The sequence below is a fragment of the Fontimonas sp. SYSU GA230001 genome (assembly GCF_040066175.1).
In the GTDB taxonomy this organism is placed as follows: Bacteria; Pseudomonadota; Gammaproteobacteria; order Nevskiales; family Nevskiaceae; genus Solimonas.
Genome location: NZ_JBEAAM010000026.1, coordinates 1 through 57,217 on the forward strand (window position 1 = coordinate 1; position 57,217 = coordinate 57,217).

General features: G+C 69.3%; 43 protein-coding genes and 2 tRNA genes. 30 read left to right on the forward strand and 15 right to left on the reverse strand.

Going from position 1 to position 57,217, the window contains the following annotated elements:
• Positions 1-215 precede the first annotated feature (215 nt).
• From rplM to AAG565_RS13045, 11 genes are all read left to right on the forward strand, one after another.
• A complete protein-coding gene (gene rplM, locus AAG565_RS12995) occupies positions 216-644 on the forward strand; it encodes a 50S ribosomal protein L13 (RefSeq protein ID WP_348820040.1) in 429 nt (142 codons plus the stop codon).
• 14 nt (positions 645-658) lie between these two features.
• Entirely contained in the window at positions 659-1,057 is a 399-nt protein-coding gene (gene rpsI / locus AAG565_RS13000; RefSeq protein ID WP_348820041.1) for a 30S ribosomal protein S9, read from the forward strand.
• A 61-nt stretch (positions 1,058-1,118) separates the two neighbouring features.
• Positions 1,119-1,192 (forward strand) — tRNA-Gln (locus tag AAG565_RS13005).
• 197 nt (positions 1,193-1,389) lie between these two features.
• A complete protein-coding gene (locus AAG565_RS13010; RefSeq protein ID WP_348820042.1) occupies positions 1,390-2,325 on the forward strand; it encodes a hypothetical protein in 936 nt (311 codons plus the stop codon).
• A 148-nt stretch (positions 2,326-2,473) separates the two neighbouring features.
• Entirely contained in the window at positions 2,474-2,959 is a 486-nt protein-coding gene (locus AAG565_RS13015; protein ID WP_348820043.1) for a hypothetical protein, read from the forward strand.
• Between the two features lie 137 nt (positions 2,960-3,096).
• Positions 3,097-4,911 carry a long-chain-acyl-CoA synthetase gene (locus tag AAG565_RS13020; RefSeq protein WP_348820044.1) on the forward strand — a complete coding sequence of 605 codons (1,815 nt, stop codon included), beginning with the start codon at positions 3,097-3,099 and terminating at the stop codon, positions 4,909-4,911.
• Between the two features lie 115 nt (positions 4,912-5,026).
• On the forward strand, positions 5,027-5,491 hold the full coding sequence (locus tag AAG565_RS13025; protein WP_348820045.1) for a hypothetical protein: 465 nt from the start codon (positions 5,027-5,029) through the stop codon (positions 5,489-5,491).
• 63 nt (positions 5,492-5,554) lie between these two features.
• The gene (locus AAG565_RS13030; RefSeq protein ID WP_348820082.1) at positions 5,555-6,850 is read left to right on the forward strand and encodes an acyl-CoA dehydrogenase family protein; all 1,296 of its coding nucleotides are present in this window, start codon (positions 5,555-5,557) and stop codon (positions 6,848-6,850) included.
• A 13-nt stretch (positions 6,851-6,863) separates the two neighbouring features.
• Positions 6,864-8,072: an acyl-CoA dehydrogenase family protein gene (locus tag AAG565_RS13035; protein ID WP_348820046.1), complete on the forward strand. Its 1,209-nt coding sequence runs from the start codon at positions 6,864-6,866 to the stop codon at positions 8,070-8,072.
• Positions 8,073-8,211: 139 nt separating this feature from the next.
• Positions 8,212-11,250 carry an EAL domain-containing protein gene (locus AAG565_RS13040; protein ID WP_348820047.1) on the forward strand — a complete coding sequence of 1,013 codons (3,039 nt, stop codon included), beginning with the start codon at positions 8,212-8,214 and terminating at the stop codon, positions 11,248-11,250.
• A gap of 51 nt (positions 11,251-11,301) precedes the next feature.
• Positions 11,302-12,189 (forward strand): MerR family transcriptional regulator, encoded by an 888-nt coding sequence (locus AAG565_RS13045; protein ID WP_348820048.1) that lies wholly within the window; start codon positions 11,302-11,304, stop codon positions 12,187-12,189.
• 6 nt (positions 12,190-12,195) lie between these two features.
• Here the strand turns inward: AAG565_RS13045 and AAG565_RS13050 are convergent, their stop codons facing one another.
• The 8 genes from AAG565_RS13050 to AAG565_RS13085 form a co-directional block, all read right to left on the reverse strand.
• Complete coding sequence (locus AAG565_RS13050) at positions 12,196-14,775, reverse strand: efflux RND transporter permease subunit (RefSeq protein WP_348820049.1); 2,580 nt, start codon at positions 14,773-14,775, stop codon at positions 12,196-12,198.
• A gap of 16 nt (positions 14,776-14,791) precedes the next feature.
• Positions 14,792-15,871, reverse strand: a complete 1,080-nt coding sequence (locus AAG565_RS13055) for a YCF48-related protein (RefSeq protein ID WP_348820050.1) — start codon at positions 15,869-15,871, stop codon at positions 14,792-14,794.
• Between the two features lie 73 nt (positions 15,872-15,944).
• Complete coding sequence (locus AAG565_RS13060) at positions 15,945-17,492, reverse strand: DUF1329 domain-containing protein (RefSeq protein ID WP_348820051.1); 1,548 nt, start codon at positions 17,490-17,492, stop codon at positions 15,945-15,947.
• Between the two features lie 17 nt (positions 17,493-17,509).
• Positions 17,510-19,702: a DUF1302 family protein gene (locus AAG565_RS13065; RefSeq protein ID WP_348820052.1), complete on the reverse strand. Its 2,193-nt coding sequence runs from the start codon at positions 19,700-19,702 to the stop codon at positions 17,510-17,512.
• 109 nt (positions 19,703-19,811) lie between these two features.
• Positions 19,812-20,837, reverse strand: coding sequence for a hypothetical protein (locus AAG565_RS13070; RefSeq protein ID WP_348820053.1), 1,026 nt, complete (start codon positions 20,835-20,837; stop codon positions 19,812-19,814).
• Entirely contained in the window at positions 20,834-21,061 is a 228-nt protein-coding gene (locus AAG565_RS13075) for a hypothetical protein (protein WP_348820054.1), read from the reverse strand. The genes AAG565_RS13070 and AAG565_RS13075 overlap by 4 nt, the downstream gene beginning before the upstream one ends.
• A gap of 112 nt (positions 21,062-21,173) precedes the next feature.
• A complete protein-coding gene (locus AAG565_RS13080; protein ID WP_348820055.1) occupies positions 21,174-22,187 on the reverse strand; it encodes an AraC family transcriptional regulator in 1,014 nt (337 codons plus the stop codon).
• Positions 22,188-22,206: 19 nt separating this feature from the next.
• Positions 22,207-22,656, reverse strand: a complete 450-nt coding sequence (locus tag AAG565_RS13085; protein WP_348820057.1) for a gamma-glutamylcyclotransferase family protein — start codon at positions 22,654-22,656, stop codon at positions 22,207-22,209.
• A gap of 178 nt (positions 22,657-22,834) precedes the next feature.
• Between AAG565_RS13085 and AAG565_RS13090 the strand changes: the two genes are divergently transcribed.
• The 3 genes from AAG565_RS13090 to AAG565_RS13100 all read left to right on the forward strand — a co-directional run bounded on the left by AAG565_RS13090 (position 22,835) and on the right by AAG565_RS13100 (position 28,855).
• Positions 22,835-26,023 carry an EAL domain-containing protein gene (locus AAG565_RS13090; RefSeq protein ID WP_348820058.1) on the forward strand — a complete coding sequence of 1,063 codons (3,189 nt, stop codon included), beginning with the start codon at positions 22,835-22,837 and terminating at the stop codon, positions 26,021-26,023.
• Between the two features lie 105 nt (positions 26,024-26,128).
• Positions 26,129-27,946, forward strand: coding sequence for an acyl-CoA dehydrogenase C-terminal domain-containing protein (locus tag AAG565_RS13095; RefSeq protein ID WP_348820059.1), 1,818 nt, complete (start codon positions 26,129-26,131; stop codon positions 27,944-27,946).
• Between the two features lie 60 nt (positions 27,947-28,006).
• The gene (locus AAG565_RS13100; RefSeq protein WP_348820060.1) at positions 28,007-28,855 is read left to right on the forward strand and encodes an HDOD domain-containing protein; all 849 of its coding nucleotides are present in this window, start codon (positions 28,007-28,009) and stop codon (positions 28,853-28,855) included.
• 13 nt (positions 28,856-28,868) lie between these two features.
• Here the strand turns inward: AAG565_RS13100 and AAG565_RS13105 are convergent, their stop codons facing one another.
• Positions 28,869-29,366 (reverse strand): cytochrome P460 family protein, encoded by a 498-nt coding sequence (locus AAG565_RS13105; RefSeq protein ID WP_348820061.1) that lies wholly within the window; start codon positions 29,364-29,366, stop codon positions 28,869-28,871.
• A 119-nt stretch (positions 29,367-29,485) separates the two neighbouring features.
• Between AAG565_RS13105 and AAG565_RS13110 the strand changes: the two genes are divergently transcribed.
• The 4 genes from AAG565_RS13110 (at position 29,486) to AAG565_RS13125 (ending at position 33,990) form a co-directional block, all read left to right on the forward strand.
• Positions 29,486-29,836 carry a helix-turn-helix domain-containing protein gene (locus tag AAG565_RS13110; protein WP_348820062.1) on the forward strand — a complete coding sequence of 117 codons (351 nt, stop codon included), beginning with the start codon at positions 29,486-29,488 and terminating at the stop codon, positions 29,834-29,836.
• Positions 29,837-29,954: 118 nt separating this feature from the next.
• The gene (locus AAG565_RS13115) at positions 29,955-31,595 is read left to right on the forward strand and encodes a CocE/NonD family hydrolase (RefSeq protein ID WP_348820063.1); all 1,641 of its coding nucleotides are present in this window, start codon (positions 29,955-29,957) and stop codon (positions 31,593-31,595) included.
• Complete coding sequence (locus tag AAG565_RS13120; protein WP_348820064.1) at positions 31,595-32,527, forward strand: hypothetical protein; 933 nt, start codon at positions 31,595-31,597, stop codon at positions 32,525-32,527. The genes AAG565_RS13115 and AAG565_RS13120 overlap by 1 nt, the downstream gene beginning before the upstream one ends.
• Before the next feature lie 107 nt (positions 32,528-32,634).
• Positions 32,635-33,990: a DUF1329 domain-containing protein gene (locus tag AAG565_RS13125; RefSeq protein WP_348820065.1), complete on the forward strand. Its 1,356-nt coding sequence runs from the start codon at positions 32,635-32,637 to the stop codon at positions 33,988-33,990.
• Between the two features lie 86 nt (positions 33,991-34,076).
• On the opposite strand, the gene AAG565_RS13130 is transcribed toward AAG565_RS13125, so the two are convergent.
• The gene (locus tag AAG565_RS13130) at positions 34,077-36,410 is read right to left on the reverse strand and encodes an HDOD domain-containing protein (protein ID WP_348820066.1); all 2,334 of its coding nucleotides are present in this window, start codon (positions 36,408-36,410) and stop codon (positions 34,077-34,079) included.
• Between the two features lie 167 nt (positions 36,411-36,577).
• Between AAG565_RS13130 and AAG565_RS13135 the strand changes: the two genes are divergently transcribed.
• Genes AAG565_RS13135 through AAG565_RS13150 form a run of 4 tightly spaced genes read left to right on the forward strand, consistent with a single transcriptional unit; the run spans position 36,578 to position 40,090 of the window.
• Positions 36,578-37,186, forward strand: a complete 609-nt coding sequence (locus AAG565_RS13135; RefSeq protein ID WP_348820067.1) for a paraquat-inducible protein A — start codon at positions 36,578-36,580, stop codon at positions 37,184-37,186.
• Positions 37,183-37,824 carry a paraquat-inducible protein A gene (locus AAG565_RS13140; RefSeq protein ID WP_348820068.1) on the forward strand — a complete coding sequence of 214 codons (642 nt, stop codon included), beginning with the start codon at positions 37,183-37,185 and terminating at the stop codon, positions 37,822-37,824. The genes AAG565_RS13135 and AAG565_RS13140 overlap by 4 nt, the downstream gene beginning before the upstream one ends.
• Positions 37,821-39,458 carry an MlaD family protein gene (locus AAG565_RS13145; protein ID WP_348820069.1) on the forward strand — a complete coding sequence of 546 codons (1,638 nt, stop codon included), beginning with the start codon at positions 37,821-37,823 and terminating at the stop codon, positions 39,456-39,458. The genes AAG565_RS13140 and AAG565_RS13145 overlap by 4 nt, the downstream gene beginning before the upstream one ends.
• Positions 39,455-40,090: a PqiC family protein gene (locus AAG565_RS13150; protein ID WP_348820070.1), complete on the forward strand. Its 636-nt coding sequence runs from the start codon at positions 39,455-39,457 to the stop codon at positions 40,088-40,090. Before AAG565_RS13145 ends, AAG565_RS13150 begins: the two co-directional genes overlap by 4 nt.
• On the opposite strand, the gene AAG565_RS13155 is transcribed toward AAG565_RS13150, so the two are convergent.
• Positions 40,072-40,983, reverse strand: a complete 912-nt coding sequence (locus tag AAG565_RS13155; RefSeq protein WP_348820071.1) for a hypothetical protein — start codon at positions 40,981-40,983, stop codon at positions 40,072-40,074. The genes AAG565_RS13150 and AAG565_RS13155 overlap by 19 nt on opposite strands.
• A 116-nt stretch (positions 40,984-41,099) precedes the next feature.
• Between AAG565_RS13155 and AAG565_RS13160 the strand changes: the two genes are divergently transcribed.
• Positions 41,100-42,905 carry a DEAD/DEAH box helicase gene (locus tag AAG565_RS13160; protein WP_348820072.1) on the forward strand — a complete coding sequence of 602 codons (1,806 nt, stop codon included), beginning with the start codon at positions 41,100-41,102 and terminating at the stop codon, positions 42,903-42,905.
• Positions 42,906-42,912: 7 nt separating this feature from the next.
• Here the strand turns inward: AAG565_RS13160 and AAG565_RS13165 are convergent, their stop codons facing one another.
• Positions 42,913-43,902 carry a 2-dehydropantoate 2-reductase N-terminal domain-containing protein gene (locus AAG565_RS13165; RefSeq protein ID WP_348820073.1) on the reverse strand — a complete coding sequence of 330 codons (990 nt, stop codon included), beginning with the start codon at positions 43,900-43,902 and terminating at the stop codon, positions 42,913-42,915.
• 121 nt (positions 43,903-44,023) lie between these two features.
• On the opposite strand from AAG565_RS13165, the gene AAG565_RS13170 reads away from it, so the two are divergent.
• The 7 genes from AAG565_RS13170 (at position 44,024) to AAG565_RS13200 (ending at position 55,407) form a co-directional block, all read left to right on the forward strand.
• Positions 44,024-47,269, forward strand: coding sequence for an adenylate/guanylate cyclase domain-containing protein (locus tag AAG565_RS13170; RefSeq protein ID WP_348820074.1), 3,246 nt, complete (start codon positions 44,024-44,026; stop codon positions 47,267-47,269).
• Positions 47,270-47,298: 29 nt separating this feature from the next.
• The gene (locus AAG565_RS13175) at positions 47,299-48,081 is read left to right on the forward strand and encodes an outer membrane lipoprotein-sorting protein (protein ID WP_348820075.1); all 783 of its coding nucleotides are present in this window, start codon (positions 47,299-47,301) and stop codon (positions 48,079-48,081) included.
• A 10-nt stretch (positions 48,082-48,091) separates the two neighbouring features.
• A complete protein-coding gene (locus AAG565_RS13180; RefSeq protein ID WP_348820076.1) occupies positions 48,092-50,806 on the forward strand; it encodes an MMPL family transporter in 2,715 nt (904 codons plus the stop codon).
• Positions 50,807-50,870: 64 nt separating this feature from the next.
• Positions 50,871-51,719 carry an NAD(P)-dependent oxidoreductase gene (locus AAG565_RS13185; RefSeq protein ID WP_348820077.1) on the forward strand — a complete coding sequence of 283 codons (849 nt, stop codon included), beginning with the start codon at positions 50,871-50,873 and terminating at the stop codon, positions 51,717-51,719.
• A gap of 4 nt (positions 51,720-51,723) precedes the next feature.
• The gene (gene greB, locus AAG565_RS13190) at positions 51,724-52,233 is read left to right on the forward strand and encodes a transcription elongation factor GreB (protein ID WP_348820078.1); all 510 of its coding nucleotides are present in this window, start codon (positions 51,724-51,726) and stop codon (positions 52,231-52,233) included.
• A gap of 77 nt (positions 52,234-52,310) precedes the next feature.
• Positions 52,311-54,125 (forward strand): ATP-dependent zinc metalloprotease FtsH, encoded by a 1,815-nt coding sequence (ftsH, locus tag AAG565_RS13195; protein ID WP_348820083.1) that lies wholly within the window; start codon positions 52,311-52,313, stop codon positions 54,123-54,125.
• 67 nt (positions 54,126-54,192) lie between these two features.
• The gene (locus AAG565_RS13200; RefSeq protein WP_348820079.1) at positions 54,193-55,407 is read left to right on the forward strand and encodes a hypothetical protein; all 1,215 of its coding nucleotides are present in this window, start codon (positions 54,193-54,195) and stop codon (positions 55,405-55,407) included.
• Here the strand turns inward: AAG565_RS13200 and AAG565_RS13205 are convergent.
• From AAG565_RS13205 to AAG565_RS13215, 3 genes are all read right to left on the reverse strand, one after another.
• On the reverse strand, positions 55,319-55,918 hold the full coding sequence (locus AAG565_RS13205; protein WP_348820080.1) for a thermonuclease family protein: 600 nt from the start codon (positions 55,916-55,918) through the stop codon (positions 55,319-55,321). The two genes, AAG565_RS13200 and AAG565_RS13205, sit on opposite strands and share 89 nt — an antisense overlap.
• Before the next feature lie 48 nt (positions 55,919-55,966).
• Positions 55,967-56,043, reverse strand: a tRNA-Pro gene (locus AAG565_RS13210).
• A gap of 6 nt (positions 56,044-56,049) precedes the next feature.
• Positions 56,050-57,018, reverse strand: coding sequence for a polyprenyl synthetase family protein (locus AAG565_RS13215; RefSeq protein WP_348820081.1), 969 nt, complete (start codon positions 57,016-57,018; stop codon positions 56,050-56,052).
• Between the last annotated feature and the right edge of the window lie 199 nt (positions 57,019-57,217).

The following is a 57,217-nucleotide window of genomic DNA, read 5'->3' on the forward strand; positions in this document are numbered from 1 at the left end:
ATCCTCCGATGATCCCGCCGCCCCGCCGGCCTTTCAGGCTCACTTCACGTTGGAATCACGCACCCCCTTCAGGCTCATGTGTCATTGGAAGAGGCTGCCAGTTGAAAAGCCGCGGCCGGAGCCGCTAGAATCCGCGCCCTTTCGAGGTCGGCCGGGCGCATGTCCGGGCGACCGAACTATAACCGCCCCATCAGGGGCACAGTGGACTGGACCTCATGAAGACCATCTTCGCGAAGTCCGAGACCGTCAAGCGCGACTGGTTCGTGATTGACGCGACGGACAAGACGCTGGGCCGGCTGGCGACCGAGATCGCCAATCGCCTGCGCGGCAAGCACAAGCCCGAGTACACCCCCAACGTCGATACCGGCGACTATATCGTCGTGATCAACGCCGAAAAGGTGAAGGCCACGGGCAACAAGCTCAAGGACAAGACCTATTACCGCCATACCGAGTATCCGGGCGGCATCCGTTCGACCTCGCTGGAGGAGATGCTGAGCAAGCATCCCGAGCGCGCGATCGAGAAGGCGGTCAAGGGCATGCTGCCGAAGGGCCCGCTCGGCTATGCGCAGTTCCGCAAGCTCAAGGTCTATGCCGGCGCCGAGCATCCGCACGCCGCGCAGCAGCCGCAGGCTCTCACCCTCTGACCGGAACCAGTTCCATGGCCAAGACCATCGATTACAAGTACGGCACGGGCCGCCGCAAGACTGCGACGGCGCGCGTGTTCCTCAAGCCCGGCAAGGGCGCCATCTCGATCAACGACAAGACCGTCGAGGAGTATTTCGGCCGCGAGACCTCGCGCATGCTGGTGCGCCAGCCGCTCGAAGTGACCGACTCGGTCGGCCGTTTCGACATCAAGGTGACCGTTGCTGGCGGCGGCCCGAACGGACAGGCCGGTGCGATCCGTCACGGCATCACCCGCGCGCTGATGGATTACGACGAGGCTTTCCGCCCGACGCTGCGCGCGGCTGGTCTGGTCACGCGCGACGCCCGCGAGGTCGAGCGCAAGAAGGTCGGTCTGCACAAGGCCCGTCGCGGTACGCAGTACTCCAAGCGTTAATTCTCCGGGGCTCGCGGGTTATACTCGCGGCCCCCGCCACCTTGAGGGTGGAACGCTCGGATGGGGGATCGTCTAACGGTAGGACCGCGGACTCTGACTCCGCTAGTCTAGGTTCGAATCCTAGTCCCCCAGCCAACACCAATGCCCCGCACCAGCGGGGCATTGTTTTTTTGCCGCGCCGGTGCCGACCGCCGTGGATCGCGGTAGTAAATCCGCACTTGGCCGACGGCATCGCTGGATCGCAGGTGGCGCGATTGCCGTTCGTCCGCTAGGGTGATCCGGCGGCGCTGCGGATGCGCCGACCCCCGGATCACCTGCGTAGAGTCCTTGCCATGAAAATCGGTTGGGCCAGTGGTTCCTTGCGCGCGAGCCGCGACCCGGCGGCCAGGATGCTGCAGCCGCAGCCGGCCGCAGGCGAACCGGGCGGTGAGGCGCAGGTGCCGGAGCGTCTGTGGTTCAACGTGCTGGTCGTCGGCGGCGGTGATGCCGACGTCATGCGCCTGCACCGCAACCTGACCCACGCGCAGGCGCTGCCATGGCGACCGGCCGAGGAGGTCGAGCGGGAGGTGGTGTTCCTGGCGCTGCGCCGCTCCGGTCGCCGGATCGAGGCGCTGAGCCTGGAGGACATCCTGCAGGCCTGCGAGGAGGTCGAGAACCGTCACCTGATCACCAACGCCGCCGTGGCGCGTCACTTCCGCAACCTGTGGAACACGTCGAGCGCCTATTGCCGGCACTTCATGCGCGGACTGCTCGCGCTCAAGCCGGGCGACGTCGCGGGCAGCGCGCGCCTGACGATGCCCGGTGGCCTGTTCCGCGAAGGCTTCTCGCTGACGCGTGTCATCCTGCCGCCGTACCGGGTGCTGCAGGGTTCCTACCGTTACGCGGGGCGCAACTGGTGCCTGCAGAACTGGGGCACGCCCGAGGATGCGCGCTTGATCGGCAGCCGTTTCGAGGCGATCGGCGGCGGCCGGCGGCTGGCGATCTACGAATTTGAGACCGTCGAGAACCCGCCCGCGGCGGCGCTGCAGCGGCTGGCCGAGCGCAATGCGGGGCTGATCGTCGGCTGCGTCTCGGTGGATGCCGACAGCGGCCAGCGGCGGGCCTATGGCCAAGGGCGCGCAGCGCGGCTCCAGGTCGAAGCCCTGCCCGCCGTGCCGATGGTCCACGGCGGCTTCAGCGGCAACGCCTATGTCGAGACCACCGCCGCGGCACGGCGCCTGGTGCTGGCGCGGCTGGCGCCGTCCGATCCGGTCGCACGGCGCGCCTGAATCCGCGGCCGCGGAACACCTGCGCCGTCTATCCGCGCGGCCACGCCACCGGTCCGCCCGGCCGTACTCCGTCCGATCCGCCGCCGCCAGACTGAACGCCAGGCGCATTTGCGGGTGGGTCCGCGTATCGCGCCGGTGGAGGTGCAGGGTGAATCCGAGTCCGGTGGTGGAGGTCGAGACGGGTGGCAGCGCGCCCGAACTCAGCGCAAACGACGTCCGCATCTTCCTGGAAGGCTTGCGCAACCGCGTGCTGCGCGTGACCACCGGGATGCGACCGGGCAGTCAGCGCCTGGAGCTCGCCATCGAGGCCTTCTGGTACGCCGCGCTGGAGGCGACCGCCGCCGTCGGCGCGATCCCCTGGCGCCGCTTCACCCGCCCGGATCACGCGCTGCGCAGTCTGCTGGGGCCGATCCGGATCATGCTGCGTTCCGAACTGATCAACTCCGGCCTGCCGCAGCCGGATGCCCTGTGCGACGACGCGCTGGGCCGGATGCTCGAAGTCGCCGAGGCCGAGAGCGCCACACTCAAGTGCGATCCGCAGATGCGCGAGGACTTTCGCACCTGGCTGCGCGGACGGCTGCGTGCCGCAGGCTACCTGCCGGCATCGGCGATGCCGCTCAGCGAAGCGGCCTGAGCTTCGCCCTTCAGGACCGCCGCTGCCAGCGTGCGCTGGCGCTGTAGCCCTTGCGCCCGGCCGCGCCGGGATTCGAAGCTATGCCCCATCGCGGCCGCGCCCTGCGTCCGCATATCCGTCCGTGGGGATCGAGCGCCATGAAGCCAAGCGGGGACGTCGTCCGGGTTCGTGACTTGCTGCGCGGGGTGCTGCAGGCCTTGCCGGATACGCTCACCGTCAACCGCGGCCTGTTCAATCTGCTGCTGCTGGCGCCGGACAAGGTCGGTTCGATCGGCGCCGTGATCGAGCGCTGGGCGCGCGAGCGGCCGGACCAGCCGGCACTGCGCTTCGAGGAGCGGACGTGGACCTATGCCGAGTTCAATGCCTGGGCCAATCGCATCTCGGCAGTGTTGCGCGAACAGGGCGTGCGGCGTGGCGATGGCGTCGGTATCCTCATGGAGAACCGCGCGGAGGTGCTGGCCTGCGTCTGCGCGACGGTCAAACTCGGTGCGATCGCCGGCATGCTCAATCCGCAGCAGCGCGGCGAGGTCCTCGCCCACAGCCTGCGCCTGACCAGGGCCAAGGCCTTGATCGTCGGCGCCGAGTGCGTGGACGCGGCCGCCAGCGCCGGCTATGCACCGGGTGCGGCTGGTGGCATCCGCTGGCTCTGGGATGGCGAGGGCCGGGCGCCCGACGGCTGGCTCGACCTGCGCGCGCTGTCGGCGGCCGCGGCCGCCGATGACCCGCCGGAAACCGCGCAGATCACGCTGCGCGAGCCCTGCTTCTACATCTTCACCTCCGGCACGACCGGCATGCCCAAGGCCTCGGTGATGACGCACTACCGCTGGCTGCGCGGCATGGTCGGGCTGGGCCAGATGACGCTGCGTCTCAAGCCGGACGACGTGCTCTACTGCTGCCTGCCGCTGTATCACAACAACGCGCTGACCGTGTCCTGGGGTGCGGTGCTCGCCGTGGGCGCGACGCTGGCGCTGGGGCGCAAGTTCTCGGCCTCGCGTTTCTGGGACGAGATCCGCCGCTACGACGCCACCAGTTTCTGCTACATCGGCGAGCTGTGCCGCTACCTGCTCAACCGTCCGGCGACGCCGCGCGACCGTGACCACCGCGTGCGCGTGATCACCGGCAACGGCCTGCGCCCGGAGATCTGGGACGCGTTCCAGCAGCGCTTCGGCATCGAGCGCATCTGCGAGTTCTATGGTGCGAGCGAGAGCAATCTGGCCTTCGTCAACGGCTTCGGCGTGCCGCGCACCGCGGGTTACTGCCCGCTGCCGTTCGCGATCGTCGAGTTCGACGCCGATGTAGAGGAGCCGGTGCGCAACCGGCGCGGCTTCATGAACAAGGTGCGGCGCGGCGCCATCGGCCTGCTGATCACCGAGGTCACCGACAAGGCGCCGTTCGACGGCTACACCGACGCCAAGGCCAGCGAGGCGAAACTGCTGCGCGACGTCTTCAAGAAGGGCGACTGCTGGTTCAATTCCGGCGACCTGGTGCGCGACCAGGGCTTCCGGCACATCCAGTTCGTCGATCGGGTCGGCGATACCTTCCGTTGGAAGGGCGAGAACGTCGCCACCACCGAGGTCGAGTCCGCGCTCAACCAGTTTCCCGGCATCGAGCAGGCCGTCGTCTACGGCGTGCAGGTGCCGCGCTGCGACGGCCGTGCCGGCATGGCGGCGCTGACGTTCGCGCAGGCGCCGACGGCGGATACGCTGCGCGCGCTGGCCGCGCATCTGGTCGCCGCGCTGCCGGCCTACGCCGTGCCGCTGTTCCTGCGCCTGCGCGACGAACACGAGACCACCGGCACCTTCAAGTTCCGCAAGGGCACGCTCAAGCAGCAGGGCTTCGACCCGCGACAGGTGGACGAACCCCTGTACGTGCTGCGCGACCGCGACGCGGGCTACGAGCCGCTGACGCCGGCGCTGTACGCGCGCATCCGCGACGGCGAGCTGCGCTTCTGAGCGCGGGCGGTCCGCGAATTGGCCAGGTTGCCTGCGGGCCTGTTCGGGCGGCCAAGGGCGCGCGCGTGCGCCGGTGCGAAGCTCCAATCCCGGTATCGGTCTTGAACGAAGCACCATGAAGGTCAACATCAGCATCGCGCGCAGCGTCGAGATGCCCGTCTGTTTCGAGCGCGCACGCAGCCTGCTCGACGATTACGAAAGCACGATCCGGCGCTTTCCCAAGCTGCGTAAGCTGACGCCGCTGGATCGGCAGAGCTACCTGTGGGAAATGGCACCGATCGGCTCCAAGGCTGCGGGCATCTCGCACGAGGTCCGCTACGCGGCGCGCTTCGAGGTCGATGCCGACGCCGGCGAGCTGTCGTGGTCGCCGCTGCCCCGGCATGGCAATGCCGTGATCGAGGGGCGTATGCGCATCCAGCCGCGCGGCGCCGGTTCGCGCCTGTCCTTCGACGTGCGCGGCGAGCTGCACGATGTCCCGGTTCCTCTGATGTACCGACTGGTCGCGCCGCCGTTCATCCAGGGCAAGTTCACGCGCCTGGTGGACGTGTTCCTCGAACAGACGCGCGACGCGCTGGCCTGAGCGCCCGCGCCGGCGCGCCGGACCGACGCCCCAGGAGGAGACATGAGCATCACGAGCAAGGCGATGGGACTGGGTCTGCGGGCGATCAACCGCTTCGCCGGCCTGCCGATGGTCGATCGGCTGGGGCTGCGCAAGCCGGCGCAGCAGGCGCTGTATCACGGCGCCCGCATCGGATTCCGCGGCGCCGGCGCGGTTGCGCGCAGCTTTCAGGCGACGCAGAAGCTGCTCAAACCCGCGCGCCTGAGCCCGGCCGCCAACGCCGGGCTGTTCGACCTGACGCCGACCGACGAGCAGCAGATGCTGCGCGAGGCGGCGCTGAGCTTTGCCCTGGAGCGCATGCGGCCGGCCGCGCAGGCGGCCGACGCCGCCGGCGCGGCACCTGCAGAGATCCTGGCCGGCATCAACGATCTGGGTGTCGGCGCACTGTCGATTCCCGAGGCGCTGGGTGGCGTCGGCGGCGAGCGTTCGGTGGTCGGCAATGTGCTGATCGCCGAGGCGCTGGCGCAGGGTGACATGGGTCTGGCGGTGGCCGGGCTGGCACCGGTGGCCGTGTCCACCGCGCTGGTGCTGTGGGGTGACCCGACGCAGCAGGCGACTTATCTGCCGGCCTTCGTCGGCGAGAGGCCGCCGGCCGCGGCACTGGCCGTGCTCGAACCGCGACCGTTGTTCGATCCGTTGCAGCTGCAGACCGTGGCGCGCCGCAGCGGTGATGGCTACACCCTCGACGGTGTGAAGGTGCTGGTGCCGCGCGGCGCCGAAGCCGAGCTGTTCATCGTCGCCGCACGGCTGGAAGGTGCCGGGCCTGCACTGTTCATCGTCGAATCGTCGAACGCGGGCCTGAGCGTCGAGGCCGATCCGGCGATGGGTCTGCGCGCGGCGGCAACCACGCGCCTGCACCTCGACGGCGTGAAGCTGCCCGCTGCTGCGCTGATCGGCGGCGGCGCGGCCGAGGTGTACCGCGACTGCATCCGCCTGTCGCGGATCGGCTGGTGTGCGCTCGCGGTAGGCACCGCCCAGGCGGCGCTCGACTACGTCATTCCCTACGTCAACGAGCGCGTCGCCTTCGGCGAACCGATCAGTCACCGGCAGTCGGTGGCCTTCGCGGTGGCCAACATCGGCATCGAGCTGGAAGGCATGCGCCTGGCGACCTGGCGCGCGGCCAGCCGTGCCGAGCAGGGGCTGGACCATGCCCGCGAGACGGCACTCGCGCGGCGGCTGTGCGCGGACAAGGCGATGGGCATCGGCTCGGACGCGGTGCAGCTGCTCGGCGGCCATGGCTTCGTCAAGGAGCATCCGGTCGAACGCTGGTACCGCGACCTGCGTGCGACCGGCGTGATGGAAGGCGTGGTGCTCGTCTGAACGGAGACCCGGCATGATCAATCTGGAAACGCCGAAGAAGTTCCGCATGCTGGTCGAGCAGGCGCACCAGGTCGCCCGGGAGATTTTCCGGCCGAACTCGCGCCGCTACGATCGCGCCGAGCACGAATATCCCCGGGAGCTCGACATGCTCGGCGCGCTGCTCGACGGCATGAGCGCCAGCGGCAGCGGCGAGGGCGCCGGCGCGACCGGTGTGCGCCGCGATGCCGTCCACGGCGAGGGCAACCGCAATGGCAGCAACCTCTCGACCGTGCTTGGTACGATGGAGCTGTGCTGGGGCGACGTCGGCTTCCTGCTGACGATGCCGCGCCAGGGTCTGGGCAATTCCGCGATCGCCTCGGTCGCCAGCGACGAGCAGCTCGAGCGTTTCGCCGGCAAGTGGGCGGCGATGGCGATCACCGAGCCGCATTGCGGCTCCGACTCCGCAGCGATCCGCACGACCGCGCGCAAGGACGGCGACCACTACGTGCTCAACGGCGACAAGATCTTCGTCACCAGCGGCGATCGCGCCGAACTGGTCGTCGTCTGGGCGACGCTGGACAAGAGCGCCGGCCGCGCCGCGATCAAGTCCTTCGTTGTCGAAAAGGGGACGCCGGGCTTCGAGCTGGTGCGTCTGGAGCACAAGCTCGGGATCCGCGCGTCGGACACGGCGCAGTTCGCGCTGCGCGATTGCCGCGTGCCGGCCGCGAACCTGCTCGGCGACCCGGAGATCCGCACCGACAAGGGTTTCGCCGGGGTGATGCAGACCTTCGACAACACGCGGCCGCTGGTGGCCGCGATGGCGGTCGGCCTGGCGCGCGCCTGTCTGGACGAGACGCGCAGGCAGCTCGCCGCGGCGGGCGTCGAAGTCGAATACGACCGTCCGGCCCAGGCGCAGGCCGCCGCCGCGGCCGAGTTCCTGCGCCTGGAAGCCGATTACGAGGCGGCGCGCCTGCTCACGCTGCAGGCGGCGTGGATGGCGGACAACCGCAAGCCCAATTCCCTGCAGGCCTCGATGGCCAAGGCCAAGGCCGGGCGCAGCTGCGTGGAGATCGCGCTCAAGTGCGTCGAGCTGTGCGGCGCGACCGGCTACGGCGAGACCGAGCTGCTGGAGAAATGGGCGCGCGACGCCAAGATCCTCGACATCTTCGAGGGGACACAGCAGATCCAGCAGCTGATCGTCGCGCGCCGGCTGCTCGGCAAGACGTCCAGCGAGCTGAAGTAAGCGCCGCTCGTCGCGAGGCGGATGCCGCACGCCGTGACGGCGGCCCACCGGGGCGCCGGCGCGGCAGACTTTCTGTAGGAATCGTCCGACAGAGTGGGTTGCGGTGCGCAAGCGCGAGCGCAGATTTTCCCGGCGCAGGTTGCAGGACCGGCAGGCCGATGTTCGCGAGCGCGAGCGCGTGCTCGAAGCGCTGCGCGCCAGCGAATCGCGCCTGCGCGAAACGCAGCAACTGGCCCATGTCGGCAGCTGGGAGCTCGACATCCCGTCCCAGGCGCTGAGCTGGTCGGACGAGGTGTTCGCGATCTTCGAGCTGGACAAGTCGGCGTTCAAGCCGAGCTACGACACCTTCCTGTCGAGGGTTCATCCCGACGATCGTGCGCGCGTCGATGCCGCCTTCCGGCACTCGGTGGAGACGCGTCAGCCGTATGCGATCGACCATCGCCTGCTGATGGCGGACGGTCGCGTCAAGCACGTCCACGAATGCGGCCTGACGCACTACGACGAGCACGGCCGCCCGCAGCGTTCGCTCGGCACCGTGCAGGACGTCACCGAGCGCCGGCGCGTCGAGCGCGAACTGGCGGAGCGGACCGAGCAGCTCGGCGAGCGCATCAAGGAGTTGCACTGCATCATCCGCGTGTCGGACATCCTCGAGCGTGCCGGCCACGCGCTGGACGCGGCACTGGCGGAGATCGTCGAGGCACTGCCGCCGGCGTGGATGCATCCCGAAATCGCCTGTGCGCGCATCCGCCTGCTCGGACGCGAGTTTGTCTCCGAACGCTGCGGCGATTCGCCGTGGCGCATGCAGCAGGATATCGTCGTGCACGGCAAGAGCGCCGGCAGCATCGAGGTTTCGTATCTGGAACCGCGGCCCGAGCGCGACGAAGGGCCGTTCCTGCGCGAGGAGCGCGACCTGATCCGCATGATCGCCCGCAAGATCGGCCACGCCGCCGAACGGCGCAAGGACGAGGACCGCTTCCGCCGCCTGCTCGAATCGGCGCCGGACGCGATGGTCATTGTCGATCGCGAGGGCCGCATCGTGCTGGTCAACGCGCAGACCGAACGCCTGTTCGGCTATGCGCGCAGCGAGCTGATCGGCCAGCCGGTCGAGATCCTCGTGCCGGAGCGACTTGCGAAGGTGCATCGGGGACATCGTGACCACTACCTGCAGCACCCGTCCCAGAGGCCAATGGGCAAGCTGATGGATCTGTCCGCGCGGCGCCGCGACGGCAGCGAATTTCCGGTCGAGATCAGCCTCGGACCGCTGGACACCGACGACGGCGCGCTGATCTGCGCGGCAGTACGCGACATCACGGAGCGCAAACGTGCCGAGCTGGCGTTGCAGCGCCTCAGCCGGGTACGCGCGATGACCTCCGAGATCAACGCAATGATGGTGCGCGCGCAGAGCAGCGAGGAGCTCTACGAATCCGCCTGCCGCATCGCCGTGCGCCGCGGCGGCTTCCGCCTGGTCTGGATCGGCACGCTGGGCGCCGACGGCACCGTCCGGCCAGCGGCGAGCTACGGCGCCAACGACGGCTACCTCGATGGCATCCGCATCCCGATCAGGCCGGACGACCCGTCCGGCCGCGGGCCGACCGCCACCGCGCTGCGCGAGGGCCGCGCGCTGGTCGTCAACGACATCGAGGCCGACCCGGTCATGGCGCCGTGGCGCGAGGCGGCGCTCGCGCGCGGCTTCCGTGCATCGGCGGCGTATCCGCTGTGGGTGGACGACACGGTGACCGGCACGATCAACTTCTACGCCGGCGAGGCCGGCTTCTTCGACGAGGACGAGGTCGCGCTGCTCGCGGAACTGGCCTCCGACCTGTCGTTTGCGATGCAGTCGATCGCGCAGCGGCGCAAGCTCGACTACCTCGCCTACTACGATCCGCTGACGCAGCTCGCCAACCGCGCGCTGTTCAAGGACCGCCTGACCCAGTTCATCGGCGCGGCCTCCGCCGGCGCGCACCAGCTCGCGCTGCTGGTGCTCGACATCGAGCGCTTCAAGGCGCTCAACGACGCGCTCGGCGCCGCGGCCGGCGATGCGCTGCTGCGCACCGTCGCACGGCGGCTGCAGGCGGTCGGGGGTGGCGAGCGCGTCGCGCGCATCGGTGGCGACCGCTTCGCGCTGATCGTGCCGCGCATCACCCGCACTGCGGATCTCTCGGCCGTGCTGCAGGAGCGCATCGACACGGAGCTGGCGGCAGCGGTCGAGCTGGCCGGCGAGACCTACCATCCGTCGGCGCGCATCGGCATCGCGATCTATCCCGACGACGGCAGCGATGCCGAGACCCTGTTCCGGAATGCCGAAGCCGCGCTCAAGCGCGCCAAGGCCAGCGGCGACCGCTACCTGTTTTACACGCAGACCATGAACCAGACGGTGCGCGAGCGCCTGAGCCTGGAGGGGCGCATCCACCGCGCGGTGGTCGAGCGCGAACTCGCGCTGTATTACCAGCCCAAGATCGACCTGCGCAGCGGCCGCATCGTCGGCGTCGAGGCGCTGTTGCGCTGGCCCACCGAAGACGGATTTGCGACCGGCTGCGGTCCGCTCATCGAGGTTCTCGAAGAAACCGGCGCCATCCTCGAAGTCGGACGCTGGGCGATCCGCCAGGCCCTGGCCGATCGCCAACGCTGGCGCGACGCGGGGCTGCTGCCGCCGCCGGTCGCGGTCAACGTGTCGATGCGCCAGCTCCAGCATCCGGCCTTCGTCGAGGACATCACGGGGATCCTGGCCGCGCTGCCCGGCTGGGATGCCGGAGTCAGCCCCGGCATCGAACTGGAGCTGACCGAGTCGAGCCTGATGCTGGACATCGGCGCCAGCACCGAAAAGCTGCAGCGCCTGCGCGAACTCGGTGTGCCGATCACCATCGACGACTTCGGCAGCGGCTACTCCTCCCTTTCCTATCTCTCGCGCCTGCCGATCAGCACGCTCAAGATCGACCAGAGCTTCATCGCGCCGATGCTCGGCACCGAGCGCGCCGCCAACCTGGTCGCCGCGATCATCTCGATGGCCCGCTCGCTGCACCTGCAGACCGTCGCCGAAGGTGTCGAAACCCCCGAGCAGGCGGCATTCCTGCGCGCACGCGGCTGCGACCAGGCCCAGGGTTTCCTGTACAGCCCCGCGGTGCCGGCGGACCAAGTGATCGACTGGCTGCGCGCGCCGCGAGCGATACTCCCCGCTTGAGCGCGGGCCTGGCGCTGCCTCGCGCCGCCGGCTCGGGCTATCATCGCCCGCATGTCAGCCAACAAGAAGGCCGGGGCCGCGGGGAGCGGCCGGGGGGCGGTACGAGCGCCGGAGGAGCCGCGCAAGCCGGCCGAGTACAGCGTCGCCGAGCTGGCGCGGGCGGCGCAGACCACGATCCGCAACATCCGCGCCTACCAGGATCGCGGCTTGATCCCGCCGCCGGAGCGCCGCGGCCGGGTCGGCGTGTACGGCGACCTGCACCTGTCGCGGCTGCGCATCATCGGTCAGATGCTGGGCCGCGGCTACACGCTCCACAGCATCGGCGAGATGCTGGAAGCCTGGGAGACGGGGACCGACCTGTCCGGCCTGTTCGGCCTGGAATCGGCGGTGTCCAGCCCGTGGACCGACGAGGTGGAGAAACAGTACACGCTGGCCGAGCTGGTCAAGCTGTTCGGCGGCGGCTTCAACGTGCGCTGGCTGGTCAAGGCGGCGGACCTGAACATCCTGATTCCCGAAGGCGCCAAGTTCCGCGCGCCCAGTCCGCGCATGATCCACGCCGGCGCCGAGCTGGTGAAGGCGGGGATTCCGCTCGACGAGATGCTCGACGTGGTCGGCAAGCTGCGCCGCAACGTCGAGGAAGCGGCGGATCGCATGGTGCAGCTGGTCGAGAAATACCTGTTCGATCCCTACGGCAAGGGGCTGCCGCCGCCGGACCAGGTGCCGCGCCTGGGCGAGATCATCTGGCGCCTGCGGCCGCTGGTCGAGATGGCGGTGCACGCCGAGGTCGCGCGCGCGATGGAGCTGTCGGCGACGCGGCATCTGGGCGATCGTCTGGCGACCATCCTCGACCGCATCCAGCGTCCCGCTGCAGAAGCCGAGGCGTCCGTCAGATCGGAGCGCCCGTCGCGCAAGGACGGCAGACGACCCCGCAAGGTCTGAGTCTGCTCAGGGCTCCGGGCGGATGTGGGCGAGCGGGCTTTCGCCTGCTTCCTTGTGCGGGTGCAGGAAGGCCGCAAGTGCCGGCAGCAGCAGCACGGCGCCGAACATGTTCGCGGTGAACATGAACAGCAGCAGCAGGCCCATGTCGATCTGGAACTGCAGCTCGGACATCAGCCAGGTCAGCACCGAGGCGCCGAGCGTCAGGCCGGTGAAGATCACCGCCTTGCCGGTGCCGCGCAGGGTCTCGAAATAGGCCTGGCGCAGCGGCTTGCCCTCGTCGAGCGCGCCGGCCATCACGCCGTAGACGTAAACGCCGTAGTCCACGCCGATGCCGACCGCCAGCGCCAGCACCGGCAGTGTCGCCACCTTCATGCCGATGTCGAGCGTCGCCATCACGCCGTAGCCCAGCTGCGACACCAGCGCCAGCGGCACGACGATGCAGAAGATCGCGCGCCAGTTGCGGAACGACAGCCACAGCAGCACCAGGATCACCACGTAAACCCACAGCACGATCTCGGTTTCCTTGGCCTTGACCACCTCGTTGGTCGCCGCCATGACGCCGACGTTGCCGGTGGCCAGCGCGAAGTTCACCGGGCAGTTGCGGTCGAACGTCTCGTACTCCGCCTGCAGCCGGTCGCGTTCGGCGCTGGCGGCGCGCGAGGTCTCGGCATCGGTGTCCGGCTGCTCGACCAGCGCGAAGACGCGCGCGTTGGCGGCCTTGTACTTCTGGAAGGCCGCGTACTTGCGGTCGCAGTACTCGGGCGTGACGTCCTGCGTGCGCGCGAAGAAATCGGCGCGGTTCGATTCGTTGAACTTCTTGACCTCGTCGACGATGTGGCTGATCGTCTCCGCGCGGTGGTCCTTGGTGAACATGTACACCGCCAGCGCGTCGCAGTCGTCATTGAGCAGGCCGGTGCTGGTCGGCACCAGCGCAGTGGCCTGCGCCATCGCGAAGCGGTTGCGCGGCAGCACCAGCGCGTTGAGGCGGCCTTCGGACAGGCCCTGATAGACCAGCTTGGCGAAGGTCAGCAGCGACAGCGTCGACTGCACGCCCTCGGTGTTCTCCATCTGCCAAGCAAAGCGATCGACCTGGTCCATCAGCTCGTAGTCGATGCAGCCGTTGGGCCGCGTCTCGGCGATCACCTTGAAGATATCGACGGCGATCTGGTAGTTGTCGGTGATCGCGTTGAAGTCCTGGTTGAAGCGCGAGTCTGGACGCAGTTCCGGCACGCCCTTGAGCGCGTCCCCGATCTTGAGATCCTGCTTGGCCCAGGTCGCCCAGCCGGCGACGACGGCACAGAAGACGATGATGGCGGAGGCGACCGGGATCCTCGTCACGCCGGACAGCCACCACCACGCCTTGTCGAGCACCGCATCACGCTTGTTCTGGCGTTCGATGAACGCATCGACGTCCTTGAGCTTGATCATCGTCAGCCAGATCGGCACGAACATCTTGTTGGCGACGATGATCGCCAGGCCGCCGAGCACGGCGTTGATCGACATCTCGCGGATGATCTGGATCTCGATCAGGTAGATCGTCGCGAAGCCGGCGACGTCGGTCATCAGCGCGATGGTGCCGGCGATGGCCAGGCGGCGGAAGGTCTCCAGCGAGGCGTCGTAGTTGGAGCGGCCGGCATGGACCTCGTCCACCCAGGAATTCACGTACTGCACGCCGTGGCTGACCGAGACCGCGAGGATCAGGAAGGGCACGAGGATCGCGAACGGATCGAGGCCGAAGCCGACGGTGCGCAGCAGGCCCATCTCCCAGACCACGGCGACGACCGACGAACCCAGCGGGATCAGGCCGAGCAGGAAGGAGCCGCAGTACAGCCACAGCAGCAGGCCGGTGATGACCAGCGTCAGCCCGAAGAAGCCGGCGACTTCGAGCGAGGCGTTGGTCATGTCATCGACGATCTTGGCGAAGCCGATGATCTGGACGCGGATGCCGTCCTTCTCGTACTTGGCGCGCAGCTGCTCCAGATAGCTGCCGACCTCGCGGTAGTCGAGCTTGGCGCCGGTGCGCGGATCGTATTCGAGCAGCTCGGCCATGATCATCGCGCCGCGCTGGTCGTTGGTGACCAGGCGGCCGATCACCTGCGCCTTGGCGACGTTCGAGCGCACCTTCTCCAGCACTTCCGGGGTCGGCTGGTAATCCGGCGGGATCACCGTGGCGCCGGCGAGTCCGCCTTCGACGTTCTCGACGTAGTTGACGTTGGGCGTGAACAGCGACATCACGCGTGCGCGGTCCACGCCGGGCGTGAAGAACACGTCGTCGGTGGCCTTCTGCAGCGTGTTCATGAACGCCGGGTTGTAGATGTCGCCGTGGTCCTGGATCAGCGAGAACAGCACGGTGTTGGCGCCGCCGAAGTCCTTGTAGTACTCGCGGAACTTCTGCATGTACGGATGATTGAGCGGCACCGACTTGAGCCAGCCGGCGTCCGGCTGCAGGCGCGCGGTCTGCACCAGGAACAGCGCGGTCAGCGCCAGCAGGATCAGGTGGGTGAGGTGACGCTTGCCGTAGATGATCGGTTCGACGACGCGCAGGATGCGTTCGGTGATCGGCCCGCTGATGGCGGCTCCAGCCATGGTCTGTTCTCCCCGGTTACGGCGTCAGTGCCAGGCGCTGCACGCCGGCGGTGCCGACGACGATCACGTCGCCATCGGTCGCCACGCCCGCATTCATGTTGTTGTCCGGCGCGACCGGCAGGCGGCGCAGCTCGCCGCTGGCGAGATCGGCCTGCATGATGTGGCCGTTCATGCCGAACAGCAGCACGCGGCCGTCGGCCGCAACCGTGCCGCCGAACAGGCTCTCGAACTCGCCGCTGCGCAGCGGCGTCCAGCCGGGCACGGCCGACACCGGTCCGTTGCCGTTGCCGGCGCTCGCGGCTTCCGGGTCGAGCGCGGCGTCGTTCATGGCCTGCAGGTCGGCGGCCGACAGCGACGGCACCGCGGCGACGTCGGCGGCGTGGAAGGCATTGCCGCGCAGGCCGAAGATCACGGCGCCGCGTGCGCCGACGGCGAGCGCGCCGAAATAGGAGCCGGTGTAAGGCGAACGCAGGCGCTGCCAGGTCGCGCCGCGGTCGGTCGAGCGGGCGAGAAAGCCGCGTTCACCGGCGAGCAGCAGGCTGCCGTCGTTCAGCGGTACCAGGTTGTACAGGTTCGGCTGGTCTTCGAGCGCGTCGGTGGCCACCGGCGTCCAGGTCCGGCCGCCGTCGGCGGTCGCCAGCAGGGCGCCGTTGGCGCCGGCGAGCAGGCCGTGGTCCGGATCGAAGAACAGGATGTCGAAGTACGGCTTGGCCCAGCTCGCGTCGTGCTGCAGCAGCGACCAACTGCGGCCGCCGTCGGTCGTGGCGAGCACGGTGCCGTCGTAGCCGACCGCCCAGCCGCGCTGTGAATCGAGAAAACGCAGTCGTGTCAGCGTGGCGTCGACCGGCACCGGCACCTGCTGCCACTGCCTGCCGTCGGTCGAGCGCAGGATGTTGCCGCGCTGGCCGGCGACGACCCAGTGGTCGCCCGCGCGGGCGACATCGAGCAGCAGCGACGTGGCCGCGCGCGGCGCCATCACGGCCGGACGAGGGGCCAGCGACGTATCGGTGACCTCGGCGTCCTGCGCGAACAGCGGCGCGCCGCCCATCATCAGCAATCCGCAGGCGATGCCCACCCGCACGTTGTGGCGACTCATGATGCGTCCCCCTGTGTGCCCCCGGCGCCCCTCGTCCCGCACGGGGAGAGGGGCGTTGGCGGTGACGCGCCGGTCAGCGGCTCTGCGCCTTGCGCGCGAGGCCGTTGGGCGCGAAGTCCTTGTCGTCGAAGTTGATCTTGAAATCGCTGATCCGGTCTTCGTTCTGTAGCGCGGTGACGAAATAGCGGCCGCTCTGCAGGTCGTAGATGATCTCCGGGATCGCGGTGACGGTCGGCACGAAGGGCACGGTCAGCAGCTGGCCTTCCTGCACCTTCCACAGCTGGTCGCGGTTGTCGTAGCAATCGACCACGGCGACCGCCCAGCTGTCCTCGTCCACGTAGAAGCGGCGCTTCTTGAACTGGTGGCGCAGGCCCTGGCGCAGCGTGGCCTCGACGATCCAGACGCGGTGCAGCTCGTAGCGCGCGAGGTTCTGGTTGATGTGCCCCGGACGGATGATGTCCTTGTACTTGATCAGCGGTGCGTTGATCAGGAAGGAGTTGTACGGGATGTACATCTCCTTCTTGCCGACCAGCTTCCAGTCGTAGCGGTCGAGTGCGCCGTTGAACAGATCGACCTGGTCGTTGAACTGCTCGCCGTCGGTGCCGATGTACGGGTTGTCGTAGCCGACGTCGGGCGCGCGGTTCACGCGGCCCAGGCCCGGGTTGTAGATCCAGGCGTCGCGGCCGCTGCCGCCGGCACCGGACGTCTCATGCACCAGGATCAGCTGGCCGGCGACGCGCGGCGGCGACAGCACTTCCGAGAGGTAATACAGCAGGATCTTGGTGCCCGGGTTGGCTTCCTTGAGATTCGCGTACTTGAACTTCACGTCCTCGACCAGCTTGCTGATCTTGTAGCTGCCGTCGAGCTTGACGATCGCCTGGTTGTTGAAGCGCCGCACCGCAGATCCGCGGAAACGCATCTTGTGGTTCCACAGCACCTCGGCGCCGCTCTTCGGGATCGGGAACGGGAAGCCGAGCACGGCGCCATCGACTTCGTCGGTGCCCTTGAGCTCGGCGGTCGATGCGTTCTTGATCGTCGCCTGCTCGACTTCGGGCGGGAAGTAGGCCGTGCGCAGCGACGGATAGACGATCATCTTGTAGTCGGGGTACTTGGCGAACATCGCCTTGTGCCCCTCGGTCAGCCTGTCGGCGTGCTGCGACAGGTTGTCCTTGGTGATGATGAACTGCGGCGCCTCGTACTTGCCGCCGCCGCCGATCTGCGCGCGCTGCTTGCGCGCCAGCTCGGCGTCGGCCGGGGGCAGCTTGGCGATGATCGAGTCGATCTGCTTGGAGATGGTCGGGTAGTCCTCGATCTTGAAGCTGTCGAGATACTTGAGCAGCGCGTCGAAGTCGGCCGGATTCTTGGCCCGCGCCGCCTCGAACTGCTGGCGCACCTGCTCCAGGCTCTGCGGCGTCTGGCCGCGCACCACGTCATCGAAATACTTGCCGCCGACCCATTCCGGAATGCTGCCGTCGGCGTTGCCGGCGCGCGTCGCGCCGACCGCGGTCAGTTCCTTGCCGAGCTTGGCGGCCTCGTCGGCCGAGGCCTTGGCGAACGCGCCCGAGGTGGCGCCCAGCGCGACCGCGGCCGCGAGCGTCGTCCACCATCCTGTCTTGTGCATGCGAGCTCTCCTCAAGTTCAAAACGTGTACGAGACGGCGAAGCCGGCGAAGTCCTTGTCGCGGTAGCCGTTGACCGTGCCGCCATCGGCCCAGCCCTGGTAGAACAGCTGTGCACCGAGCTTGTTGGTGATCTCGATGTCGGTGCCGATCTGGTAGAGCTTGGCGTTCTCGATGAAGTTCTGCGCCGGCGCGATGGCGATGCCATGGACGTCGTGCGACCATACCAGCTGCGGCTTGAAGGTCCAGCCGAACAGCAGCTGGTTGTATTCCATGCGCACGATGATGCGGTAGCCGGCGGCGAAGTCGTCGGCGAAGCCCTTGCGCTGCTGTGTCGGATTCAGACGCATCGCCCGCGGCGAGCCGTCCGTGGGTTCGCCGCCGGTGCCGTCGGCGCCGGGGCTGTAGTGGGTGTTGTTGAAGTCGCCGCCTTCGAACTGCAGCCGGGGACGATCCGGCATGTCCAGCACCCAGGTGGCGCCGACTTCGCCGAGGAACTGCACCTGGTCGGCGCCGATCGGGTTGTCGCTGCTGCCGAAGATGCGGATGCCGGTGAAGTCGAACTGCAGCACCTGCAGGCGCTCGTAGCCGCGCACCAGCTGGTTGGGCTGCACGACGTCCCAGCCGCGATAGTCCTTCAGGTAGCTGGGCACCGCGTGATCGCGCGAAGGCAGGTAGAAGCTGCTGCCCGGATTGGCGAGGACCTGCGTGAGCAGGTTGGCGGTATTGGGCGAGGTCAGCACCGCGGCGGCCGTGGCCGGATCGGTGCCGGCCGCAATCAGGCCGCCGAGCGTGAGCTGCTGGAGCGTCTGCGCGCCCAGGTAGATGTCGTTGGCCGGCAGCGCCGGCTGCAGCGCGGTGAACACCACGTCGGTGACCTGGATCTGCGCGGGCAGGTTCGGGCGGTAGGCGACCTCGCCGGCCAGCGACCACTTGCCGAGCGTGGTGTTGAAGCTCATGCCGTACATCTGGATGTTCTCGGGGTAGTCGAGGAAGATCCGCGCCGTGTCGATCGGTGCCGGTTCGAGGCCGTTGGGCGTGAGCTTCATGCCCTGGCAGTCGGCGGTGGCCTGCAGCACGTCCGTCGTCGTGTCCTGGATGCAGGTGTGGTCGGTCGCGTACATGCTCAGGTACGGCAGCCGGCTGTGGTAGTTGAGCGCGTAGAAGCTCAGCTCCGTGCCGATGTCGGACAGGTAGGTCGTCAGCTTGGCGCCGAACTGGCCGGAATCCTTCGGCTCGCCTTCACGCTGCGCGACCGGCACGGTCAGCGAGGTGTCGGAGATGTCCGCGCCGATGCCGGGCAGGCGCTGCAGACCGTCCGGGTCTTCATGGAACTGGCCCAGCGTCAGCACCGCGTAGGGCTGGCCGATGACGTCGTAGGGCGCGAAGAAGCTGCCGCCCTTGGGAATCGTCACCCCCTGCCAGGCGAGCTGGTAGATCAGGTCGATCGACGTGGTCTCGGTCAGCGAGGTGGTCAGCACCACCGCCGGCGTGGTGCGGAACACCGCGGCGATCTGCGTGCCGGGCTGGTACAGGTAGCGCGCGTCGGGTGCGTTGATCTCGGACAGGCTGTTGAGCGCGATCAGCGTCGATTCGCCCCAGCGGATGTTCTGGTAGCCGACCGCCAGCGCGAAGTCGTGACCGAAGACGTTGAACAGGCCGCTGACCAGCAGGTTGCCGAGCGTGTAGTCGAGACCGACGTTGTCGCGTACGTCGTCGTCGCGCTTCGTGCGCCGCGGCTGGTAGGTCGTGTCCGGATGGGTTTCGTCGAAGTCGTAGTTGATCGGGTCGAAGAACACCGTGCCGCCGGCCTTGAAGGTGTAGTTGCCCCAGGTCATCGACAGCTCGCTGGTCAGCTTGGATACGGCGGCGACGATGTCGCCCTGGTCGTAGTTGAGATTGCCGTCGTCCTTGTTCAGCGCGAAATAGGCACCGGGTGCCGCAACCAGCTTGTCGTTCAGCGCGGTGTTGCCGTTGAACGAGATGCAGGCATCGTTGACGGCGCTGCCGCACAGGCTCGGATTGAGGTTGTTCTTGTCGATCAGGCGCTCGTCGCGCTGCTCGACACGCCAGGACGCGCCGATCGACACGCGGTTCTTCAGGTTGCCGTACAGATCGCCATACTCGAACTCGATGGCCTGGACCGGGCCCGCCGCCAGCAGGCCGGCGATGCCGATCAACAGCCCGCAACGGGCCTCGTGTTTCTTCCGCATTTCAAGCTCCCCCGAAAAATGCGCTCAGCCGGACTGCTGGCCCGCAATGTTGCCGGGCCGCGTCGTGCCTCGTCTCCGCGCGCAACTCTGACACCGCACGATGGCGATGTCACGCACCTGCAGCCAGGCGGCGCAGCGCCTGGTCCAGCCGCTGCAAAAGGGCTGCGTCCTGCTGCTCGGCGACGCGAACCGCGCGCTGCTGCAGCGTCGCGTCCATGCGCGACACCAGCGGCAGCAGCTGCGGCCACAGATTCGCTGCATCGACCGCCCGCAGCATCGCGGCGAGCACGGCATCCTCGTTGAGGGACTGCAGGCGCGTCAGCCGTGCGCGCGCGGCGTCGTCCATCTCCGCGACCACCGGCAGCAGGGCCGTCCACAATTCGGCTTCGTGGGTCAGCCCGATCATGCGTTCCAGCACCGGCGCGTCGAGGGCCGCGGCCAGGCCGGCCATCAGGCGCCGCTGCGGGGCGTCGATCGCGTTGATCAGGGCCAGCGCCTCGCCCCACAGCTCGGCGGCACCTTCGACCGACACCCGGATCAGGCGGCTGAGGCGGTGTTCGGACAGCATCTGGATCACCGCGCTGAGCTGCGCCGGATTCTCGACGAAGAAACCGATGCGCAGCAGGGTTTCGTCGTCCTGCAGCGCGTCCAGCGTCGCACGCATCGCGGCTTCGGGCAGCACATCGACGAAGCGTGCCATCGTGATGTATTCGCGCCGCGCGGCGAGCTCGTGGGCGACTTCGACGATGCGCTTGACCGGCATCTGCGCGATCAGCTCGCGCACGTGGCGCGGGTCCAGTTCCAGGCAGACGTCGGCGAGGAAGCGGGTATGCAGGCGCTTGGCGATGTCCACGGCACGCTCGGGCGGCAGCAGACCGGCCACACGCGCGCACAGCAGCGGGCCCAGCGCCTTCTCGGCGATCAGCGCCGCGATCGGCGCCGGCAGCAGCTTGGTCGCCGCGGCGACGCGGTGGAACAGGTGACGGTCGCCGTCGAACAGGGCGGCGGTGGCGCGTTCGCGCAGGGCGCGGACCTCGGCCGCGTCGAGCCTGCCGACAAAGTCCAGCTGCTCCGGTGCGGTGTGCAGCAGCCGCGCCAGCTTGAGCGTCTCGGCCTGATGCGCCAGGGTCGTCATGACGGAACCAGGATCTTGCGCACCGGGCCGCGCAGCAGCAGCGGCACGTGCGACAGCGCTCCTTCGAGGGCGCCGGCCAGCAAGTCCTGCTGGCGCCGGCGTGCCTTGCGCAGCGCCGCGGTCAGCGCCTGCAGTTCGGCGGGTTCGAGCCGGTCGAGGCCGGGCAGCGGATCACCGCCCAGCTCCGCGAGCAATGCCTGGTACGGGTCCTGCGCCTGCGCCATCGATGTCTCCCCGAATGCACCCGTTGCGGCACCTGCGGTCCGCCGGACGTCTGGTCGCAGCGTATCGGGTGACGCGGACCGGGCGCATTGACCGTGACGCCAGCAGGCCTGTCTAGGCTGCAGGCGGTACGGTGCGGTGCTTCTCGCGGTACTGCACCGGCGTCATCCCCGACCAGCGCTTGAACGCGCGGTAAAAGGTGCTCGGTTCGGAGAATCCGGTCAGATAGACGATGTTGTCGATCGACTCGTCGGTGCGGGTCAGCAGCCGGCGCGCCAGCGCGTAGCGGAAGTCGGTGACGATCTGGCTGAAGCTGGTGCCGGCGCGCGCCAGTTCGAAGCGCAGCCGCCGCGGCGGCAGGCCGACTTCCCGGGCGACTTCGTCCAGGTCGCAGGATTCGAGCTCCAGGCGCTGCGACAGCACCTTGCGGATGCGTTCGACGAGGTCGCGGCGGTGCAGGTCGGACAGGCGCTTGGCCGCCAGTTCCTCGTGCAGTTGCAGCAGGTCGGGATCCCAGCGCGGCGAACGGAACTCCAGCAGCTTGGGGTTGAACCAGATCTCGCTCTCGGCGCCGCCGAACTCGACCGGGCAGCCGAACACCTTCTCGTATTCGGCGACCGGGCTGCGCGGACTGCAGCGCAGCTTGACGCGCAGCGGCGCGTAGTTGCGGTCGGTCACCGTGCGCGCGAACTGGATCAGCTCATAGACCACGCAGATCTCGGTGTGGCGCAGCTGCGGCGCATCGAGCGTGCTGCCGACCACGCAGATGCGCGCGCCGGCGGCGTCGTGCACCAGGCGCACGGACAGCGCGTCGCTGACCAGGCGGATGTACTTGAGCGCGCGCTGGATGCCCTCGCCGAAGGTCGGGCTGCTGAACATCAGGTATTCGAGCACCTCGCCGCGGAACACCGGCAGGTGCGGACACAGGTGCAGGCCGATATCGGGATCGCCGGTGACGCCCTCGACGACCTGCCAGAACAGGGCCTGCTGCTGGTGCGGGGTGCGCAGTTCCTTGAGCGGCAGTTTCTCGGCGTCGTAACCCAGACGGCTGTAGACGGCATTGAGATCGACGCCGGCCTTGGCCATCGCCTCGTGCACGACGAGTAGAAACTGTCCGGAATCGCGCATGGATGGTCGGATGTTCTCGTTATAGTCCCCAGGCTAGTTTGCCGGATTGACCGGCCGCGGTCACGGCGCGCGCCGCCCGGACCAGGCGCGCTGCGCCGCCGCCGGCCAGACGGCTCGGCGACCAGTCGCGGCGGGCGAGCAGGCTCCGGCTGCGGCGCTCCAGCACGTAGGTCTGTGCAGTGATCCGGCGGCCGTCGGCGAGCGTGACCCGCACCGGGCGACGCCGGTAATGATCGTCCTCGAAGCGGTCCAGGCGCCGCAGTTCACGCACCGACAGCAGCGCGAGCGCGCCCTCGGTGATGCCGCCGCTGCGCCGCACGACACCGGGGAAGGTCGAGCCGCGCAGCGCGCGCCGCGCGTAACCGTCCAGCCGCGCCGCCTGCAGCGCTGCCGGTCGCCGCAGCACCGCCCGCAGCACCGCTGCGACCAGCAGGCTGCCATACACGAACACGCGGACCGGGTGGGTCACGGCCGCAGGGGTAGGCGCAGCGCGCCGGCCCAGCTCGGTTGCGGTGATTGTCCGGCCTGCCACAGGCACCACCCCGTCCGACCATCCGTCGGCGGAGTGCCGGCCGCCGGCATCGGCTGCGGCAGGCTGGCGGCGTGGCGGGCTGGAGCGCGTATCTGGGCGGCCTGGAAACGACTGCATGAGGAAGATTCTAAGGAGTTCGTGGGTCGGACTGGCTGCGCTGGCGCTGGGCCTGCTGGCGACGCTGGTGGTGTACCGGATCGTCGCCGAAGGCGAGCGGCAGCAGGCGCGCCGCGATTTCGAGGCGCGTGCGCAGGAGGCCGCGACCTACCTGGAAAGGCGCTTTGGTCGCTACGAGCAGACCCTGCGCGCGGGGGCGGCCTTGTTCGCGGTCGAGCCGGATGTCAGCCGCGAAGCCTGGCGCCTGTACGTCGAGCGCATGGACATCGAGCGCAACTATCCCGGCACGCTGGGTCTGGGTTATGCCGCCTGGCTGACGCCCGATCGCGTGGCCGCGCACGTCGCCGCCGTCCGCGCCGAGGGATTTCCCGACTACGCCGTGCGGCCGGACGGATCGCGGCCGGTCTATACCGCGATCCAGTACCTCGAACCGTTCAACGAGCGCAATCGCCGCGCCTTCGGCTACGACATGTACTCCGATCCGACGCGGCGCGTGGCGATGGACCGGGCGCGTGACAGCGGCGAGGCGGCACTGTCCGGCAAGGTGATCCTGGTCCAGGAAACCAACGTCGATCTGCAGAATGGCGTGCTGCTGTATTTCCCGGTCTACGACGGCAGCGTCCTGCCGCGCAGCGTCGAGGAGCGCCGCGCGCGCCTGCGCGGCTTCGTGTACAGCCCGCTGCGCATGAACGATCTCGTCACCGGCGTGCTGCGCGATTCGTTCCGGGATGTCGGATTGCGCATCTACGACGAGTCCGATGCCGAACCCGGGCGGCTGCTGTACCGGTCCGCCGAGGCGGGGACGCGGGCCGCGGGATGGACCGGAAGCGAGCTGAAGATTCCGCTGACCTTCGGCGGGCGCCGCTGGATTCTGCAGGTGTGGCCGACGCCGCTGTTCGTCACCCCGCCGGGCCGCGCCGCGACGGTCCTGGTCGCCGGCTGCACCATCAGCGGCCTTCTGGCGCTGCTGCTCTGGGGACTCGCCAGCGGCCGCGAACGGGCGCACGCGCTGGCCGGCCGCATGACCGCGGCCTACCGCGAGGCGCAGCGGACCCAGCAGGCGATCCTCGACAGCGTCGCCGATGGCGTGTTGACCGTCGATGCCGCAGGCCGGGTGCGGTCCGCCAATCCGGCGGCCGAGCGCGCCTTCGGTGCCGAGGAGAGCCTGCTGCGCGGCGTCGAGATCGACCGGCTGATCCCGGACTACCCGCAGCTGGTCGATGCCTCCGGGTCACCGCCGGTCGCTGGCCATCGGACCGAGCGCGTGGCCTGTACCGCACAGGGCGAACGGTTCCCGGTCGAGCTGTCGATCAGCCCGCTGCAGGACGACAGTGATCGTCGCGCCAGTGTGGTGTCGGTGCGCGACATCAGCGAGCGCCGCCGCGTCGAGGCACTGCTCGCGCAGGCGAGCGCGCTGCGGGAATCCATCCTCGACCACGCGCCGTTCGCCATCGTCGCCACCGATCCGGCCGGCGTGATCACCGAAATGAACCCGGCGGCGGAGCGCATGCTCTGGTACCGCCGCGACGAGCTGGTCGGCCACGCGACGCTGCGCGTGTTCGTCGAGGTCTCGCACGCCTCGGCCGACCGCGAGGTGCCCGCGGCGGGGAGCGACACGGCGCAGACGCCGGTCGATGCCCTGCTCCACCGCGCGCGGCGCGGTTTCGTCGATGAGCGCGAGGCCACCTACATCCGCAAGGACGGCAGTCGCGTGCTGGTCAACCAGGTCGTCACCGCGCTGCGCGCCGACGACGGTGCGCTGTCCGGCTATCTGGCCATCGCCTACGACATCACCGAGCGCAAGCGCGCCGAGGACTACATCCGCCATCTGGCGCACCACGACGCGCTGACCGAGCTGCCCAACCGCGTGTTGTTCAAGGATCGCCTCGACGTCGCCATCGCGCAGGCGCGCCGCAGCGGCCGCAGCGTCGGCGTGATCATGGTCGATCTGGACCATTTCAAGCGCATCAACGATTCGCTCGGTCATCACGTGGGCGACGACCTGCTGGTGCAGATGACCGCGCGGCTGCGCAGCTGCGTGCGCGAGGCGGACACCGTCGCGCGCATGGGTGGCGACGAGTTCGTGATCGTGCTGCCGGACCTGGGCGGCGCCGAGGACGCGATCCGCGTCGCGCGCACGGTGGTCGATGTCATCGCCAAGCCGGTGCGCGTCGGCAATCACGAACTGCACGTGACGCCCAGCGTCGGCGTCTGCATCTACCCGCAGGACGGCAAGGATTCGATGACCCTGCTGAAGAACGCCGACACGGCGATGTACCACGCCAAGGAACACGGTCGCAACGGCTTCAGCGTGTTCTCCTTCGACATGCTGCGTCTGAGCGAGGAAAAGCTGCATCTGGAAAGCGCGCTGCGCCGCGCGATCGCGGAGAAGCGCCTGCAGGTGTTCTTCCAGCCACTGGTCCGGCTCGGCAGTGGCCGCGTCGAGGGCATGGAGGCGCTGCTGCGCTGGCAGCGCGACGACGGCAGCTTCGTCGCCCCCGACGTGTTCGTGCCGATCGCCGAGGACACCGGCCTGATCGCGCAGATCGGCGAAGATCTGCTGCTGTCGGCGTGCCGGCAGGCGCGCCAGATCGGCACCGTGCTGGGGCGCCCGATCAATCTGGCGGTGAACATCTCTCCGCACCAGTTCCACAACCAGGATCTCGTCGATCTGATCCGAAGCACGCTCGAAGAAACCGGCTTTCCGCCCGCGCAGCTGACCGTCGAGATCACCGAGCGCGTGCTGGTGCGCGACCCGGTCGATGCCGCGGAAACCCTGGGGCGGCTGCGCGGACTCGGGGTCGGCGTGGCGATCGACGACTTCGGCACCGGTTACTCCAGCCTCGCGTACATCTCCAAGTTCCCGATCGACCGGCTCAAGGTGGACCGCAGTTTCGTGCGCGACCTGGGCAGCGACTCGGCCGATGCCGCGGTGATCAACGCGGTGATCGCGATGGGCCACTCGATGGGCCTGTCGGTCGTCGCCGAGGGCGTCGAGACGGTCGCGCAGCTGGACTACCTGCGCGGCCGCGGCTGCGACGAGGCGCAGGGCTTCCTGTTCAGCCCGGGCGTTCCCGCCGCCGAATTCCTTGCGGTCGTGCGCCGGCTGGAAGCCGGCGCCGGCGCGCGGCGCGGGCCGCCGGCCGCGGCGCGCGAGCTGCCCGGTCCCGCCGACCTGCTGCACTGAGCCCGACTTACCGGGCTGACGCGGCACCGGCTCCGTGCGGCCAATGCCGCGGACGAAACCTTTGCGCAGACTGCCGATACCCCCGAATACCGAAGCGAGACTCCGATGCCGGCCTACAAAGCTCCCCTGCGCGACATGCGCTTCCTGCTCAACGAAGTGTTCGATTTCCCGGCGCACTACGCCGCACTGTCGAACGGCAAGGACGCCGACCCGGACACCGTCAGTGCGATCCTCGACGAGTGCGCGAAGTTCTGCGAGGAAGTGCTGTCGCCGCTGAACCTGTCCGGTGACGAGGAGGGCTGTCACTTCGGCAACGGTGAAGTGACCACGCCAAAGGGTTTCAAGGAGGCCTACGCGCAGTTCGCCGCCGGCGGCTGGCAGGGGCTGTCGCACCCGACCGAGTACGGCGGCCAGGGCATGCCGATGTCGCTGGGCGTGGTCAAGACCGAGATGCTGGGCAGTGCCAACTGGTCGTTCAACATGTACCCGGGCCTGAGCCTGGGCGCGATGAACACGATCATGCAGCATGGCGATGCGGCGCAGAAGGCGCTGTACATGCCGCCGCTGGTCGAGGGCCGCTGGTCCGGCACGATGTGCCTGACCGAGCCGCAGTGCGGCACCGACCTGGGCCAGGTCAAGACCAAGGCCGAGCCGCAGGCCGACGGCAGCTACGCGATCACCGGCACCAAGATCTTCATCTCCGCCGGCGAGCACGATCTCACCGAGAACATCATCCACATCGTGCTCGCGCGCCTGCCGGACGCGCCGCCGGGTACCAAGGGCATCTCGCTGTTCATCGTGCCCAAGATCAAGGTCAACGCCGACGGCTCGCTCGGCGAACGCAACCGCGTCGTCTGCAGCTCGATCGAGCACAAGATGGGCATCAAGGCCTCGGCCACCGCGGTGCTCAACTTCGAGGCGGCCACCGGCTACATGATCGCCGAGCCGAACAAGGGTCTCGAAGCGATGTTCACCTTCATGAACTCGGCGCGCATCGGCACGGCGGTGCAGGGTGTCTGCCACGCCGAAGCGTCGTTCCAGGGTGCGCTGGCCTACGCCAAGGAGCGCCGCTCGATGCGCGCGCTGTCCGGCAAGAAGGAACCGGACAAGGTCGCCGATGCGATCATCCACCACGCCGACGTGCGCCGCATGCTGCTGACGCAGAAGGCGGTCGCCGAGGGCGGACGCGCGATGATCTACTTCGCCGCGCAGTACGCCGACCACATGGTCAACGGCATCCTCGAGAACGACGACAAGAAGTACAAGCTGTGGGACGACAAGCTCGGCTTCCTGACGCCGATCCTCAAGGGCTTCCTGACCGAAATGGGCCTGGAGGCGGCGAATCTCGGCATGCAGGTGTTCGGCGGTCATGGCTATATCAAGGAACACGGCATGGAGCAGATCGCGCGCGACGCGCGCATCGCCACGCTCTACGAAGGCACGACCGGCATCCAGGCGCTGGACCTGCTCGGCCGCAAGGTGCTGGTGCTCACGCGCGGCAAGGCGGTGCGCGAGTTCACCGGCATGATCGCCAAGTTCGCGATGGAGCACATGCGCAACGCCAAGCTGCGCCGCTACGCGACCGACCTGGCGCGTTACGCGGCCGAGTGGAACGTGCTGACGATGCGCATCATGCTCGCCGCACGCAAGGACCGTGACTCGGTCAGCGCCGCCAGCCATCACTTCCTGATGTACTCGGGTTACGTGACGATGGCCTATTTCTGGGCGCTGCAAGCGGCGGTCGCAAGCCAGAAACTCGCGCAGGGCGGCGCGGAGAAGCCGGAGTTCTACAAGGCCAAGCTCGCCACCGCGCGTTTCTACTTCGATCACCTGCTGCCGCGCGCCAAGGGGCACGCGACGTCGATGGTCAAGCCGAGCAAGTCGCTGATGAAGCTGGAAGTGGACGCGTTCGCGTTCGAGTAGCGCGCGGCGCCCCGGCGCGGGCGATAGAATCGGCGCGCACGATCCAGTCACGGGGCGGCCATGGCCGAAGTCGGGGTTTCCGAGCAGTTGCTGAGCAATCTGTGGGACGAGCTGTCCGGCAACAAGCTGCTGCTGCCGAGCCTGCCCGACATCGCCCTGCGCATCGACGCGCTGATGCGCCGGGACGACGTCGATTCGCGCCAGCTCGCCAACGAGCTGCGCAAGGATCCGGCCCTGACCGCGCAGGTCGTGCGCATGGCCAACAACGCCGCCTACCGTGGCACGCAGGCGGTCACCGACCTGCGATCCGCGATCACCCGCATCGGCCTGGCCGCGACGCGCAACCTGGTGCGCGCGCTGGCGCTCAAGCAGCTGTTCGCGTCGCAGTCCTCGGTGCTGCAGGCACGGCTGCGTGGCGTCTGGGCGCGCAGTCTCGAAGTCGCCGCCGTCGCCCAGCTACTGTCCGTGCGCCTGCGCAGGCTCGAACCGGAAGTGGCGCTGCTCGCCGGCCTGATCCACCAGATCGGCGTGCTGCCGCTGCTGCGCCTGTTGGAGAACGAGCCGGAGCTGCTGCGCTCGACCCAGGCGATCGACCACGTCCTCGACCGTCTCGGCCGGCAGGCCGGCAAGATGGTGCTGGCGAGCTGGGGGTTCGCGCCCGCGCTGGTCGAGATCCCCGAGAAGTACGGCTTCTTCGAGCGCAGCCATGCCGGCGCGGCCGACTATCTCGATCTGGTCAATGTCGCGATCCTCGCGCTCGACGTCCATTACGAGGGGGTCAACGCCAGCGTCGATCGCAGCCGCGTGCCGGCCTGTGCCGCGTTGGGTCTGGACCCGGCGCTCGATCTGCTCGGACAGCCGGACTTCGCCGCCGACTACGACGCGCTGCTCGCGGCGCTGACCAGCTGAGACGCGGCACCGCTCATTCGCCGCCGCGCGGCGTGCTGAACACGTAGTCGTGCGCCTTCTGCGCGGCGTGGCAGTCGAAACAGGCGCTGGCCGCCGCGGCGCCGACCGCGCGCTTCTGCGGGTCGCCGCCGGCAAAACCCTCGAAGCCCCAGCCGCCGGTCGCGGCGTACTTCTTCGAGTCCTTGTGCATCACGCCGACGATCTTGCGTGCGCCTTCGGTGATCGCGTTGCCACCGGCCTGCGCGTCGAGCAGGTCGAAGACGATGACCGCGCCGTCGGGGAAGCGGCCGCCGGCATAGCCCTTCATGGCCTTGGGATTGGCATACAGGTGATGGATGCCGCCGAACGAGGCATACAGCGGATGGCCGTCCTCGATGAGCATGGTCTTGACGTGCCGCCAGTCGCGGTAGCCGGACGGGTAGGGGACTTCCGGAAACGCCGCGGGGGCGGCGTCGCTGGCCAGCGCGCTCAGACCGAAGGCGAGACCCAGTACCGCGAAGATCGTTCTCATGGCGGACCTCCGATTGCCGGACCGACCCCGGCCCTGCCAAGCTACTGCGCCGGGTGCGCACTGAAAAGTACGCACCATTCAGTGGGATACGCACTTTCTGGTGAGCATTGGAGAGGGCGGTGAGCGCTGCCGGAGAAGACGGTGACCGCGGCGCCGGACCGGTGCCGGTGGCACGCATGATCGAAGACGTGGTCGGCTGCAAATGGACGCTGTCGGTGCTCGACTGCGTGCGCCGTGGCATCGGCCGGCCCGGCGAGATCGAGCGGTCGATCACCGGTCTGCGCACCAAGGTCCTCAACGAGCGTCTGCGCAAGCTGCTGCGTTTCGGCGTGCTGTCGAGGACGGTCTATGCCGAGGTTCCGCCGCGCGTGGAGTACCGCCTCACCGACTTCGGGCTGCGGTTCGTCGATGTGCTCGACCGCATCGCCGCGCTGCAGGCGGGGCGGGAAGACGGTCCGTCGTTGCGTTGACCGGGGAATGCGTCGTATTGACGGTGCCGCGGCAGCATCCTTAAATATACCCCTGTCCGTATATCATCGCCCCATGCTGAATCTGCTGCCTACGCGGGCCAGCGCGGCTCGCTTGTTCGTGCTCATCTCGCTCCTGCTGGCCGGCTGCGAGGGCAGTTCGCGGCCGTCCGGCAGCGGGCCGCAGCCGACGCCAGTGCCGGCTCAGGCGCTGGATGTCACGGTGACTTCGCCGGCGCCCGACAACCTGCTCGGCGGCGCGACCACCGCGATCGCCGCGACGGTGTTCGTGCCCGCGCACCGGCCGGGCGAGAAGTATCCGCTGATCCTGCACAGCCATGGCTGGGGCGGCAATCGCATCGATGCGTCCGACGCCCAGACCAACAACCAGAACGCGGACACCTCGACGCTGTACTCGCGCGTCGTCGATCTGCAGGTCAAGTCGTTCTGGGACGCCGGCTACGCGGTGATCAGCTTCGACGAACGCGGCATCGCCGACTCCGGTGGCGCGGTGCGGGTCATGGACCCGGAATACGAGACCGTCGATGCGATGGCGATTCTCGACTGGGCGCAGGCGAATCTCGATCTCGCCACCGATGCCGGCGGTGACCCTCTGGTCGGCACGATCGGTGGCAGCTACGGCGGCGGTTTCCAGCTGCTGCTGGCGGCGCGCGATGCGCGCGTCGATGCGATCACGCCGAGCGTAACCTGGTACGACCTCAACGACGCACTGCAACCGGGCGGCGTGCTGGCCAAGGGCTGGCTCGCCGGCCTGTGCCTGGTCGCCAAGACCGACCAGCGGCGCATGGACGCGGTGGTGCAGACCGCCTGCGAGGAAGGCGCCGATCTGCCGACGACGCGCTACGGCGAGGACGTGGTCCTGTCCGGCGCCGCCATCACCGCCTACTTCCGCGAGCACAGCCTAGCCGCCTTCGAACGCCGCCACCGCGATCCCGCCGATCCGTACCGGATGCCGCCGGTGCACGCGCTGTTCGTGCAAGGCCAGCGCGACACGCTGTTTTCGCTCGATCACGCGGCGTCGGGCTTCGCCTTCCTGTCGGAGCTGGGCGGCGACGTGCGCCTGTTGACGCACCAGCACGGTCACATCCTGCCGGCGCCGTTCAGTACCAACGCGGCACTGGGCAGCATCGCCTGCGGTGCGCACGACACGATCGCGGCGATCCACGCCTTCATGGACGCGAAACTGCGCGGCCATGCCGCGGCGCTCGACGGCCTGCCGCGCGTGTGCCTGTCGCTCGACGACGCCGAGGGCATCGACCTCGACGCCGTGCCGGTCGGCGGCGCGGTCGTGCTGACGGTGCCGCCGACCTCGGTCACCGGGCTGGACGGCAACGTCGGTGCCGGCACCGGGCCGGTGTTCGTGCCGCTGGCCGAGCCCATCGCCGGCAGCGGTCAGGTGCTGGCCGGCGTGCCGACGGCGACGCTGAGCGTGCGCAGCGATGTGCCCGGGACGATCGGCACGGCCTTCGTGGCCATCGGCATCCAGCGCGGCGACACGCCGCCGTTCCCGGTCGATTACCAGGTGCAGCCGCTGCGCAGCGACCGCACGCACGACGACGAGGCGCTGCGCGGCGTCGCCGAGCGGCTGCAGCCGGGCGACCGCGTCGGCCTGCTGATCTACGGCGACTTCGTCGAGTTCGAGCCCGCCGGCCAGCCGCTCAACTTCGTCGCCAACGCGGTCACGGTCGAGGGGACGGTGCGCCTGCCGATCTTCGCGGCGGCCGGCCACGCGAGCCGCTGATGCGCCGCGCCACCACGCTGCTACTGCTGGCCCTGCTGTGCGCCTGCGGTGACGCCCGCCACGAACCTCTGGCGTCCGGCGACGATACGCGCGCGCTGTGCCTCGACTCGCAGTGCGGCAGCCCGCGTCAGCTCGTCGATCTGCCGGACCTGGAGAACATCGTCGTCACCGACGCGGGCCGCGTGTTCGTCACCGGCCAGCAGGGCCTGTATGAAATCCGCCGCGACGCGGACGGCGGCTATCGCGCGACGACGCTGGCCTCCGGCGGCTGCAGCGGCATCGTGCAGCGCGGCGCGCTGATCTACGCGCTGTGTCCGGACACATCCGGCGCCGCGGCGCTGACGGTCTTCGCCGCGGACGCCGACGTGCCGGTGCCGCAGAGCATCCACACGCTCACCGGCATGACCCTGCCCAATGGGCTGGCCGTCGGGCCCGACGACACCCTGTTCGTCACCGACGGGCCGATCGCGGTGCAGCCGCAGATCGTGCGCCTGACGCTGGATGCGGCCGATCCGCGCGTCGTGCGCGCCCAGGACGGCTGGCTGCTGACCTGGCCCGACTACCCGAACGGTCTGGCGATCCGCGATCGCGCGCTCTACACGACGCTCTTCGACCCGACGCGCGCCGCCGGCGACGTTGCGCGCATCGAGATCCGCGCCGATGGCAGCGCCGGCGCCGTCGAGCGCCTGCACACCCGCGGCATCATGGACGACCTCGAACTGGCCGGCGACACGCTGCTGGTGACCGACTGGCAGAACAACCGCCTGTTCCAGATCGGTCTCGACGGCGGCCTGCTGCAACAGACCGACCCGTTGTCGTACCGCCAGCCGTCGGCGCTGGCCGTCGCGCCGGCGGCATGGTTCGACCCGCCTGCGGTCCTCGTCACCGAGCGCTACACCGGCCGCGGGCTGTGGGTGCACGCGCGCCGCTGATCCAGGTCAACGCCAGTGCGGCTACACTGCACTAGCGTTGCCAGCGGCCGGTGTCACTGCCGGTGGCACGCACGCCCGAACAACGATCATCAATGCACAGGTGCGCCATGGACAGATTGCTGAAAGCCGCGCTGGTCGCGGCACTCGCGGTGAGCGGTACGGCCTGGGCGAAGGTGGGTGCCGACAAGGCCGCCGCGTTGGGTGACAAGCTGACGCCGGTCGGCGCGGAGAAGGCCGGCAATGCCGACGGCAGCATTCCGGCCTGGAGCGGCGGGCTGACCACGGCGCCACCCTGCTTCAAGGGCGCCGGCAGCCGCTACTGCGATCCGTTCCCGGACGACAAGCCGCAGTTCACGATCACGTCGGCGAATCTGGAGCAGTACAAGGGCAACCTGACGCCGGGCCAGCTGGCGCTGTTCGCCAAGTACGGCGACACCTACAAGATGCCGGTCTATCAGACCCGCCGCACCTTCGCCAATCCGCAGTTCGTCTATGACGCGACCGCGAAGAACGCGGTCAGCGCCGAGCTGGGCGGCAACGGCGAGGCCCTGACCGGCGCGATCACCGGCATTCCGTTCCCGATCCCGGGCAACGGCCACGAGGTGATCTGGAATCACAAGGTGCGCTTCCGCGACACCGGCGTGCGCCGCTGGAACAACCAGTTCGCGGTGACCACGGCCGGCGCCTACAACCTGGTCAAGATCCAGGAGGACGCCTACTTCGTGTACAGCACGCCCGGCATCAAGCCGGAAGAACTCAACAACAAGATCCTCTACTTCCTCCAGCTGACCACCGAACCGCCGCGTCTGGCCGGCACGATTCTGCTGGTCCACGAGACCATGGACCAGGTCAAGGAGCCGCGCGGCGCCTGGCAGTACAACCCCGGCCAGCGCCGCCTGCGCCGCGCGCCGAACATCGCCTACGACAATCCGGGCACTGCGTCGGACGGGTTGCGCACCAACGACCAGCTCGACATGTTCAACGGCGCGATGGACCGCTACGAGTGGAAGCTGCTCGGCAAGAAGGAGATGTACGTCCCGGCCAACAGCTACCGCCTGCACAGCGACCAGCTCAAGTACAAGGACATCATCAAGAAGGGCCACCTCGCCCAGGAGTACACGCGCTACGAGAAGCGCCGCGTGTGGGTGGTCGATTCCTTCGTCAAGAAGGGCGTCAGCCACCTGTACAAGCGCCGCACCTTCTACGTCGATGAGGATTCCTGGCAGATCGTCGCCGTCGATGTGTACGACCAGCGCGACCAGCTGTGGCGCGTACAGGAAGGCCATCACGTGATCGCCTACGACAAGCCTTACCAGCTGCCCGCGCTGGAGACGGTCTACGACCTGCAGAGCGCGCGCTATCTGGTCATGGCCGCCAACAACGAGGACGCCGAGACCGCGACGCGTTCGTTCACGGTCGGCGATTTCGATCCGACCAACGTCTCCAAGTTGGCGACCAAGTAGCGGCCGGATGCGGTGCCGCGGTGGACCGGGGGCATCGGACCCCGGTCTTCCGCGTCCGGCGCGGCGGCGATCCGCGGCGGATTTCCTCAGCCAGCCTGCTTGAGCGCCAGCACCGTCTGGTTGCGCAGCGTGCGCAGCAGGGCGAGTTCGCTGTCGGTCAGACGGATGCCGCCGACCTCGCCGTGGTCGGCGTAGAGCATCGCCGCCGGCACGCCGCGCAGCTTCATCGGAAAGACGATGAACGACGCGGCGTTGAAGTCGCGGCGGTACCAGTCCGGCAGGTGGTTCTGCACCTTGGGCTCGGCGGTGTTGGAAATCAGGATATCGACGTCGCGGGCGAGGATCAGGTTGAACAGGTCGGCACCGCCGATCGGGAAGCGGAAGCGGCCGAGCGCATCCTGTGCACAGGCGCCGAGGCAGAAACGCGCGCGCATCTGAGCGGTCGCCGGATCGCGCGTGCAGATCAGCACGCGCTGGCAGTGGATGGCGCGGAACAGTGTCTCGGCGACGATGCGCAGCAGGTCGTCCAGCGTCGCGTCCTCGATCAGTGCCTGGGTCAGGTCCTGGATGCCCGCCGACAGCGCCGCGGCGACATCGGCGGACGCCGCGGCCCGCAGCGGATCGGCGACCGCCGCCTCTTCGAGCCGGCCTGGAATCGGCGCCGCTGCGTCGCGCTGCGGTGCCGCGGCCGGCGGCGCGAGGCGTCCGGCCAGCGACGAGCCGCGCAGATCCAGGCCGAGCGTGCCCGCCAGTTCGCGCACGCGCGTGAGCGATTCCTCCACCGCGCTGGCGACCCGTGCCGCCGGGACGTCGAGGGCGCGCCGGTAGCGCTGTTCCAGAGCCAGCAGCGCCTCGGCGCGGCGTGATTCGTCCGCCAGCTCGCAGATCTGGGCCAGCTCGTTGGCGTAGGCGCTCAGCGCGCGCAGGGCGTCGTCGGCGTCGGCCGGGCTGGGCACCGGACCCGGCGCAGGATGCCGCATGCTGCGCAGCAGGCTCGGCGGGAACTCCCAGGTCTCGGCGACACCGACACCGAGTTGTTCGTAAGACAGACCGAGGATGCGGCGCGAGGCGCTGTCCTCGGCCAGATTCTCGGACAGCATCAGGCGATCGATCGCATCGGCCTCCTCGTGCAGGTAGTAACGCGCGAGCAGGCGCCCGAGGTTGTGGAACAGCGCGCAGATGAAGGCTTCCTCGTCGCTGGCGCCGACCGCGGGCGCCAGGGTGCGCGCCAGCATGCCGGCCAGGTTGGCGCGCAGGAACTCGTCCCGCAGCTGCCCGGCCTGGCGGCGGTCCTGCATGTGCTCGAACAGCATCAGCGAGATGGCGATGCTGCGCACCGTGTCGAAGCCGAGCACGACGACGGCGCGCGATACGGTGCTGACGCGGCGGCCTTGCGTCTGCGGATAGAGCGACGAGTTCGCCAGGCGCAGGATCTTGTTGGTCAGCGCGAAGTCCTTGAGGACCGTCGCCGCAAGCTGGCTCGCACTGCTGTCCGAGGATGCGGCGAGCCGGTTGATCGTGCTGATCGCCGCCGACATCGCCGGAAAGTCGCTCTTCTGCCGCATGCGCCGCAGCAGGAAGTCCAGCGTACCGGCGCGGGTCTTGGTGCCGCCGGGCGTGGTGTCGGCCGGCTTGAGGTAGGCGAGCAGGGCCTCGCGCATCGGGCGCGCGCCGGCATAGCGCAGCTGCGGATCGCGGGCGGTCGCCTTGGCGAGGATGTCGAGCAGGGACTGATCGAGCCCCTCGGGCAGCGCCAGCGGCACGTTGGCGATCAGGTGCATCGCCTGGAAGGGATTGTCCGCGGCGATCGCCGGCCTGCCGGTGAGCATCTCGAACAGCACCAGGCCCGCGGCGAAGACATCGCCCTGCGGAGCGATCGTGCCGTCGCGGATGTACTCCGGTGCCATGTAGCCCGGCGTGCCGCACAGTTCGCGGCTGCCGGGTTCGCCGTCGATCCGCGTGGCGATGCCGAAGTCGGTGACATGTGGCGCGCCGTCCCCGGAAATCAGGATGTTCGAAGGCTTGAGGTCGCGGTGGACCAGCCCGGCGTCATGCGCATGCTGCAGAGCATCGAGCACGCCGCACATCAGCTGCGCGGCCTGGGCTGGCGGCAGCGGGCCGTGTTCACGCAGCAGGTGCGCCAGCGTCTGGCCCTCGACGTATTCGAAGGCGAGGTAGGCCCGGCCTTCCGCCTCGCCCGCCTCGTACACCGGCACGATGTGCGGGTGCTTGAGCTGGCCGCAGGCGCGCGCCTCGTTGAGCAATGCGCTCGTGTTCGGGGCCGACCCGGAGTGCCGGCCGGGCTTGAGCAGCTTGAGCGCGACCGGCCGCCGCAGCAGCGGATCGGAGGCGAGATAGACGACGGCGCTGGCACCACGCCCCAGGACTTTCTCGATTGCGAACTTGCCGACCTTCTGCATGGATGTTCCGGACGATCGGCCATGCTAGGGGCGGGCTGCCGTGGCCAGCCGCGTGCGGCGACGGACGGTCGGCGCGCGCCGCGCTGCGCGCGGCTGTCGGGCGGATCCCGACAGGCTGCTAGACTCGCGTGCGCAGGCACGTCCGAGCGTCGAACATCGAGTGCTGTATGGCCGCGGCCCCTCTGTCCATCTGCGAACACTGTGACGCCGTCCACGAGCGCCGGCCGCTGGCGCCAGGCCAGGTCGCGTGCTGCCGGCGCTGCGGCGCGGAGCTGTACCGGAACCGCCGATTCGACCTCGACGCGATGCTGGCGATCACCCTGGCCAGCCTGATCCTGTTCATCGTCGCCAACCTGCATCCGGTGCTGATCATGCAGCTGGCCGGTGCCCGTTCCGAGGCCACGCTGTGGGACGCGATCCTGGCCAGCTACGACGCCGGCGTCGGTCCGGTGGCGGTGGTGGCCGCGGCCTGCCTGTTCTTCCTGCCGCTGTCGCAGATGACGCTGTTCGCCTACGTGCTGCTGCCGCTGCGCGCCGGCTGGGTGCCGCAGGGATTCGGCACCGCGATGCACACGATCCGCCACATGCGGCCGTGGAGCATGGTCGAGGTGTTCATGGTCGGCGTGCTGGTCTCCGCGGTGAAGCTCGCCGCCGACGCGGAGATCACCCCGGGCATCGGCCTGTGGGGCTTCGCCCTGCTGACGATCCTGCTGACGCTGCTGGCGACCTTCGACCTGCACGAGCTGTGGGACATCGCCGCGGAGCTGCAACGGTGAACGCGGTGCGCAGCGCACGCGAGCTGGGTCTGGTCGCCTGCGAGGCCTGCGGTGCCGTCTGGCGTCTGCCGCCGGACGATGCGGGCGACGCCGTGTGCCGGCGCTGCCGCGCGCGCGTGCACTCGCGCAAGCCGCGCAGCCTGGAGCGCACCTGGGCTTTCCTGATCGCCGCGGCGATCCTGTACCTGCCCGCCAACCTGATTCCGATCATGAAGACCGCGACGCTCATGGAGCAGCGCGAGGACACGATCATGAGCGGCGTGATCGCGCTGTGGCGCGCGGGCTCGCCGGAGATCGCCATCATCGTGTTCGCCGCCAGCATCGTCGTGCCGATCGCCAAGATCGTGATTCTGGCCTTCCTGCTGATCACGACGCAGCGTCGCTGGGCCTGGCGTCCGGCCGCGCGCACCCGGCTGTACCGGGCGATCGAGTTCGTCGGCTACTGGTCGATGCTGGACGTGTTCGTGGTCGCGCTGCTGGTCGCACTGGTGCATTTCCGCAGCTTCGCCGACGTGCAGCCGGGTGGCGGCGCGGTCGCGTTCGCCGCGGTCGTGGTCTTGACCATGGTCGCATCCAAGAGCTTTGATCCGCGCCTGATCTGGGACCGCCGTCCTGCCGCCGTCAGCATGCCGCCATGAGCGAAGCCGACCCGTACTCTCCGCCGCCGCCGGACGTGCGCGCACCGCGACGCTGGGCGCCGTCGCTGATCTGGCTGGTGCCGATCGTCGCGGCGTTGATCGGCGTCGCGCTGGCGGTGCGCGCCGTGCTGTCGGCCGGCGTGCTGATCGAGATTCAGTTCAATTCGGCCGAAGGCCTGGAATCGGGCAAGACCCAGGTCAAGTACAAGGATGTCGTCGTCGGCATGGTGCGCGGCATTTCGCTGAGCGACGACCTGCAGTCGGTCAACGTGCTGGTGGAGCTGGACCGCAAGGCGGGCCAGCTGGCCGCGGCCGACACGCGCTTCTGGATCGTGCGCCCGCGCATCGACACTGCCGGCGTGTCGGGTCTCGACACTCTGGTGTCCGGCGTCTACATCAGCCTCGATGTCGGCACGTCCACGGATTCCAAGCGCCGCTTCGTCGGGCTCGACACGCCGCCGGCGGTGACGCGCGACCGCAAGGGCACGAGCTTCGTGCTGCACGCCGACAGCCTGGGCTCGCTGGGCATCGGTTCGCCGGTGTACTTCCGGCGCATCGCGGTCGGCCGCGTCGGCGGCTTCGAGATGAACCCGGACGGCAGCGGCGTCACGATGCAGCTGTTCGTGTACGCCCCTTACGACCGCTTCGTCACGCGCAACACGCGCTTCTGGAACGCCAGCGGCATCGATATCGCGATCGGCGCCGCCGGCCTGCAGGTCAACACCGAGTCGCTGGCCTCGGTGCTGGCCGGCGGCGTCGCCTTCGCGACGCCGGACGAGGGCGCCGAGCCGGCCCGGCCGGGCTACGAGTTCTGGCTGCACGGCGACCGCGTCGCGGCGCTGGCACCGCCCTCCGGTCCGCCGCTGCGCGTGCGCCTGCGCTTCGTCGAGTCGCTGCGCGGGCTGGCGGTCGGCGCGCCGGTGGATTTCCGCGGCGTCGAGTTCGGCAAGGTCGAGGCGATCGACCTGGAGTACGACCCGCGACGCCGGCATTTCGTCGGCAACGTCCTGGCGACGGTCTATCCGTGGCGGCTCGGCAGCGCCTACCAGGCCCTGCGCGCGGCACCCGGCAACGGCGCGCGCCGCGATGCCGAGATCCTGCAGCGGCTCGTGCAGGACGGCCTGCGCGCGCAGCTGCGCAGCGGCAATCTGCTCACCGGCCAGCTCTACGTCGCGCTGGACCTGATGCCCAAGGCGCGCAAGCCGGCGGTCGAGGCCTTCGATACCTCGGGCGTGGTGGTGATTCCCACCGAGCCGGGCAGCCTCGCCCAGCTGCAGACCCAGATCGCGGACATCGTCGAGCAGCTCAGCCAGGTGCCGTTCGCCGAGCTGGGCCGGGACGTGCGCACGGCGATCGGCAGTGCGGATGCGCTGCTCAGGCGCCTGGAAGGGGAGCTGGCGCCGGAAGCCGCGCGCACGCTGGCCGAGGCGCAGCGCGCGCTCGAAGCGGCCAACCGCGGCCTGCTGGCCAGCGACGCGGGACTGCAGCAGGATCTGCGCCAGACCCTGCAGGAGCTGGAGCGCGCGAGCCGTTCGTTCCGCGTGCTCGCGGATTACCTGCAGCGCCATCCGGAGGCGCTGATCCGCGGCAGGACCGATGCCGACGAGCCGACCGCGCAGGAGGACGGGCCATGATCGGTACGCGTAGGCGCATCGCCACCCTCGCCACCGTGCTGCTGCTGGCGGCCTGCGCCGGCACGCCGCAGACCCGCTTCCATACCCTGCTGGCGCCGGCCGAACGCAAACCGGCCGCCGCCGCGCCCCCGGCCGCCTACGCCATCGACGTGCAAGCGGTCAGCGTGCCGGCACAGGTGGACGTGCCGCAGATCGTCCTGCGCCGCGGCGACGGCGAGCTGGCGCTGGTCGAGACCCGGCAGTGGGCGGCGCCCCTGGGCCAGGAACTGCGCCTGGCGCTGTCGGAGTGGCTGGCGCGCGAGCTCGGCGCGCAGGACGTTTCGCGCCTGGGCGCGGTGACGGACGTGCCGGTGCGGCGCGTCAAGCTCGCCGTGTCCCGTTTCGACTCCGTGCTGGGACGCAGCGCGCGCATCGATGCCCAGTGGCAGATCCGCGACGACGCGCGCGGCCTGTCGCTGAGCTGTACGAGCCAGGTGCAGGAAAGCGTCGGCGCGTCCTACGACGAGCTGGTGCAGGGCCATCAGCGCGCGCTGGCGCGGCTCGGCGCCGAGATCGCGCTCGCCCTGCGCGCGTTCGATGGGGCCGCGCCGCCGGCCTGCCCGCGCCCGCCGGCTCAGTCGCCCGCGCGATAGCGCACCGCCGCGATGCGGTGATCGGCATCCAGGTCGATCACCACGTCGGCGCGCTGCGGCAGCACGTCCAGCGCATGCCGGGTCAGACGTTCGTAGTGTGCGATGAACCGTTGCAGGGCTGCGGCGTCGCGCAACGGGCTGTCCGCGACGCCGGCGATGCGGCCGTTGTCTTCCTCCTGCTGGCGCCGCCATGCGAAGACGCAGGCGAAATCCGGCGCGCGCAGGAAGATCAGCCGGGCGATCGGCGCGAACAGTCGCCGGTACTCGTTCGCCAGGCGCTCGTTGACCCAGTACCGCCAGCGGGCATCCGCGTCCTCGCCGGCCTCCAGCGCATTGACCGGCCGCACCAGCGCGGCGGCGTCCTGGGGCGGCGTGCCGACGCACCAGCCCTCGAACAGGACGAGGTCGATGGGACCTTCGACGCGGCGCCACGCGGACGGCTCGGCGCGGTCGTCGCGGGCCTTGTCGAAGCGGGGCAGGTCCAGTGCCGCGCCGCGGCGCAGGCTGCGCAGCCGTTCGAGCAGCGTGACGCCCAGATCGACATCGTGCGTGCCGGGCACGCCGCGCGTCGCCAGCAGCGGGTGGACGCGCTCGGCCAGCTGCAGGCGCGCGGCGCGTGTCAGGTAGAGGTCGTCGAGCGACAGCAGCGCAGTGCGCAGTCCGAGCAGATCGAGGAAGTCCTGCAGCAGTCCCGCCAGCGTGCTCTTGCCGGTCCCCTGGGCACCGTTGATGCCGATCACCGGGCAGGCGTCCGTCGCGTCCCGCTGGCCGGCGATCCAGCGGGCCAGCGGCCACAGCTCGGCCAGCGCGCGCTGCGCGAACGCCTCCGACAGGCAGCGCTGCGCGCAGTAGCGCCGCACCCGGTCCTGCGCCTGTCGTTCGATCGGATCCATGCAAGCCGTCACGGAATTCGTCAGACTGCGATCCATTGTGCGCCGTCGCCCGCCGCCGTGCAGGCCGCCATTCCATCTGCTCGCGGGAGTCCAGCGTCCCGTTGACCGAACCTCCCATGCCGAAACCCTCAGCCGCGACCCCCATCAAGTTCAGCGATCTCGGCCTGCCAGAACCGATCCTCGCGGCCGTGACCGCGGTCGGCTACGAAACGCCGTCGCCGATACAGGCGGCGACGATCCCGCCGCTGCTCGAAGGCCGCGACCTGCTCGGCCAGGCGCAGACCGGCACCGGCAAGACCGCGGCCTTCGCGCTGCCGATCCTGGCGCGCCTGGACCTGTCGCAGCGCGTGCCGCAGGCGCTGGTGCTGGCGCCGACGCGTGAGCTGGCGATCCAGGTGGCCGAAGCCTTCCAGCGCTACGCGGCACGGCTGCCGGATTTCCACGTGCTGCCGGTGTATGGCGGGCAGAGCTACGAACCGCAGTTGCGCGGCCTGCGCCGCGGTGCGCAGGTGGTGGTCGGCACGCCCGGCCGCGTCGTCGATCATGTCCGGCGCGGCACGCTCAGGCTCGACCATCTGCGCCAGCTGGTGCTCGACGAGGCCGACGAGATGCTGCGCATGGGCTTCGTCGAGGACATCGAGTGGATCCTCGGCCAGCTGCCGCGGCAGCGGCAGATCGCGCTGTTCTCGGCGACGATGCCGGCGCCGATCCGCCGCATCGCGCAGACGCACCTGCGCGATCCGGCGGAGATCACGATCCAGGCGAAGACGACCACTGCGGCCAATGTGCGCCAGCGCTACTGGCTGGTCGGCGGCATGCACAAGCTCGACGCGCTGACGCGCATCCTCGAAGCCGAGCCCTTCGAGGCGATGATCGTGTTCGCGCGCACCAAGCTGGCGACCGAGGAACTGGCGAATCGGCTGCAGGCGCGCGGTTTCGACGCCGCCGCGCTCAACGGCGACGTGCAGCAGGCCCAGCGCGAGCGCATCGTCAACCGGCTGCGCGACGGCAGCCTCGATATCGTCGTCGCCACCGACGTCGCCGCACGCGGGCTCGACGTCGAGCGCATCACGCACGTCGTCAACTACGACGTGCCGACCGATACCGAGTCCTACGTGCATCGCATCGGTCGCACCGGACGCGCCGGACGCAGCGGCGATGCGATCCTGTTCATCGTCCCGCGCGAGCGCCACCTGCTGCGCGCGATCGAACGCGCGACGCGCCAGCCGATCGAGCCGATGGCGCTGCCCAGCGCAGAGGCGGTCAACGCGCGGCGGATCGAGCGCTTCAAGGCGGACCTGAACGAGGTGCTGGCCGACGAGGCGCAGCGTGGTGCCCTGCTGCAGTTCCAGGCGGTGATCGGCCAGTACGCACAGGAGCGCGGTCTGCCGCTGCTCGACATCGCTGCGGCGCTGGCCTGCATGCGCCAGGGCAGCGAGCCCCTGCTGCTGCCCTCCGAGGCAGCGCGGCCGCCGGCGGCCGTGCCGGAGAAGGCCGCTTCGGCACGTTCGCGCCCGCCGCTGCGATCCGAGTCGCCGCAGATGGCCGCCGCCGACATGCCGCGCCCGGAGCGGCCCAAGCGCGAACGTCCGGCCGCCGCTGCGGACATGGAGACCTTCCGCATCGAAGTCGGCAGCCGTCATGGCGTCAAGCCGGGCAACATCGTCGGCGCGATCGCCAACGAGGCGGGCCTCGACAGCCAATACATCGGCCGTATCGACATTCACGACGACTACAGCCTCGTCGATCTGCCGCAGGGCATGCCCAAGGCGATCTTCCGCGACCTGCAGAAGGCCTGGGTCGCCGGTCGCCAGCTGCAGATCAGCCGGCTCGCCGCGCCGGCCGAAGCCGGTGTGCCGCGCGCCCGGCCGCACGCCGCGCCGCGGCCGGGCACACACAAGCCGCGCAAGCCGCGACGCTGAGCAGCGCCTACACGCCGAGGCGCGCGCGCAGCTCGGCGGGGGTCAGGTACGGCGGACGGGCGATGCCTTCGATCTTCTGCACCAGGCTGACGATCTTGGCGTTGACCGGCGTCGGCCGCCTGTGTTCGAGGCCCATGCAGACGATCTCGCCGTTGAGCTGGCCGATCTCGGTGCGGCGACCCGCCTCGACGTCGGCGACCATCGACGGGTACGAGCCCGCCTGCAGGCCGTTGCGCAGCTTGGCAAACCACCACGGCAGCGGCGTGCGCCCGGCCAGCAGCGCGCGATAGACGCCGTAGGGAATCGGCATCGGCAGGTGGTAGTCGATGCGTGCGTGTTCGAGCAGGGCGACCGCCTCGTCGAGCACGGCGACGTAGATCGCGCGCAGGTCCGGCTGCGTCAGCAGATCCTTGAACGTCGTGTGCGTCAGTGCGCAGATCGCGTTGGCGAGATTGATCAGCAGCTTGCCCCAGGCGGCCGATTCACCCGACACCTGCGCGACCTTCATGCCGCTGTCGCCGAACGCGGACAGCAGACGGCGGTCGTCGCTGCCGATCAGGATCTGCGGCCTGGTGGTGATCTGCGCGTGCAGAGGCTCCAGCAGCTGGCCGTTGAACATCACCGTCAGCGGCACGACCCGCGCGCTGGGGAAGCGCTCACGGATGTGGCGCAGCGCACCGACACCGTTGAGGGTCGAGACCAGCGTGCAGCGCGCGGGCACCTCGCCGATCTGGGTCAGGAGCGCGTCGAGCTGGGGAAACTTGACGCAGATCAGCAGGTAGTCGATGTCGTCGAGCGCGAGGGAACGCGTCAGCACCGGCTTGGGCGCGACGATCGGCGGATATGCCGATCCGACATGCTCGACGCGGATGTCCTGCGCGGTCTGCAGCGCGGCGTCCTTGTCGCGGACATACAGCTTGAGCGGTTCGCGCTTGGCCGCCATCAGGTACGCACTGAGGATCGTGCCGACCGCGCCTGCACCGACCACGAGGATCATGTCGTCGCACCGTTCGATCTGGTTGGGTGGCAAGCCTAACCCAGCGCCGCCGCCGAAGGCGCGTGTCCCGGCCGCGCCGCGCTCGTCCTACAATGGACGCAGGCCTTCGCGGCATCCCCGCATGAACGGAGACAGCCTCATCTGCGCGACCTGCGGCACCGCCAATCCGGCCGGTGCGCGCTTCTGCAACCAGTGCGGATCGCGTATCACGGCGGCCGAGGTGGCGGACTACACGCCGCGCCATCTGCGGGGCGCGCTCGCGCAGGGGCCGGCCGTGCAGGGCGAGCGCAAGCGCGTGACCGTGCTGTTCGCCGACATCAAGGGCTCGACGCGCCTCGCCGAGCAGGCCGGGGCCGAACTCTGGCACGAGGTGCTGGACCGCTTCTTCGCGATCCTGTCGCGCGTGGTGCACCGCTACGACGGCACGATCAACCAGTACACCGGCGACGGCATCATGGCGCTGTTCGGCGCACCGCGCGCACTCGAGGATCACGCACAGTTCGCCGCGCGCGCGGCACTGGAGATGCAGCACGAGGTGCGCCGCTACGCCGACGAGCTGCGCCTGAGCCACGGCCTGAACCTGACCATGCGCGTGGGTCTGAACAGCGGCGAGGTCGTCGTCGGCCGCATCGGCGACGACCTGCGCAGCGACTACACCGCGCAGGGGCCGACGGTGAATCTCGCGGCGCGCATGGAGCACATCTGCGAGCCGGGCCGCGTCTATGTGTCGCGTGATACCGCGAACCTGCTGCGCGGCTACTTCCGTCTGCGCGCACTGGGCGCGACCGAGGTGCACGGGATCGATGCGCCGGTCGAGGTCTTCGAGCTGGAAGGCGCGGAGGGACTGCGCACGCGCCTCGACCGCAGTCTGGCGCGCGCGGGCTCGCCGTTCATCGGCCGCGAACGCGAGCTGGCCGCGCTCGCCGCGGCGCTCGACCGCGTGCGCGGCGGGTGCGGCCAGATCGTGGCGGTGATCGGCAACGCCGGCCTGGGCAAGTCGCGCCTGTGTCACGAGTTCGCCGAGGCCTGCGCTCGGGACGGCGTCGCGGTGCACCGCGCCACCGGCGTGCCGTACGCGAGCCGGGTGCCGATGTTCCCGATCCGCCAGCTGCTGCGCAGCAAGCTCGGCGTGCCGGAAAGTGCCAGCCCGCAGGAGGCGCGGCGCTGGATCGCCGGCGCGCTGCTGCTGGAGGATCCCGGCAATGCCGCCGTGCTGCCGCACGTCTTCGACTTTCTGGACATCGCCGAGGCCGGTGCCCGGGCGCAGGACTCGGGTGCCGCCGCGGCACAGCACATGCTCGACCAGCTCGCCCGCTATCTGCCGTGCACCACGGACCCGCAGATCCTGCTGGTGGAGGACCTGCACTTCTTCGATCGCGCCAGCGAGACCTTCCTGGTGCGCCTGTGCGAGCGCGTGCGGCAGGCACCCTGCCTGCTGCTGCTGAACTTCCGCCCGGACTACGTCTCGGAGGGGCTGCAGCCCCTGATCGACGAGTCGATCGCGCTGTCGGCGCTCGACGACGCCCAGCTGCAGCATCTCGCCGGCACGCTGCTCGGCGGCGATCCCTCGGTGGCGGAGGTCGCGCGCACGGTCGCCCGCCGCGCCGGCGGCAATCCGTACTTCGTCGAGGAGGCGGTGCTGGCGCTCGCCGATGGCGGCTGGCTGCAGGGACGGCCGCGCGCCTGGCGCCTGACGCGGCCGGTCGAGGAGTGGCCGCTGCCGGATTCCGTGCAGGCCCTGCTCGCGGCGCGCATCGATCGCCTGCCCGACACGCTGCGCGGCCGTCTGCACACCGCGTCGGTCATCGGCCAGGTGTTCGACGCCGAACTGCTGGCGCGGCTCGATGGCGTCGCTGACGTCGAGGAGGACATCGCCGCGCTCGAGGAGCTGGGCTTCGTCCACCACCGCGACGGTGGCGGCATCGCGTTCTGCCACCCGCTCGTGCAGGAGGTCGCCTACCGGGGCCAGCTGGAGGCGCGCCGCCGCAGCGTGCATGCGCGGCTGGCTGCATTGCTGGAGGCGCGCCATCGCGGCGCCGGCGCCGGACCGCAGGAGCTGGCGCTGCGCATCGCGCACCATTGGCAGTGCGCCGCGGAATGGGACCGCGCGGGGCAGTGGAACCTCCTCGCGGTGCGCTGGGCTCTGGGACACAGCATCGTCGTCGTCGCCGAACAGGTCCGGCGTGCGCTCGCCAACTTCGATCGTGCGCCGGACAGCGCCGAGGTCATCCGCGGGCGCATCGCCGCGCGCGCCAGCCTGATCCGCATCGCGCAGTTCGTCGCGACCGCCGACGCCGACGTCGAGCGTGCCTACCAGGAAGCACGCGCGATGGCGGCGGCGAGCAACGATGTCGCCGGTCACGCGGAAGTGCTGATCTCCTACGGCAACGAGCTCCTGCACCGGGGACAGGTCGATGCCGCCGCGAACATGCACGATGAGGCGATCGCGCTGTGCTTCGAACGCGGGCAGACCGAGCTGATCAACCGCTTCCGGCTGGCGATGATGCTGTCGTTCAATGCCGCCGGCCGCCTGCGGCGCATCATCGACGTGCTCGATGCCGCGGGCGGCGACTGGCGCCTGCGCTCGGTCGATGAGGAGAACTTCCAGTCGCGCGGCTTCTACGGGCTGATGCTGGGCTGGATGGGGCGGCTCGACGAGGCGGCACGCCACCTTGACGCGGCGCTGGCGTTCGCCGAGCGTGCCGGGCGTGCTGCCAGCTGGATGTACACCAACCAGGTCGATCTGGCGTTCCTCACCGGCGCGGTCGGTCCGGTGCTCGCCGCTGCGGAGAAAGGGCTGACGGAGGCCGAGAAGTACGGCAGCCCGTTCTTCCGCGCGATCGCGCTGCGTGGCTACGGCCTGGCCTTGAGCCTCAACGGGCGTCACGACGAGGCGCTCACCGCGCTGGAGGAAGCCGCGCCGCTGGTCGTCCGCGGCGCCGCCGCGCACCAGTTCGAAGCCAATCAGCTCGCCACGCACGCGCTGGCGCTGCTGCGCGCCGGGCGCGCGGCCGAGGCCGAGCGGCGCGCGCAGGCGGCGCGCGACAGCGCCGCACGGGCCGGTTCGCGGATCTGGGAGATCATCGCCTGGCTGGTCTGGCTGCAGCTGCCGGCCGTTGCGCAGCGGCGCGAGGAGGCACAGGCCGGCATTCGCCGTGTCGGCCACCTGATCGAGTTCACCGGCGCCGAAGGCTTCCGCCCCTGGGTGCACGCGGCGCGCGCACACTGGGCGTCCGATCCGCACGCGCGCGCGCTCGCGCTCGCCGATGCGCAGGCCGGGTTCGCGGCGATCGGGGCGCAGGCATATGCGCAGGCCATGGCCGAACGGCGCGACCGCGACGCGGCAACAATGCGAGAATCGGCCTGAATGATCGGTACCACTGCCGGGGGAAAACCGTGAACCTGACCCGATGGAGCATCGTCGCCGCGCTGTGCCTGGGTCTGGGTACGACGGCGGCGCTCGCCGACGAGGCGCTGGACCAGGTCGTCGCGTGCATGCGCGCCAACATTCCGAAGACGCTGCAGATCAAGGAGATCGCGCTGACCGCCACCGACCGCACCGGTGGCGTGCGCGAATTGCGCGGCCGGCTGTACGCGATGCGCGAGGATGAGCGGCTGCGGGCGATGGTCAAGATCGCCTCGCCGGCCGACCTCGCGGGGGCCGCGTATCTGCTGCGCGAGAAGTCCGACGGCGACGAGATGTACGTGTATGTGCCGGCGCTGCAGAAGGTGCGTCGCATCACCGGGGTCGGCGTCGATGGCATGCTGTGGGGGACGGATCTCTCCTACGGCGACATCAAGCAGCTCAACAATGCCTTCGCCGCCGGCCAGACGCGGCTGGACGGGCGCGGCGACCTCGCCGGGCGGCCGGTGCATCTGCTGACGTCGCTGCCCGCGCCGGGCGAGGTCTCCCGTTTCACGCAGACCCGGATCTGGGTCGATCAGAAGACCTGCGTCGGCCTGCGCGCCGACTTCTACGAGGGCGATACGGTGCGCAAGCGCCTCGACGTGGAACCGGCCTCCCTGCGCCAGTCGGGTCCGCACTGGTATCCGGGCGAGGCGCTGATGAGCGACCTCAAGGAAGGCACGAAGACGCGCCTACGGGTGCTCGGCCTGAGCAGCGACGTCGATCTGCCCGGGCGGCATTTCAACCCGAGCACCTTCTACATCGGCAGCTGACGCGTCGTCGATGCAGCGGTTGATCGCATGGCTGGCGTCGCACCCGCTCGGCATCGTCGTCGCCGGTGTGCTGCTGTCCGCCGTCGCCGCCGTGGTGCTGATCGACCCGCGCGACGGCAGCCTGCGCCTGCGCATCGATCCGGCACTGGAGCGCCTGCTGCCGGCGCAGGATGGTGACCGGGCACTCTACGACCGCGTGCGTGCGCAGTTCGGGGAGACCGATCCGGTGCTGCTCGCGGTCAGGTTCGACAACGTCTATACCGCGGAGAACATCGAGCGCATCGACCGGCTGACGCGCCGCCTCGGCGAGATCGAAGGCGTGCGCCAGGTCCTGTCGCTGGCCAATGCACAGAATCCGGTCGCCGACGAGTTCGGCATCAACCTGAGCAGCTTCGCCGCGCAGGCGCGCGAGCAGCCCGAGTCGATCGGCGGTTTCGCGCGCGCGCTCGCCGACAATCCGCTCTACCGTGACGCGCTGGTGTCGCAGGACGGGCGCGTCGCCGCGTTCGCGCTGACGCTGACCGGCGTGGACGAGAACCAGTTCCGTGCCGGTGCCTACACCGCGCGTATCCGCGCGCTGGCCCGCGAAGTCACCGGCTCCGAGGAGATCTGGATCACCGGCAGCCCGGTGATCAAGGCGGCGACCACCGACGCCATCCTCGACACCCTCGCGTTCACGATGCCGGCGATCTTCGTGCTGGTGGTTGCACTGCTGCTGGTCGCCTTCCGCAGCCTGCGCACCGTGCTGCTCGCGACCTTCACCATCAGTCTGGCGCTGGTCTGGACGCTCAGCGCCGCGGTTCTCCTCGATCTGGCCATCAACCTGGTCACCGCGATCGTGCCGCCGCTGGTGATCACGCTGGCTTTGTCCTATGCCGTGCATCTGCTCGCCGAGTATTACGACTTCGAGCGCAAGGAAACGCAGCGCCAGCGCGTCGAACGCACGCTGCGCCGCGTCGGCGGCGGTCTGCTGCTGTCCACGGCGACGACCGCGGCCGGATTCCTCGCGCTGATTCCGGGCCAGCTGCCGGTGATCGCCCAGTTCGCCGTGCTGTCCAGCATCGGCGTCGGCATCGGCATGCTGCTGACCCTGGTGTTCCTGCCGGCGGTGCTGAGCCTGCTCGGTCCGCGCGAACCGCGGCGGCCGCTCGGCGAGGCCTTCTTCGCGCGCAAGGCGCGCCGCATCGCATTGTTCGACCTGAAATGGCGCAACTGGATCATCGCCGCCGCCGTGCTGTCGATCCCGGTCGATCTGTACTGGGCGAGCCACATCCGCGTCGGTACCGAGTACATCAAGAACTTTGCTGCCGAAGCCGCGGTGCGGCGCGACTACGAGGCGATCAACCGGGTGTTCGACGGCGCGAGCCAGGTGTCGATCCTGATCGAAACCTACGTCAACGACGCGCTCACCGACCCGGCCCTGATCCGCGAGATCGAGGCGTTGCAGAATTGGCTGCGCGAGCAGCCGGAAGTCGGTCCGGTGATCTCGTATGTCGATCATCTCAAGCTGATCAACCGCAATCTCAACGACGGCGATCCGGCGCACTACCGCATTCCCGACGACGCCACCGCGGTCAAGCAGCTGCTGGTGTTCGGCGGCAGCGACGAGATCCGGCGCGTGATCGACTCACGCTTCAGGACCGCGCTGATCTCGGTGCGCATCAAGGTCGATGGTTCGGTGCAGATCGCCGACTTCGTGCAGCGCACAGAGGCGCGCCTGCGCCAGATGACGCCGCCGCTCGATGGTCGCGTGACCGGCAGCCCGGTGCTGGCGACGCGGACCGTCAACGAGATCGCGTCCGGGCAGCTGACCTCGCTGACGCTGGCATCCGTGGCGATCTGGGCGATGCTGGCGCTGATGTTCACCTCGGCGCGTGCGGCCCTGCTGGCGATGCTGCCGAACATACTGCCGGTGGCGCTCTACTTCGGGATCCTCGGCTTGCTCGACATCCCGCTCAACCCGACCAACAGCCTGATCGCGTGCATCGTGCTGGGCATCGCCGTCGATGACACGATCCACTTCCTCGCACGCTTCAACGCCGATGCGCGCGCCAAGGCCAACGAGAAGGCCGCGGTCAAGAGCGCGCTGGCCAGCATCCTGCGGCCGGTCACGTTCACCGTCGTGGCGCTGTGCCTGGGCTTCCTCGTGTTCACCGGCAGCGAGCTGCAGAATCAGGTGCAGTTCGGCCTGCTCGCCGCGTTCACGCTGTTCATCGCCTGGTTCGCCGACATCCTGGTGACGCCGGCGCTCGGTTCGAAGCTGCGTATCGTCACGCTGTGGGACATCGTGCGGCTGGATCTGGGCCAGTCGCCGCAGCACACGATCCCGCTGTTCTCGGGCCTGTCGCTGCGCCAGGCGCGGCTGTTCGCGCTGCTGTCCAAGCTCGAACGCCACAACAGCGGGGCGCGCGTGATCACGCAGGGCGACTATGCGCGCGACATCTATGTCGTCGTCGATGGTCAGCTGCAGGTCTGGGTCGAGCGCAACGGCGAGCGCAAGGTGCTGGCTTCGCTCGGCCGCGGTGCGGTGATGGGCGAGGCCGGATACTTCGGGCAGCGGCGCACGGCCAACGTCGATGCGGTGTCGCCGGTGCGCCTGCTGCGCTTCGACTCGCAGGACCTGGAGCGCCTGCGCCAGCGGTATCCGCGCATCGCCGCGGTGATCTACCGCAATCTCAACCGCATCCAGGCCGAACGGCTCGCGCGCGCCACGGCGATGTTGTAGCGGAGTCCAGCCGCGCCCGCATCCTGTACCCGCAGCCTGCAACCATTGTTCAAGGAGCTTCCCCATGTCCCTCAAAGGCAAGACCCTGTTCATCACCGGCGGATCGCGCGGCATCGGTCATGCGATCGCGGTGCGGGCCGCGCGTGACGGTGCCAACGTCGCCATCGCCGCCAAGACCGCCGAGCCGCATCCCAAGCTGTCCGGCACGATCTACAGCGCCGCGGCGGACATCGAGCGGGCCGGCGGCAAGGGGCTGCCGATCGTCTGCGACATACGTGACGAGGAACAGGTCAAGGCCGCGGTCGCGAAGACCGTCGAGACCTTCGGCGGCATCGACATCCTGGTCAACAACGCCAGTGCGATCAGCCTGACCGGCACGCTCGCCACCGACATGAAGCGCTACGACCTGATGAACGGGATCAATGCGCGCGGCACCTTCCTGTGCGGCAAGTACTGCATCCCGCACCTGAAGAAATCGTCGAATCCGCACATCCTGACGCTGTCGCCGCCGCTGGATGTCCGGCCCAAATGGTTCGCCCCGCACGTGGCGTATTCCATCGCCAAGTACGGCATGAGCCTGTGCACGCTGGCCTGGGCGCAGGAATTCCGCAAGGACGGCATCGCGGCCAATTCGCTGTGGCCGCACACGACGATCGCCACTGCGGCGATCACGCTGGTCGGCGGCGACGCGATCATGAAGCGCTCGCGCACCCCGGACATCATGGGCGATGCCGCACAGCTGATCCTGAGCAAGCCGTCGCGCGAGTTCACCGGCCATTTCTGCATCGATGACCAGGTGTTGCGCGATGCCGGCGTCACCGACTTCTCCCGGTACGCCGCGGTGCCGGGGACGCCCGATCACGAGCTGGCCCCGGATCTGTTCCTGCCGGACGAGCTGATCAGGATCGGCTGAAGCCGTGTCGCGCTGGCGTCCGCCGTCGCCGCGGTCCTCGCCGCACATCACCGCGGAGGGGCACGCCCGCCTGAAGGCGGAGTTCGAACAGCTCTGGCGCGTGCGCCGGCCCGAGGTCGTGCGCGCGCTCGCCGCCGCGGCGGCCGAAGGCGACCGCAGCGAGAACGCCGAGTATCAGTACCGCAAGAGGGAACTGCGCGAGATCGACGCGCGGCTCAAGTACCTGACCGCGCGCCTGCAGGACGTCACCATCGTCGAGATCAGGCCGCGCGACGACAGCCGGGTGTACTTCGGTGCCTGGGTCGAGGTTGCCGACCCCGACGACCGCAGGCACCGCTACCGCATCGTCGGCGCCGACGAGGCCGACGCGCGCGCCGGCCTGATCAGCGTCGATTCGCCGGTCGCACGCGCGCTGCTCGGCAGGGCAGCCGGTGACGTGGTGCGGGTGCTGCTGCCGGCGGGTCCGACCGAGCTGGAGATCGTCGGCGTCAGCTACGAGCCGCCGGCTGCTTGACGTGCGTCAGTGCCGTGCGCTGGCACGGCCGCTTCAATGTGCGGGCACGTCGTCCGCAACCACGAGTCGAAATGGCCCTGGAACCGCAGCACCGCTTCAACATCGGCTATCTGATCGCCGCAGTGCTCGGCATCCTGCTGCTGCAATGGCTGCTCTCCGGCGTCGAGCGCGTGCGCGGCGTGCCGTACAGCGAGTTCGAGCAGATGCTCGCCGATGGCCGTATCGCCGAAGTGGTCATCGCCGGCGACAGCCTGCGCGGCACGCTCAAGGCCCCGGAGTCCGACGGCATCCGTCACGTCGTCACGCAGCGGGTCGATCCACAGCTGGCGGAGCGCCTGGGTCGGTACGGCGTGAACTATTCCGCGGTGAAGGAGAACACGCTGCTGCGCGACATCCTGTCCTGGGTGCTGCCGGTGCTGCTGTTCTTCGGCCTGTGGATGATCGTGTTCCGCCGCTTCGCCGAGAAGCAGGGTTTGGGCGACGGGCTGATGGCGATCGGCAAGAGCAAGGCCAAGGTCTATGTCGAAACCGACACCAGGGTCAGTTTCGCCGACGTCGCCGGCGTGGACGAGGCCAAGGCCGAACTGCAGGAGATCGTCAATTTCCTCAAGCAGCCGGACGCCTACGGGCGGCTCGGCGCGCGTTTGCCCAAGGGCATCCTGCTGGTCGGGCCGCCCGGCACCGGCAAGACCCTGCTGGCGCGTGCGGTGGCCGGCGAGGCCGGCGTGCCGTTCTTCTCGATCAATGGTTCGGAGTTCGTCGAGATGTTCGTCGGCGTCGGCGCCGCGCGCGTGCGCGACCTGTTCGAGCAGGCGCGGCGCCAGGCGCCGGCCATTATCTTCATCGACGAGCTGGACGCGCTCGGCCGTGCACGCGGCGCGTTTCCGATGGCGGGCGGTCACGACGAGAAGGAGCAGACGCTCAATCAGCTGCTGTCGGAGATGGACGGCTTCGATCCGCGCCAGGGGCTGGTGCTGCTGGCGGCGACCAATCGCCCGGAAATCCTCGACCCGGCCCTGCTGCGCGCGGGACGCTTCGATCGGCAAGTGCTGGTCGATCGTCCCGACAAGGCCGGTCGCGTGCAGATCCTCAACGTGCACCTGCGCAAGGTGAAGCTCGCCGCGGACGTGAGTCCCGAACAGATCGCCGCGCTGACGCCGGGCTTCTCCGGCGCCGATCTCGCCAACCTCGTCAACGAGGCGGCGCTGCTGGCGACGCGCGCCGGCAGCGAGGCGGTCTGTCTCGACGACTTCACGCGTGCGGTCGAGCGCATCGTCGCCGGACTGGAGAAGAAGAACCGCCTGCTCAATCCCCACGAGCGGCGCGTCGTCGCCTATCACGAGCTGGGCCACGCCTTCGTCGCGCTGGCGCTGGGGACGACCGAGACGGTGCACAAGGTCTCGATCATCCCGCGCGGCATCGGCGCGCTCGGCTACACGATCCAGCGTCCGACCGAGGACCGCTACCTGATGACGCGCACCGAGCTGGAGAACAAGATGGCGGTGCTGCTCGCGGGCCGCGCCGCGGAGCAGGTCGTATTCGGCGAAGTGTCCACCGGTGCCGCCGACGACCTGGCCAAGGCCAGCGAGATCGCGCGCAGCATGGTCACGCGCTTCGGCATGGTGCCGGCGCTCGGGCAGGCGAGCTACGAGACAGAGACCCAGCACTTCCTCGACCCGAACCTGGGCACCGTGCGCCGCTACGGCGAGGCCACGGCGCAGAAGATCGACGAGGCGATCCGCGACCTGGTCGAGCAGGCCTTCCAGAAGGCGCTGTCGGTGCTGTCCGGCGAGCGCCCGCAGCTCGATGCGGCCGCCGAGCGGCTGCTGGTCCAGGAAACCCTGCTCGAACGCGAGCTCCGCGAACTGGTGGCGCCACCGAAGGGCGCCTGAGCACCCGTCGTCGCCAAGCGCCGCACGGGCGGGTACGCTGCGCCAAACGGGCAGCGGAGCCGTGCACGTGGACTGGGCGGAGCGGTTTCACCACAACTTCCTGGCGCAGCTCAAGCGCGAGAACGCCACCGCCGAACAGGTGGCGCGCTGGGCGTTGCGGCCCTATCGCATCGCCGATCTGCGCATCGTCGGGGAGGGGCGCGACCGCGATCTGGCGCGCCTGACGCTGGACGAGGCGCAGGCCGCTGCGGCGCTGGATGCGGTCGCGGCCGACGATTCGATCACGCCGGACTTCTACCGCAGCCAGAAGGTCGTGCTGGTGCTGGTGCCCGGCTTCACGCACGAGACGCTGCGCAACCTGTCGTGGCACGAGCAGATCGAGCGCAGGGATTCGCCGCATCACGTCGTCATGCTCAGGCCCGGCTGGCAGAACGAGCCGCCGCAGGAGATCGAGTACGCGCGCGGCGACGGGTTCAAGCTGCTGTACGTGCGCTACCCGCGGTCGAATGCGGCAGCGCGGCACATCCTCGGCCCGCTGTTCGAGATGCTGCATCGCTCGACCGCGCTGCGTGGCTGGGTGGAGCAGGGCTACAAGCTGTTCTTCGTCGGCTATTCGTATGGATCGCCGCTGTCGCTGGAGCTGCTCGCCGCGTTGCATGCAGGGCACTATGCGGACGAGTTCATCCTGCGCTCGACGCTGGGCTTCCTCGGCCTGTGCGGCGACATCGGCGGCTCGTATCTGGCCGACGACGTGCTCAAGCCGGATGCGCAGCTGCTCAACATCCATCGCGTCGTCGATTTCTGCCGCCGGCATCGCTGGATCGGCACGCTTGCCGGGCTGGGTACGCAACAGTTGCTCGACGACATGGTCGGCGGCGTCGAGTCGCTGGGCCATGCCGAACGGCAGGCCGCGCTGCGCCGCTACGCTCCGGACCTGCCGCCACAGCTCAAGTACTTCACGGTCAGCGCGGTGCTGCCGCTGGCCGATTACCGGCGGCGCTGGTGGCAGTTCAATCTCGACGACTACGCGATGTACCGGCAGGCACGGGTGTCCGATCCGGTGTCGGTTTACAACGATGGCCAGGTGACGCTGGACGACCACCTGCTGCCGGCGACGGTGCCGATTCCGCCGCAGAACAACATCCACCTGGGCGCGGTGCGTGCCCACCACTGGGGTGTGAGCTACCGGACCTTCAATTTCGGGCGCAACCGTTTTCCGCGGCCGGCGTTCTACCGGGCGCTGATGCGGACGATTGCCGAGGCGTTCGCTCGCAGTCCGTGACCGCGCGCGAGCGCCGTGCCGTCGCCTGGTCGCGACGATAGCGTTCCGGGTTCTGCATCGTGCCCGACCAGATGTTGCGCCGCGCACCGCGTGCCTGGGCTTCTTCGTCCACGTAATCCTGCGAGTAGCGGCGATAGGCCAGCGCCCAGCCCTGGCGCACCATCCAGGCTTCGATGTCCACGCCGCCGACACTGCAGCGTGCGTTCAACCTGCCATAGCGGTCGGTCTTGCCGGGAATGCATTCGACCGTGCGCCGGCCGAGCAGTGCCTGCAGGGCCTGCGCCGCGCGCCGGCCGCAGGGCCAGACCTGGCCGTCGCTCTGGCGTCTGCACGTCTGCCCGGCCTCCGGCGCGTCGATGCCGTGCAGGCGGATGCGCCGACCGTGGATCTCGATGGTGTCGCCGTCGATGACCGTGGCGACGCCGGCGAGCGCCGGCCCACCCGCGTCCGCCCTCGCGTCGCCGAGCGCGGCGGTCGCTGCGAGCAGTGCGGCAAGGAGCGGAGTCCTCATGGCGGTGGAACCGAAAAACCCGGCAGCGCCGGGTTTCATCACGATCGGTGGTCGGGGTGACAGGATTCGAACCTACGACCTCTTGCTCCCGAAGCAAGCGCTCTACCAAACTGAGCTACACCCCGTTGTGATCAGGCGGCGCGCGTGAGGTTGTAGCGGGCCAGATCGACCAGTGCGTTCTTGTATGGCGACTCGGGTATTTCGCTCAACGACTGGATCGCTTCGCGGCTGTGCCGTTCGGCGAGGGCGCGAGTGTAAGGAATCGCTCCGGTGGATTCAACCGCCGCGAGCACGTCGCCGAGCCGGTCGATGCGGCCGTGGCGGATCGCGTCGCGGATCAGCGCGGCCTGTTCGGTCGTGCCGTGCTTCATCGCGTGGATCAGGGGCAGCGTCGGCTTGCCCTCGGCCAGGTCGGTGCCGATGTTCTTGCCGCTGACCGTGGGGTCGGCGAGGTAGTCGAGCAGGTCATCGACCAGCTGGAAGGCGATGCCGAGCTCGTGTCCGTAGCGGCCGGCGGCGTCCTGGATCGCCTGTGTCCGATCGGCCGCGATCGCGCCCAGGCGGCAGCCGCCCTCGAACAGGCGCGCAGTCTTGAGCTCGATCACCCGCAGGTAGCGGGCTTCGTCCACCTGCGGATCGCCGCAGTTGAGCAGCTGCAGCACCTCGCCTTCGGCGATGGCGTTGGTGGTGTCGGCCATCACACGCATCACTTCCATGCGGCCGCTGTCCACCATCATCTGGAAGCTGCGCGAATAGACGAAGTCCCCGGACAGGACGGCGCCGGCGTTGCCCCACACCGCGTTGGCGGTCTTGAGGCCGCGGCGCAGGCCGGATTCATCGACCACGTCGTCGTGCAGCAGGGTCGCGGTGTGGATGAACTCGATGGTCGCCGCGTGCAGGATCGGCTCGTCGGTGGTGCAGCCGAGCGCGCGGGCGCTGAGCAGTACCAGCGCCGGGCGCAGGCGCTTGCCGCCGGCGGAGACGATGTGCGCGCCGATCTCGTTGATCAGGGCGACTTCCGAATGCAGGCGGGCGCGGATGGTCTCATCGACGCGGCGCATGTCGCCGGCAATCGGCGCCAGGATGTCTTGGAGTTTCATGGGGTGCGCGGATGCTAGGGACGGGGCGGATTGCCGTCAACGGATGCACGTGCGGCCGCGGATCGCGCACGCATGCCTGCGAACCGGCCTGTGAATAAGTGAGTCCTTTCCAATCCAGAGATGAGCCTGAAGGGCGGGTCTGAGTGAGGGGCTGTCAGGCGGCGGGACGCTGGGCTTTGCTGATGGAAAGGAACAACTG

Coding starts and splice junctions, on each gene's coding strand:
- AAG565_RS13010 (WP_348820042.1), top strand. CDS start 1,390: ATGAAAATCGGTTGGGCCAGTGGTTCCTTGCGCGCGAGCCGCGACCCG.
- AAG565_RS13215 (WP_348820081.1), bottom strand. CDS start 57,018: ATGAAACTCCAAGACATCCTGGCGCCGATTGCCGGCGACATGCGCCGC.
- AAG565_RS13150 (WP_348820070.1), top strand. CDS start 39,455: ATGATCGGTACGCGTAGGCGCATCGCCACCCTCGCCACCGTGCTGCTG.
- AAG565_RS13120 (WP_348820064.1), top strand. CDS start 31,595: ATGCGCCGCGCCACCACGCTGCTACTGCTGGCCCTGCTGTGCGCCTGC.
- AAG565_RS13205 (WP_348820080.1), bottom strand. CDS start 55,918: ATGAGGACTCCGCTCCTTGCCGCACTGCTCGCAGCGACCGCCGCGCTC.
- rpsI (WP_348820041.1), top strand. CDS start 659: ATGGCCAAGACCATCGATTACAAGTACGGCACGGGCCGCCGCAAGACT.
- rplM (WP_348820040.1), top strand. CDS start 216: ATGAAGACCATCTTCGCGAAGTCCGAGACCGTCAAGCGCGACTGGTTC.
- AAG565_RS13030 (WP_348820082.1), top strand. CDS start 5,555: ATGGGACTGGGTCTGCGGGCGATCAACCGCTTCGCCGGCCTGCCGATG.
- AAG565_RS13020 (WP_348820044.1), top strand. CDS start 3,097: ATGAAGCCAAGCGGGGACGTCGTCCGGGTTCGTGACTTGCTGCGCGGG.
- AAG565_RS13135 (WP_348820067.1), top strand. CDS start 36,578: ATGGCCGCGGCCCCTCTGTCCATCTGCGAACACTGTGACGCCGTCCAC.
- AAG565_RS13105 (WP_348820061.1), bottom strand. CDS start 29,366: ATGAGAACGATCTTCGCGGTACTGGGTCTCGCCTTCGGTCTGAGCGCG.
- AAG565_RS13055 (WP_348820050.1), bottom strand. CDS start 15,871: ATGAGTCGCCACAACGTGCGGGTGGGCATCGCCTGCGGATTGCTGATG.
- AAG565_RS13185 (WP_348820077.1), top strand. CDS start 50,871: ATGTCCCTCAAAGGCAAGACCCTGTTCATCACCGGCGGATCGCGCGGC.
- AAG565_RS13170 (WP_348820074.1), top strand. CDS start 44,024: ATGAACGGAGACAGCCTCATCTGCGCGACCTGCGGCACCGCCAATCCG.
- AAG565_RS13045 (WP_348820048.1), top strand. CDS start 11,302: ATGTCAGCCAACAAGAAGGCCGGGGCCGCGGGGAGCGGCCGGGGGGCG.
- AAG565_RS13035 (WP_348820046.1), top strand. CDS start 6,864: ATGATCAATCTGGAAACGCCGAAGAAGTTCCGCATGCTGGTCGAGCAG.
- AAG565_RS13125 (WP_348820065.1), top strand. CDS start 32,635: ATGGACAGATTGCTGAAAGCCGCGCTGGTCGCGGCACTCGCGGTGAGC.
- AAG565_RS13130 (WP_348820066.1), bottom strand. CDS start 36,410: ATGCAGAAGGTCGGCAAGTTCGCAATCGAGAAAGTCCTGGGGCGTGGT.
- AAG565_RS13145 (WP_348820069.1), top strand. CDS start 37,821: ATGAGCGAAGCCGACCCGTACTCTCCGCCGCCGCCGGACGTGCGCGCA.
- AAG565_RS13065 (WP_348820052.1), bottom strand. CDS start 19,702: ATGCGGAAGAAACACGAGGCCCGTTGCGGGCTGTTGATCGGCATCGCC.
- AAG565_RS13160 (WP_348820072.1), top strand. CDS start 41,100: ATGCCGAAACCCTCAGCCGCGACCCCCATCAAGTTCAGCGATCTCGGC.
- AAG565_RS13070 (WP_348820053.1), bottom strand. CDS start 20,837: ATGACGACCCTGGCGCATCAGGCCGAGACGCTCAAGCTGGCGCGGCTG.
- AAG565_RS13050 (WP_348820049.1), bottom strand. CDS start 14,775: ATGGCTGGAGCCGCCATCAGCGGGCCGATCACCGAACGCATCCTGCGC.
- AAG565_RS13080 (WP_348820055.1), bottom strand. CDS start 22,187: ATGCGCGATTCCGGACAGTTTCTACTCGTCGTGCACGAGGCGATGGCC.
- AAG565_RS13025 (WP_348820045.1), top strand. CDS start 5,027: ATGAAGGTCAACATCAGCATCGCGCGCAGCGTCGAGATGCCCGTCTGT.
- AAG565_RS13075 (WP_348820054.1), bottom strand. CDS start 21,061: ATGGCGCAGGCGCAGGACCCGTACCAGGCATTGCTCGCGGAGCTGGGC.
- AAG565_RS13090 (WP_348820058.1), top strand. CDS start 22,835: ATGAGGAAGATTCTAAGGAGTTCGTGGGTCGGACTGGCTGCGCTGGCG.
- AAG565_RS13155 (WP_348820071.1), bottom strand. CDS start 40,983: ATGGATCCGATCGAACGACAGGCGCAGGACCGGGTGCGGCGCTACTGC.
- AAG565_RS13095 (WP_348820059.1), top strand. CDS start 26,129: ATGCCGGCCTACAAAGCTCCCCTGCGCGACATGCGCTTCCTGCTCAAC.
- AAG565_RS13100 (WP_348820060.1), top strand. CDS start 28,007: ATGGCCGAAGTCGGGGTTTCCGAGCAGTTGCTGAGCAATCTGTGGGAC.
- AAG565_RS13165 (WP_348820073.1), bottom strand. CDS start 43,902: ATGATCCTCGTGGTCGGTGCAGGCGCGGTCGGCACGATCCTCAGTGCG.
- AAG565_RS13180 (WP_348820076.1), top strand. CDS start 48,092: ATGCAGCGGTTGATCGCATGGCTGGCGTCGCACCCGCTCGGCATCGTC.
- AAG565_RS13060 (WP_348820051.1), bottom strand. CDS start 17,492: ATGCACAAGACAGGATGGTGGACGACGCTCGCGGCCGCGGTCGCGCTG.